Origin of the sequence: Thiemannella venezuelensis, assembly GCF_014203605.1 — a bacterium.
Classification (GTDB): domain Bacteria; phylum Actinomycetota; class Actinomycetes; order Streptosporangiales; family Streptosporangiaceae; genus Planomonospora_A; species Planomonospora_A venezuelensis.
On sequence record NZ_JACHJJ010000035.1, the window covers coordinates 1 to 56679 of the forward strand.

The 56679-nt window shown below is 73.4% G+C and carries 48 protein-coding genes, 2 tRNA genes, 2 pseudogenes and 1 riboswitch (1 of these 53 only partly in view); of the genes and pseudogenes, 26 read left to right on the top strand and 26 right to left on the bottom strand.

Translation table 11 applies throughout. The features are described 5' to 3' along the window. The first annotated feature begins 254 nt into the window (after positions 1-254). The 3 genes from FHS22_RS33855 to FHS22_RS33865 all read left to right on the top strand — a co-directional run bounded on the left by FHS22_RS33855 (position 255) and on the right by FHS22_RS33865 (position 4782). Complete coding sequence (locus FHS22_RS33855; RefSeq protein ID WP_221474461.1) at positions 255-1586, top strand: acyltransferase family protein; 1332 nt, start codon at positions 255-257, stop codon at positions 1584-1586. Positions 1587-1647: 61 nt separating this feature from the next. Further along, positions 1648-4152, top strand: a complete 2505-nt coding sequence (locus FHS22_RS33860) for a DEAD/DEAH box helicase (RefSeq protein WP_184948284.1) — start codon at positions 1648-1650, stop codon at positions 4150-4152. A gap of 114 nt (positions 4153-4266) precedes the next feature. Further along, positions 4267-4782, top strand: coding sequence for a DUF2087 domain-containing protein (locus FHS22_RS33865; protein WP_184948285.1), 516 nt, complete (start codon positions 4267-4269; stop codon positions 4780-4782). A gap of 79 nt (positions 4783-4861) precedes the next feature. Here FHS22_RS33865 and FHS22_RS33870 read toward each other — a convergent pair whose 3' ends face one another. The 3 genes from FHS22_RS33870 to dusB all read right to left on the bottom strand — a co-directional run bounded on the left by FHS22_RS33870 (position 4862) and on the right by dusB (position 9123). Beyond that, positions 4862-5827, bottom strand: a complete 966-nt coding sequence (locus FHS22_RS33870) for a TAXI family TRAP transporter solute-binding subunit (RefSeq protein WP_184948286.1) — start codon at positions 5825-5827, stop codon at positions 4862-4864. Next, positions 5824-7884 carry a TRAP transporter permease gene (locus tag FHS22_RS33875; RefSeq protein ID WP_184948287.1) on the bottom strand — a complete coding sequence of 687 codons (2061 nt, stop codon included), beginning with the start codon at positions 7882-7884 and terminating at the stop codon, positions 5824-5826. The genes FHS22_RS33870 and FHS22_RS33875 overlap by 4 nt, the downstream gene beginning before the upstream one ends. A gap of 117 nt (positions 7885-8001) precedes the next feature. Beyond that, positions 8002-9123, bottom strand: coding sequence for a tRNA dihydrouridine synthase DusB (dusB, locus tag FHS22_RS33880; protein ID WP_184948288.1), 1122 nt, complete (start codon positions 9121-9123; stop codon positions 8002-8004). A 150-nt stretch (positions 9124-9273) separates the two neighbouring features. Here dusB and FHS22_RS33885 point away from each other — a divergent pair. From FHS22_RS33885 to FHS22_RS33895, 3 genes are all read left to right on the top strand, one after another. Next, positions 9274-9345: transfer RNA gene (locus FHS22_RS33885), tRNA-Gly, on the top strand. 13 nt (positions 9346-9358) lie between these two features. Further along, positions 9359-9433 (top strand) — tRNA-Val (locus FHS22_RS33890). Positions 9434-9782: 349 nt separating this feature from the next. Then, positions 9783-10658, top strand: a complete 876-nt coding sequence (locus FHS22_RS33895; protein WP_184948289.1) for a hypothetical protein — start codon at positions 9783-9785, stop codon at positions 10656-10658. Between the two features lie 155 nt (positions 10659-10813). Here FHS22_RS33895 and FHS22_RS33900 read toward each other — a convergent pair whose 3' ends face one another. Together FHS22_RS33900 and FHS22_RS33905 are read right to left on the bottom strand one after the other, a co-directional pair. Further along, positions 10814-11464, bottom strand: coding sequence for a hypothetical protein (locus tag FHS22_RS33900; protein ID WP_184948290.1), 651 nt, complete (start codon positions 11462-11464; stop codon positions 10814-10816). Between the two features lie 69 nt (positions 11465-11533). After that, positions 11534-12079, bottom strand: a complete 546-nt coding sequence (locus tag FHS22_RS33905) for a DUF6886 family protein (protein WP_184948291.1) — start codon at positions 12077-12079, stop codon at positions 11534-11536. 73 nt (positions 12080-12152) lie between these two features. Between FHS22_RS33905 and FHS22_RS33910 the strand changes: the two genes are divergently transcribed. The 3 genes from FHS22_RS33910 to FHS22_RS33920 all read left to right on the top strand — a co-directional run bounded on the left by FHS22_RS33910 (position 12153) and on the right by FHS22_RS33920 (position 14606). Beyond that, positions 12153-13370 carry a cytochrome P450 gene (locus FHS22_RS33910; protein WP_184948292.1) on the top strand — a complete coding sequence of 406 codons (1218 nt, stop codon included), beginning with the start codon at positions 12153-12155 and terminating at the stop codon, positions 13368-13370. Next, the gene (locus FHS22_RS33915) at positions 13367-13942 is read left to right on the top strand and encodes a TetR/AcrR family transcriptional regulator (protein WP_184948293.1); all 576 of its coding nucleotides are present in this window, start codon (positions 13367-13369) and stop codon (positions 13940-13942) included. The genes FHS22_RS33910 and FHS22_RS33915 overlap by 4 nt, the downstream gene beginning before the upstream one ends. Before the next feature lie 64 nt (positions 13943-14006). Beyond that, positions 14007-14606 (top strand): DUF4291 domain-containing protein, encoded by a 600-nt coding sequence (locus tag FHS22_RS33920; RefSeq protein ID WP_184948294.1) that lies wholly within the window; start codon positions 14007-14009, stop codon positions 14604-14606. A 141-nt stretch (positions 14607-14747) separates the two neighbouring features. On the opposite strand, the gene FHS22_RS33925 is transcribed toward FHS22_RS33920, so the two are convergent. Beyond that, the gene (locus tag FHS22_RS33925) at positions 14748-15323 is read right to left on the bottom strand and encodes a TetR/AcrR family transcriptional regulator (RefSeq protein ID WP_338048068.1); all 576 of its coding nucleotides are present in this window, start codon (positions 15321-15323) and stop codon (positions 14748-14750) included. A 46-nt stretch (positions 15324-15369) separates the two neighbouring features. Here FHS22_RS33925 and FHS22_RS33930 point away from each other — a divergent pair, with 46 nt between their 5' ends. Next, positions 15370-16320, top strand: a complete 951-nt coding sequence (locus FHS22_RS33930) for a hypothetical protein (RefSeq protein ID WP_184948296.1) — start codon at positions 15370-15372, stop codon at positions 16318-16320. 114 nt (positions 16321-16434) lie between these two features. Next, the gene (locus FHS22_RS33935; protein WP_184948297.1) at positions 16435-17283 is read left to right on the top strand and encodes a hypothetical protein; all 849 of its coding nucleotides are present in this window, start codon (positions 16435-16437) and stop codon (positions 17281-17283) included. A 25-nt stretch (positions 17284-17308) separates the two neighbouring features. Here the strand turns inward: FHS22_RS33935 and FHS22_RS33940 are convergent, their stop codons facing one another. Next, on the bottom strand, positions 17309-17782 hold the full coding sequence (locus FHS22_RS33940) for an STAS domain-containing protein (RefSeq protein ID WP_184948298.1): 474 nt from the start codon (positions 17780-17782) through the stop codon (positions 17309-17311). Positions 17783-18054: 272 nt separating this feature from the next. On the opposite strand from FHS22_RS33940, the gene FHS22_RS33945 reads away from it, so the two are divergent. The 4 genes from FHS22_RS33945 to FHS22_RS33955 all read left to right on the top strand — a co-directional run bounded on the left by FHS22_RS33945 (position 18055) and on the right by FHS22_RS33955 (position 24663). Then, positions 18055-21981: a Pls/PosA family non-ribosomal peptide synthetase gene (locus FHS22_RS33945; RefSeq protein ID WP_260408563.1), complete on the top strand. Its 3927-nt coding sequence runs from the start codon at positions 18055-18057 to the stop codon at positions 21979-21981. After that, on the top strand, positions 21978-23270 hold the full coding sequence (locus tag FHS22_RS37530) for a M1 family metallopeptidase (RefSeq protein WP_338048069.1): 1293 nt from the start codon (positions 21978-21980) through the stop codon (positions 23268-23270). Before FHS22_RS33945 ends, FHS22_RS37530 begins: the two co-directional genes overlap by 4 nt. A 110-nt stretch (positions 23271-23380) precedes the next feature. Next, the gene (locus FHS22_RS37535) at positions 23381-23845 is read left to right on the top strand and encodes a ribosomal maturation YjgA family protein (protein ID WP_221474463.1); all 465 of its coding nucleotides are present in this window, start codon (positions 23381-23383) and stop codon (positions 23843-23845) included. Positions 23846-23853: 8 nt separating this feature from the next. Next, positions 23854-24663: an Fpg/Nei family DNA glycosylase gene (locus FHS22_RS33955; RefSeq protein ID WP_184948299.1), complete on the top strand. Its 810-nt coding sequence runs from the start codon at positions 23854-23856 to the stop codon at positions 24661-24663. A 40-nt stretch (positions 24664-24703) separates the two neighbouring features. On the opposite strand, the gene FHS22_RS33960 is transcribed toward FHS22_RS33955, so the two are convergent. After that, positions 24704-25570, bottom strand: a complete 867-nt coding sequence (locus FHS22_RS33960) for a dihydrodipicolinate synthase family protein (protein ID WP_184948300.1) — start codon at positions 25568-25570, stop codon at positions 24704-24706. Between the two features lie 71 nt (positions 25571-25641). Here FHS22_RS33960 and FHS22_RS33965 point away from each other — a divergent pair. Beyond that, positions 25642-26586: pseudogene (locus FHS22_RS33965) on the top strand (LysR family transcriptional regulator); the annotation flags it as partial. Positions 26587-26607: 21 nt separating this feature from the next. Here the strand turns inward: FHS22_RS33965 and FHS22_RS33970 are convergent. From FHS22_RS33970 to FHS22_RS33990, 5 genes are all read right to left on the bottom strand, one after another. Beyond that, on the bottom strand, positions 26608-28050 hold the full coding sequence (locus tag FHS22_RS33970; RefSeq protein WP_221474464.1) for an ATP-binding protein: 1443 nt from the start codon (positions 28048-28050) through the stop codon (positions 26608-26610). Positions 28051-28205: 155 nt separating this feature from the next. After that, positions 28206-28916, bottom strand: a complete 711-nt coding sequence (locus FHS22_RS33975; RefSeq protein ID WP_184948302.1) for a response regulator transcription factor — start codon at positions 28914-28916, stop codon at positions 28206-28208. A gap of 85 nt (positions 28917-29001) precedes the next feature. Further along, positions 29002-29805, bottom strand: coding sequence for an ABC transporter permease (locus tag FHS22_RS33980; RefSeq protein ID WP_184948303.1), 804 nt, complete (start codon positions 29803-29805; stop codon positions 29002-29004). Continuing rightward, complete coding sequence (locus FHS22_RS33985; RefSeq protein ID WP_184948304.1) at positions 29802-30719, bottom strand: ABC transporter ATP-binding protein; 918 nt, start codon at positions 30717-30719, stop codon at positions 29802-29804. Before FHS22_RS33985 ends, FHS22_RS33980 begins: the two co-directional genes overlap by 4 nt. A 225-nt stretch (positions 30720-30944) precedes the next feature. After that, the gene (locus tag FHS22_RS33990; RefSeq protein ID WP_338048070.1) at positions 30945-31799 is read right to left on the bottom strand and encodes a tryptophan 2,3-dioxygenase; all 855 of its coding nucleotides are present in this window, start codon (positions 31797-31799) and stop codon (positions 30945-30947) included. Between the two features lie 144 nt (positions 31800-31943). Between FHS22_RS33990 and FHS22_RS33995 the strand changes: the two genes are divergently transcribed. Beyond that, a complete protein-coding gene (locus FHS22_RS33995; RefSeq protein ID WP_221474465.1) occupies positions 31944-32381 on the top strand; it encodes an Lrp/AsnC family transcriptional regulator in 438 nt (145 codons plus the stop codon). A gap of 48 nt (positions 32382-32429) precedes the next feature. Here the strand turns inward: FHS22_RS33995 and FHS22_RS34000 are convergent, their stop codons facing one another. Both FHS22_RS34000 and FHS22_RS34005 read right to left on the bottom strand, forming a co-directional pair. Further along, on the bottom strand, positions 32430-33629 hold the full coding sequence (locus FHS22_RS34000; protein WP_184948305.1) for an alpha/beta hydrolase: 1200 nt from the start codon (positions 33627-33629) through the stop codon (positions 32430-32432). 126 nt (positions 33630-33755) lie between these two features. Then, on the bottom strand, positions 33756-34442 hold the full coding sequence (locus FHS22_RS34005; protein WP_184948306.1) for a GntR family transcriptional regulator: 687 nt from the start codon (positions 34440-34442) through the stop codon (positions 33756-33758). A 92-nt stretch (positions 34443-34534) separates the two neighbouring features. Between FHS22_RS34005 and FHS22_RS34010 the strand changes: the two genes are divergently transcribed. The 3 genes from FHS22_RS34010 to FHS22_RS34020 all read left to right on the top strand — a co-directional run bounded on the left by FHS22_RS34010 (position 34535) and on the right by FHS22_RS34020 (position 37521). Next, a complete protein-coding gene (locus tag FHS22_RS34010) occupies positions 34535-35851 on the top strand; it encodes an MFS transporter (RefSeq protein ID WP_184948307.1) in 1317 nt (438 codons plus the stop codon). A gap of 78 nt (positions 35852-35929) precedes the next feature. Next, positions 35930-36487: a GNAT family N-acetyltransferase gene (locus tag FHS22_RS34015; protein ID WP_184948308.1), complete on the top strand. Its 558-nt coding sequence runs from the start codon at positions 35930-35932 to the stop codon at positions 36485-36487. Positions 36488-36705: 218 nt separating this feature from the next. Then, entirely contained in the window at positions 36706-37521 is an 816-nt protein-coding gene (locus FHS22_RS34020; protein WP_338048071.1) for a sirohydrochlorin chelatase, read from the top strand. A 19-nt stretch (positions 37522-37540) separates the two neighbouring features. Here the strand turns inward: FHS22_RS34020 and glgA are convergent, their stop codons facing one another. Further along, on the bottom strand, positions 37541-38728 hold the full coding sequence (gene glgA / locus FHS22_RS34025) for a glycogen synthase (protein ID WP_184948309.1): 1188 nt from the start codon (positions 38726-38728) through the stop codon (positions 37541-37543). 43 nt (positions 38729-38771) lie between these two features. Here glgA and glgC point away from each other — a divergent pair. After that, positions 38772-40004 (top strand): annotated as a pseudogene (gene glgC, locus FHS22_RS34030) (glucose-1-phosphate adenylyltransferase); the annotation flags it as partial. A gap of 84 nt (positions 40005-40088) precedes the next feature. Here glgC and FHS22_RS34035 read toward each other — a convergent pair. Genes FHS22_RS34035 through FHS22_RS34045 form a run of 3 tightly spaced genes read right to left on the bottom strand, consistent with a single transcriptional unit; the run spans position 40089 to position 43545 of the window. Continuing rightward, positions 40089-41798: an FAD-dependent monooxygenase gene (locus FHS22_RS34035; RefSeq protein WP_184948311.1), complete on the bottom strand. Its 1710-nt coding sequence runs from the start codon at positions 41796-41798 to the stop codon at positions 40089-40091. After that, positions 41795-42652 carry a fumarylacetoacetate hydrolase family protein gene (locus FHS22_RS34040; RefSeq protein ID WP_260408564.1) on the bottom strand — a complete coding sequence of 286 codons (858 nt, stop codon included), beginning with the start codon at positions 42650-42652 and terminating at the stop codon, positions 41795-41797. The genes FHS22_RS34035 and FHS22_RS34040 overlap by 4 nt, the downstream gene beginning before the upstream one ends. Beyond that, positions 42649-43545 (bottom strand): dioxygenase family protein, encoded by an 897-nt coding sequence (locus tag FHS22_RS34045; protein WP_184948312.1) that lies wholly within the window; start codon positions 43543-43545, stop codon positions 42649-42651. The genes FHS22_RS34040 and FHS22_RS34045 overlap by 4 nt, the downstream gene beginning before the upstream one ends. A gap of 330 nt (positions 43546-43875) precedes the next feature. On the opposite strand from FHS22_RS34045, the gene FHS22_RS34050 reads away from it, so the two are divergent. Then, the gene (locus FHS22_RS34050) at positions 43876-44643 is read left to right on the top strand and encodes an IclR family transcriptional regulator (protein ID WP_184948313.1); all 768 of its coding nucleotides are present in this window, start codon (positions 43876-43878) and stop codon (positions 44641-44643) included. A 25-nt stretch (positions 44644-44668) separates the two neighbouring features. On the opposite strand, the gene FHS22_RS34055 is transcribed toward FHS22_RS34050, so the two are convergent. From FHS22_RS34055 to FHS22_RS34065, 3 genes are all read right to left on the bottom strand, one after another. Continuing rightward, positions 44669-46144, bottom strand: coding sequence for a hypothetical protein (locus FHS22_RS34055; protein ID WP_184948314.1), 1476 nt, complete (start codon positions 46142-46144; stop codon positions 44669-44671). 324 nt (positions 46145-46468) lie between these two features. After that, positions 46469-46942 carry a hypothetical protein gene (locus FHS22_RS34060; protein WP_184948315.1) on the bottom strand — a complete coding sequence of 158 codons (474 nt, stop codon included), beginning with the start codon at positions 46940-46942 and terminating at the stop codon, positions 46469-46471. 257 nt (positions 46943-47199) lie between these two features. Continuing rightward, the gene (locus FHS22_RS34065; RefSeq protein WP_184948316.1) at positions 47200-47964 is read right to left on the bottom strand and encodes an enoyl-CoA hydratase/isomerase family protein; all 765 of its coding nucleotides are present in this window, start codon (positions 47962-47964) and stop codon (positions 47200-47202) included. Positions 47965-48076: 112 nt separating this feature from the next. Here FHS22_RS34065 and FHS22_RS34070 point away from each other — a divergent pair, with 112 nt between their 5' ends. The 3 genes from FHS22_RS34070 to FHS22_RS34080 all read left to right on the top strand — a co-directional run bounded on the left by FHS22_RS34070 (position 48077) and on the right by FHS22_RS34080 (position 50598). Next, entirely contained in the window at positions 48077-49837 is a 1761-nt protein-coding gene (locus FHS22_RS34070; protein WP_184948317.1) for a pentapeptide repeat-containing protein, read from the top strand. 114 nt (positions 49838-49951) lie between these two features. Further along, entirely contained in the window at positions 49952-50371 is a 420-nt protein-coding gene (locus tag FHS22_RS34075) for a hypothetical protein (protein ID WP_184948318.1), read from the top strand. 2 nt (positions 50372-50373) lie between these two features. Next, complete coding sequence (locus tag FHS22_RS34080; protein WP_184948319.1) at positions 50374-50598, top strand: helix-turn-helix transcriptional regulator; 225 nt, start codon at positions 50374-50376, stop codon at positions 50596-50598. A 58-nt stretch (positions 50599-50656) separates the two neighbouring features. On the opposite strand, the gene FHS22_RS34085 is transcribed toward FHS22_RS34080, so the two are convergent. Next, a complete protein-coding gene (locus tag FHS22_RS34085) occupies positions 50657-51034 on the bottom strand; it encodes a DUF4406 domain-containing protein (RefSeq protein ID WP_184948320.1) in 378 nt (125 codons plus the stop codon). Between the two features lie 49 nt (positions 51035-51083). Between FHS22_RS34085 and FHS22_RS34090 the strand changes: the two genes are divergently transcribed. Further along, entirely contained in the window at positions 51084-51833 is a 750-nt protein-coding gene (locus FHS22_RS34090) for a DeoR/GlpR family DNA-binding transcription regulator (RefSeq protein ID WP_184948321.1), read from the top strand. A gap of 74 nt (positions 51834-51907) precedes the next feature. Here FHS22_RS34090 and FHS22_RS34095 read toward each other — a convergent pair whose 3' ends face one another. The 3 genes from FHS22_RS34095 to FHS22_RS34105 all read right to left on the bottom strand — a co-directional run bounded on the left by FHS22_RS34095 (position 51908) and on the right by FHS22_RS34105 (position 56310). Further along, positions 51908-52930: a mechanosensitive ion channel family protein gene (locus tag FHS22_RS34095; RefSeq protein WP_184948322.1), complete on the bottom strand. Its 1023-nt coding sequence runs from the start codon at positions 52928-52930 to the stop codon at positions 51908-51910. A 60-nt stretch (positions 52931-52990) separates the two neighbouring features. Next, positions 52991-53986: a ribonucleotide-diphosphate reductase subunit beta gene (locus tag FHS22_RS34100; protein ID WP_184948323.1), complete on the bottom strand. Its 996-nt coding sequence runs from the start codon at positions 53984-53986 to the stop codon at positions 52991-52993. Positions 53987-54057: 71 nt separating this feature from the next. Continuing rightward, entirely contained in the window at positions 54058-56310 is a 2253-nt protein-coding gene (locus tag FHS22_RS34105) for a ribonucleoside-diphosphate reductase subunit alpha (protein ID WP_338048072.1), read from the bottom strand. A gap of 191 nt (positions 56311-56501) precedes the next feature. Then, positions 56502-56679, bottom strand: a riboswitch (cobalamin riboswitch) (it continues 21 nt past the right edge of the window).

Here is a 56679-nt window from a genome sequence, read left to right on the forward strand (position 1 = left end):
ACGGAGAGCGGGAAGCCCAGGAGCAGGTAGCGGGTGTCGATGCCGATGCGGCGCAGGAGGGATCTCATGGAGCCAACGCTACGAGCCCCCGGCGGATCCGATCGACCCTGCGGGCAGGCATCCCGGGGTAGGGCTGGCCCTACCCTCCCCGGTGGGGTGATCTTGACTCGAAGAGGCCCGTAGCCGTCACTGCGCCGCCCGGGGTCGCCGCGACAGTCTCGGATCACTGCCCCCGTGAGGAATCGAGACGACCGATGGCCACCGTCCTGACCCGCCCCGCTCCGGCCGGAGCCCGCGCGCCGCTCGCCCGGCCCTCCGCACCGCCCCCGCCGTCCGGGTCCTGCGCCCCGCCGCTCGCGCCGCCCGGCCGGGACGTGTTCATCGACGTCCTGCGCCTGTTCGGCATCGCACTGGTGGTGCTCCAGCACTGGAGCATGCCGGTGCTCTCCTTCGCCGGCGGTGAGATCACCACCGGCAACGCGCTGGCGTCGGGGAACGCGTGGGTCGTCACGTGGATCAGCCAGGTGATGCCGCTGGTGTTCTTCGCCGGGGGCGCCGCCAACGCGATCAGCCGGCGCGGCGCGGTCCGGCGCGGCACCGCGGGCCCGGTCTGGCTCGCGGCCCGGCTGCGCCGCCTGGCCTGGCCGGTGCTGCCGCTGGCGGCGGTCTGGCTCCCCCTGCCCCACCTGCTGCTCGCGCTCGGCCTGCCCGAGCAGCCGGTGGTCACGGCCGCGCGCCTGGCCGGCCAGCTCCTGTGGTTCCTGGCGATCTACCTCGTGGCGGTGGCGGCGACGCCGCTGATGCTCAGGCTCAACGCGGCGTACGGCCTGCGCGTGCCCGCGGCGCTGGCGGCGGGGGCCGTCGCGGTCGACGTGGTCCGTTTCACCAGCGGCCTGGAGGTCGTGGGGTTCGTGAACATCGGCCTGGTCTGGCTGGCCGTGCACCAGCTCGGCTTCCTCTACGCCGACGGCCGCCTGCGCCGCCCGTGGGCCATGGCCGCGGCGGGGTACGGCCTGGCCGCGCTGCTGGTGGCGTTCGGCCCCTACCCGGGCAGCATGATCGGCATGCCGGGGGCCGCGGTGTCCAACATGGCGCCGCCCACGGTCGCGCTGCTGGCGGTCGGGATCGGGCAGATCGGGCTGGCGGCGGCGCTGCGCGGGCAGATCACCGCCTTCGCCGCGTGGCCCGGGGTGGCGCGGGTGCTCGGCTGGGCCGGGCCGAGGATGATGACGGTCTACCTGTGGCACATGAGCGCGCTGTTCGCGGTCACCGCGATCGTCGTGGTCGGGCTGGGCGTGTCCACCCCGGAGCCGGGGGGCGCGGCCTGGCTCTCGGGCTGGCCGCACTGGCTCGTCGTGCTCGCTGTGGTCATGGGGCCGCTGCTGCGGGTCTTCGCCCGGTTCGAGGAGCCGCCGGCCGCGGCGCCGTACCGGGGCGGGGCGGTCAGGATCGCGGTGGCGGCGGCGCTGGCCGGTGCGGGGCTGCTCACCCTCACGCTGTTCGGCTTCGTCCCCGGCCCGGCGCCCGTGCTCGGCGCGGCCGCGCTCGGCGCGGGCCTGCTGCTGACCCGCTCGGCCCGCCGGTAGGGCACCGCCTCGGGAGGCCGGACCACCCCGGCGGTTCGACAACCGCCGGTTGTTCGGCAGGATGGGAACCGTGAGCCTTGTAGACCGCCTGCCAGAAGAGATCGACGCCGATCCCGACGCCATCTTCGACGCCTTCGTCGAGTGGAACACCGAGCGGGGGCTCACCCTCTATCCGGCGCAGGAGGAGGCCCTCATCGAGGTCGTCTCCGGCAACAACCTGATCCTGGCCACCCCGACGGGATCGGGCAAGAGCCTGGTCGCCGCGGGCGCGCACTTCACCGCGCTCACCCGGGACGTGCGGACCTTCTACACCGCGCCGATCAAGGCGCTGGTCTCGGAGAAGTTCTTCGACCTGTGCGAGGTCTTCGGCACCGAGAACGTCGGCATGATGACCGGCGACGCGAGCGTGAACCCCGGCGCGCCGATCATCTGCTGCACCGCGGAGATCCTCGCCAACGTCGCGCTGCGCGACGGCGCGGCGGCCGACATCGGCCAGGTCGTGATGGACGAGTTCCACTTCTACGCCGAGCCGGACCGGGGCTGGGCCTGGCAGGTGCCGCTGCTGGAGCTGCCGGACGTGCAGTTCGTCCTGATGTCGGCGACCCTCGGCGACGTGAGCATGTTCGAGGAGGACCTGACCCGGCGGACCGGCCGTCCCACCTCGGTGGTCAAGCACGCCGAACGCCCGGTCCCGCTGGTCTACTCCTACCGGATGACGCCGCTGCACGAGACGCTGGAGGAGATGCTCTCCACCAACCAGTACCCGGTCTACGTGGTGCACTTCACCCAGGCCGCCGCCATGGAGCGGGCGCAGTCGCTGATGAGCATCAACATGTGCTCGAAGGCCGAGAAGGAGGCCATCGCCGCGCTGATCGGCAACTTCCGGTTCACCACGAACTTCGGCCGGGCCCTGTCCCGGCTGGTGCGGCACGGCATCGGCGTGCACCACGCCGGGATGCTGCCGAAGTACCGCCGCCTGGTGGAGCGGCTGGCCCAGGCCGGGCTGCTGAAGGTCATCTGCGGGACCGACACCCTCGGCGTCGGCGTCAACGTGCCGATCCGCACGGTGCTGTTCACCGCGCTGAGCAAGTACGACGGCAGCAAGGTCCGGCGGCTGCGCGCCCGGGAGTTCCACCAGATCGCCGGGCGGGCGGGCCGGGCCGGCTTCGACACCATCGGCTACGTCGCCTGCCAGGCGCCCGAGTACGTCATCGAGAACGAGAAGGCCCTGGCCAAGATCGGCGACGACCCGAAGCGGCGGCGCGGCTACGCCCGCAAGAAGCCGCCGGAGGGCTTCGTCGGCTGGAGCGAGGAGACCTTCGCCAAGCTCCAGGAGGCCGAGCCCGAGCCGCTGGCCTCCCGCTTCAAGGTCAGCAACGCCATGCTGCTGGCGGTCATCAACCGGCCGGGCGACTGCTTCGCCGCGATGAAGCACCTGCTGACCGACAACCACGAGGACCGCAAGTGGCAGCGGCGGCACATCAGCCAGGCCATCGCGATCTACCGCTCGCTGCTGGCGGGCGGCGTGGTGGAGCAGCTCGCCGAGCCCGACGAGCAGGGGCGCAGGGCCCGCCTCACCATCGACCTGCAGGAGGACTTCGCGCTCAACCAGGCGCTGTCGACGTTCGCGCTGGCCGCCTTCGAGCTGCTGGACCGGGAGTCTCCGACGTACGCCCTGGACATGGTCTCGATCGTCGAGTCCATCCTGGACGACCCGCGCCAGATCCTGGCCGCCCAGCTGAAGCGGGCGCGGGGTGAGGCGGTCGCGGAGATGAAGGCCGACGGGATCGAGTACGAGGAGCGGATGGAGCTCCTGGCCGAGATCACGCATCCGATGCCCCTGGCCGACCTGCTGCTCGGCGCCTACGAGACCTACCGGCGCGGCCACCCGTGGGTGGCCGACTACACGGTGAGCCCCAAGAGCGTCATCCGCGACATGTACGAGCAGGCGATGACCTTCACCGAGTACGTCGCCCACTACGAGCTGGCCCGCTCCGAGGGCACCGTGCTGCGCTACCTCGCCGACGCCTACCGCACGCTGGCGCGGACCATCCCCGAGCACCTGAAGACCGAGGACCTGGTCGACCTGATCGAGTGGCTGGGCGAGCTGGTCCGCCAGGTCGACTCCAGCCTGATCGACGAGTGGGAGAAGCTGGCCAACCCGTCCCTGCTGCCCGAGGCCGAGCAGGAGATCGAGACCAAGCCCCGCCCGGTCACCGGCAACCCGCGGGCCTTCCGGGTGCTGGTCCGCAACGCCATGTTCCGCCTGGTCGAGCTGGTCGCCCTGGAGAAGGAGGAGGAGCTGGCCGGGCTCGCCCCCGACGTCGACTGGCCGGCCGCGCTGGACGCCTACTACGCCGACCACGACGAGGTCGGCACCGGTCCGGACGCCCGCGGCCCGGCTCTGCTCCGGATCGAGGAGGAGAAGGAGCTGTGGAAGGTCCGCCAGGTCATCGCCGACCCGGCGGGCGACGGCGACTGGGGCATCGACGCCCAGGTCGACCTGGCCGCCTCCGACGAGGAGGGGCGCGCCGTCCTGCACGTCGTCGGGCTCAACCGGCTGTGAGATCCCACAGGCGAGATCCCACCGGCGAGATGCCCTGGTGAGACTCCGTCCGCCGGAGCTCACCGATGGGATTCCCGATGGCGGGAGGACGGGGAAGCCGAAAGGATGCGGTCCATGAGCGATGAGGCGATCAGGCAGGTTCTCGGCCTGCTCTATCAGGACGACACGTTGCGGGTGCTGTCGGCGCTGGCGCTGGAGCGCGGGCCCGAGGAGTCGGGGCTGGACCAGGACGCGATGCTGCTGGCGCTGAACCGGCTGGAGCGCGGCGGGCTGGCCGTACAGGACGGAGAGGGCGGGTGGCGGCTGCGGCGGGAGCGCTTCCGCGAGCTGCTGCACGCCTCCGCCCCGCCGCCCGAACCCGTCTCCGCCGAGGAGAAGGTGCTGCGGGCCTTCCTCGTGGACGGGCGGCTGCGGGCCATCCCCACCAAGCGCGACAAGCAGCTCATCGTGCTGAACTACATCGCCCAGGTCTTCGAGCCGGGCGTGCGCTACCCGGAGAAGGCCGTCAACGTGGCGCTGCGCGCCTTCCACGACGACTACGCGGCGCTCCGCCGATACCTGGTGGACGACGGCATGCTGACCCGCGAGAACAACGTCTACTGGCGCAGCGGCGGCTCCGTCGTCACCTGAGGCCGAGGCGGGGCGGTCGCCGGAGGGCCCGGGAGCCCCGGCCTCCGGCCGCCTCCGGTGCGGCCCCGCCCGTCCGGGCTCAGCCGTAGTACGTCGCGGCGCCGTCGTGGAGCGGGACCGGTTCGGTCATGGGCGCCTTCTCACGGGTGATGCTCTTGGCCGAGGGGTGGACCCGCTCCAGCTCGGCCTTGCGGTCGAAGAGCAGCCTGGCCAGGCTCTCCGCGAGCGCCGGGTCCATCGTCTCGTTCACCACGAGCAGGTTGGGGACCACGATCGTGGGGATGTCGCCCGGGGTGGAGTAGACGTCCTTGCCGATCGTGCCCTGGGCGTAGACCTGGCCGTGCTCGGCCTGCATCGCCGGCAGCGAGGCGTCGAGCGGGACGAAGGCGACCTTCTCCTTCATGCTGGTGAACAGATCGGTGATGCCCGGGGTGGGCAGGCCGCCCGACCAGACCAGGGCGTCCAGGTTCCCGTCCTTCATGCCCTGCACGCTCTCCGGCAGGCCCAGGGACTGGCGGGTGACGTCCTTGTCGGGGTCGAGTCCCGCCGCCTTCAGCAGCCGCAGCGCGATGACCTCGGTGCCGGAGTTCGGCGAGCCGGTGGAGACCCGCTTGCCCTTGAGGTCGGCGACGGACGTGACGTTCGCCTCGGTGGTGGCGACCACCTGGGTGGAGTTGTCGTACAGCCGGGCGATGGCGCGGATCGGCTGCGGCGAGGTGAAGGAGCCTTTGCCCGCGACCGCGTCGGCGGCGGAGTCGGCGAGGGTGAAGGCGATGTCGGAGTCGCCCTTGACGACGCGCTGGATGTTCTCCACCGAGGCTCCGGTCGCCTCGGCCGTCGCCTGGTAGCCGGGGAGGTTCTTGCCGATCTGGTCGGCCAGGCCGCCGCCGAGGACGTAGTAGACGCCGGTGGTGTTGCCGGTGGCGATCGACAGGCGCTTTCCCCCGCCGGTCGTCCGGTCGGCGGCCTGTTCGGCGGACCTGTCGCCGCCGCAGGCGCTGAGGAGCAGCGTTCCGGCGGCCAGCAGGACGGTGAGACGTCTCATCGGTCGGGCCTCTCGTTCTCGCGGGACGGACTTTCGGCAGGGGTGCGCGCGGAGGGCTCCCCCGGGGACGGGTCCTCCCGGGGCGTGTTCTCCGGGGACGTGTTCTCCGGGGGCCCGCGGCGGGAGAGCCTCCGCAGCGCCAGGTGGAGCGCGGTCGCCAGGGCCAGCACGCCGGCCCCGGCCAGCACGGGGACGGGCGACAGGAACAGCAGCAGGACGGCGGCCACCCCGCACAGCGCCCGCACGGGCGCCCCGGCCGGGCCCGCGAGCCAGCCGCCGGTGGCGGCGGCCAGCGCGGCCACGGCGAGCGCCGACACCGCCGCGGCGAGCAGGACCTCCCCCACCGGCCCCTGGGCGAGCAGGCCCGCTCCGCCGGGCGTCAGCACGAAGGCGAACGGCACCAGGAAGGCCGGGAGCGTGTACTTCCAGGTGGCCAGCATGGTCCGGTAGGCGTTGCCGCCGGTGACGGCCGAGGCGGCGAAGGCCGACAGCGCCGTCGGCGGGCTGACCTCCGACAGCACCGCGTAGTAGAAGATGAACATGTACGCCTCGGCGGGGGCGACGCCGAGGTCCTTCAGCGCGGGCGCGATGATGACCGCCGCGATCACGAACGACGCGGTCACCGGTACGGCGAGGCCGAGCAGGAGCACCGCCAGCGCGCACATCAGCGCGGTGACCGCGAGCACCCCGCCCGAGACGCCGACGATCAGCGAACTGGCCTTGAGCCCGAGCCCGGTGAGCGTGACGACGGCGACGATCATCCCGGCGGCGGCGCAGGTGACCGCGACCGGCAGCACGCCCAGCGCCCCCTCGGCCAGGGAGCGGGCCGCCCTGCGGGGAGTGAGCCGGTGCCCGGCGTCGAGGAAGGAGAGCGCGAACGCCAGGATCGTGGCGTACACCACCGCGCGGAACGGCGACTGGCCGAGCGCCATCAGCACCACGATGACGAACAGCGAGCTGAAGTGGTAGCCGAACCGCCGCAGCAGCGGCCACAGGCGCGGCGCGTCGACCTCGACGGCGCGCGTGCCGTACCGGCGGGCGTCGATCTCGATCGCCAGGAAGACGCCCAGGTAGTACAGGAGCGTGGGGATCAGCGCGTAGACCAGCACCGTCAGGTAACCGACCTGCAGGTACTCGGCGATGATGAACGCCGCCGCGCCCAGCGTGGGCGGGGAGAGGATCGCCCCGATGCCCGCCGCGGCGAGCACTCCCCCGCCCTGCTCGCGCGGGTAGCCCGCCCGGCGCAGGATCGGCCAGGCGACGCTGCCGACGCTCACGGTCGTCGCGACGCCGGAGCCGCTGACCGTGCCGAGCAGGAACCCTGCCAGGGTCACCGTACGGCCCGGCGCGGCCCGCGAGCGCCGGAACGCGGCCAGGGAGACGTCCACGAAGAACTTTCCCGCGCCGGAGTGGTCGAGGACGGCCCCGTAGATCGTGAACAGGATGATGTAGGTCGCCGCGACGTCCAGTGGCACGCCGTACACGCCGTCGGTGCCCATGGTGAACGAGACGATGATCCGGTCGATGTCGTAGCCGCGGTGCCCGATCGGCCAGTCGAAGGGCAGGTAGCCGCCGTAGTAGGCGTAGGCGAGGAAGGCCAGGCAGACCGCGGGCAGGATCCAGCCGACGGTCCGCCGGCACGCCTCCAGGACCAGCAGGCAGATGACCGCACCGGCGGCCGTGTCCAGGACGGTGGGGTCGAACGTGCGCCGGATGAAGTCGTCGAAGACCACCACCGGGTAGCCGCAGGCCGCCAGGGAGAGCGCGGCCAGCGCCCAGTCCGCCGCGCCCGGCCGGTCGCCGCCGCGCCGCCGGGGCTTGTAGCAGACGAAGACGAGCGGGAGCACGACCGCGAGGAACACCATCCGGTACGGCAGGACGGACCCCGGCAAGAACGTCTGCCACAGCACGTAGAGGGACAGGCCCAGCGCGAGGACGATGACGGCCCGCGAGAGCACGCCGGGCAGGAGCCGTGCGGGCCGCTCGGCGTCGAGTTCCGCGATGAGCGCCTCAGGCGAGGGCGATGATGGCGGTGGTGCCGCTGTGCTGCCCGTCAAACGCCGCTCCCGGGTGAGCCGCCGTGCCGTTGACGGCAAGCTACCCAGAGAGCTGACGCCGGTCCGTCAGAACGAGATCACATTATGATCACGTTGGGTGCCCTCCGGCCGCCCGCGTCAGCCGCCGGAGGTGTCGAGCTCGGCGTCCGCGCACGGCACGGCGAGGTCGTAGGGGTCGTCCAGCCAGCCGGCGGGCAGGTGCACCCGGTCGCGCGCGTGGGTCTTGCCGCGCGGCGCGTCCACGCCGTCCGGCCAGGGCTGCGCGGGGTCGAGCTCCGCCAGTCCCGCGCGCAGCTCGCCGAGGGTGCCGGAGGTGGCCAGGCGGCGGCGCAGGTCGGCGCCGACGGTGAAGCCCTTGAGGTACCAGCCGACGTGCTTGCGGAAGTCGGCCACGGCGTGCGGCTCGCTGCCGAAGCACTCGGCCAGCAGCGCGGCGTGCCGGTCCATGGTCGCGGCGACCTCGCCCAGCGCCGGCCGTACCCGCTCGGCGCTCCCGTCGCACGCGGCGGCCAGGTCGCGGAAGAGCCACGGGCGGCCCAGGCAGCCCCGGCCCACCACGACCCCGTCGCACCCGGTCGCCTCCATCATCCGCAACGCGTCGTCGGCGCTCCAGATGTCGCCGTTGCCGAGCACCGGGATCTCGGTGACCGCCTCCTTCAGCCGGGCGATCGCCTCCCAGTCGGCCGTCCCGCCGTAGTGCTGGACGGCGGTGCGGCCGTGCAGCGCGACCGCGGCGACGCCCTCCTCCACGGCGATCCGCCCGGCGTCCAGGTAGGTCAGGTGGTCGTCGTCGATGCCCTTGCGCATCTTCATGGTCACCGGGAGCGTCCCGGCGTTGCGCACCGCCTCGCGCAGGATGGCGCGCAGCAGGTTCCGCTTGTACGGCAGCGCGGAGCCACCCCCGCGCCGGGTCACCTTGGGCACCGGGCAGCCGAAGTTGAGGTCGACGTGGTCGGCCAGGTCCTCCTCGGCGACCATCCGCACGGCCCGGCCGACCGTCACCGGATCGACCCCGTAGAGCTGGATGCTCCGGGGCCTCTCCTGGGGCTCGAAGCGGATCATCTTGAGCGTCTTGGCGTTGCGCTCCACCAGCGCCCGCGTCGTGATCATCTCGCAGACGAACAATCCGCCGCCCTGCTCCCGGCAGAGCGTGCGGAACGGCGCGTTGGTGATCCCCGCCATGGGCGCGAGGACGACCGGCGGCCAGACCTCCAGCGAACCCAGCTTCAACGACTCCACCTCGTGTTTCTACCGCACGGGACCCGGTGAGACGAACCGGGTCCCCGTGCGGCGGGGCCGGGCCGGCCGGACGCCCGGTTACGCACCTACCCGGAAAACCCGCTAGAGTTCTCTCGTCGCCGCGGGAACGGAAAAGATCCCGGCAGGCGCGCGGAAGTGGCTCAGTGGTAGAGCATCACCTTGCCAAGGTGAGGGTCGCGGGTTCGAATCCCGTCTTCCGCTCTGGTTCACCCGAGGACGATTAGCTCAGCGGGAGAGCGCTTCCCTGACACGGAAGAGGTCACAGGTTCAATCCCTGTATCGTCCACCATCGAAACCCCCAGGCCTGCCGCCTGGGGGTTTCTCTGTTCCTCAGACACAGGGAGCAGGCCGACCCCGGCCGGGAGCATTCCCCTCCCCCTCGCCTGCGCCCCTCTCCGAGCGACGACCTCGGCATGCTCTCCGTCACCGGTTCCGGCCACCGTGAAGGCGGAGCATCCGCCGAAGAGGGCACGGCGAGCCGCCCCGGGACATCGGGCCCGGCGATCCCGGAACCCGAAACTGGAACACGAGTTCGCTAAAACGCCGCACCGGATGAGTACAGAGAGTACGGTATCCATCACCCTCCGGCGCACTCCGAACAGAAACGAGATCCCGTGTCCCCCGGCCACCAACACGAGATGCCCCTGGAGATGGTCCGCCGCCGCCCCATCTTCGCTCTCGAACTCCTCGCCCTGGGCCTGCGCGCCACCGCCGACGGCTACCACGACGCCCGCCTCGAATCGGTCGAGCTCAACGAACGCCTCCCCGCCGAGTACCTCGCCGACTCCGTCATCTCCCTGCAAGGACCCGACGGCGACCGCCGGTTCCTCATCGTGGAAGTCCAGCGCGCCTGGGATTCCCGCAAGGTCTGGTCCTGGGCCGCCTACGTCGGCGGCCTCATGGGCCGCCACCGCTGCGCCGTCATCCTCATCGTCATCTGCCTCAGCAGAACCATCGCCGCCCGCTACAACCAGCCCATCCAGCCCCCCGACTCCTGCATGCTGCTGTGCCCCATCGTCATCGGCCCCGACCAACTCCCCCTGCCCCGCGACACCGCCGACGTGCTGGCCTCCCCCGAAGTCGCCGTCCTGGCCGCCCTCACCCATCCCGACGACCTCGACACCGTCACCACCGTCGGCACCGCCCTGGCCGATGTCCCCGACGACCGCGGCTCCGTCTACTACGATTATCTGCACGGGCAGCTCCCTGAGCCGGTCCGCGCGCACCTGGAGGAGATCATGACCACCATGACGCCCGAAACCGAGAGCCCCTTCGAACGGCTCCTGCGCAAACGCGAAGCCCTCGCCGAAGCTCGCGCCGAAGCTCGCTTCGAGGCTCGCGCCAAGGCAGAACTGGCGGGGATGGTGCTCGCCGTCCTGGAGGCCCGTGGGCTGAAGCCGGGCCCCGACCAGCGCGAGCGGATCACCGCCTGCACCGACTCCGCCCTGCTGACCACCTGGGCGACCCGCGCGGCCACCGTCACCGACGTGACCGAGGTGTTCCAGGACCACTGAGGACCGCTCCGTGCCGCGGTCGCCCCGAGTTCACCGAGTGGTGGACGGTACCCCGGCGTAGGACCGTGCACGGCCGGTCCCCGCACGCCTGCTCCCGTCCGGGACCGTTCCGGACGGGCGGGTGCGCCGTTGGACCCGCCCGTCCGGCCGGTGGCTCAGTCTGCGACGTAGCCGATCGACCGGACGTCGTAGCCGGTGGCCTTCGACCCGCGGACGTGCATGAACATGGCGCCGCCCTCGTAGGACCAGGCGCACGAGTGGCCCTTGGGCTCCGGCGAGCAGCCCTGGAAGAAGTAGGGCACGCCCTTCGGGTCGAACCTCACCCGGAACAGTCTGTTCACGGCGGCCGGGCGGGCGGCCTCCAGGCCCTGGTTGCGGTCGTTCTTCTTCCACGCCGAGAACAGGTGCTTGGCCGCGGCGGACGGGGTGGTGAAGTGGCGGGATCCGTAGACCTTCGTCACCTTCGACCCGGACACGATCATCAGGACGCCGTCGAGCCCGCCCGGCACGTTCACGCTCGTGTGCACGAACCGGCAGGCGTTCCCGGAGCATCCGGCGAACTCGTCCGGAGCACGGTAGGCGTAGGCGAACATGGAGTTCACCGCGGACGGCGTCGCCACCCGGGCGGCGGCGCGGCGGTCCCCGCGCACCCACGCGCCGAACAGCTTCTCGGCCGGCGTCGCAGGGGCTGCGGAGACCGGGGCCTGGGCCGGGGCGACCGCCTGGGCAGCAGCCGGAACGGACGGGAGCATCAGCGTGGCGCCCGCCGCGACCGCGGCGCCACCGAGAACAAGTCGTCTGGACACATCCGCACGGTAGAACCGGCGGCTTGCACCCGGGTTACCCCGGGCTTGCAGCGCCCGGTCCGCCGGGGCTCAGTGGCCAGGCGGCCGGGGGCGGGCGTTGCGCAGGCGGATGCCGCTCCACTCCAGGGTGCTGGCGGTCACCGCGTCCCAGAACTCCCACAGGTTGTCCAGGAGCCTCAGCTGGATCCCGGCCTCCCGGTGCAACTCCGGCAGGCTGCCGACCGGTTCGGGCGGGCCGAGGGGCTCGACGGGCTCGGTGGCGACCATCGCGTTCGGGACCGGCTCCCCGAACGGGGTGAACTTCTCCGCGGGCAGGCGGTAGCCGTACAGGCGGACGGTCAGGAACGCCTCCAGCCAGCCGTACTCGATGGCGTGGACCCGCCGCCCGCAGCCGGGGCCGACGATCCGCTCCCGGTCGGCCCGGGTCGTGCCCGGCGCGGTCCAGGCCATGGCGCGCGGGCACTGGCGGGGGAACCAGTAGTCGGGGCAGCGGTCGGCGTCCACCGCCCACACGTACGCCTCCGGTTGCTGCGCGGTGGGTGCCACGTGCGGGACGAACCGGGTGATCCGCGGGTCCTCGGAGAAGTGCAGTACCTGACCGGGCTCGGGTCGCATGGTGTCCTGTCTATCACCCGATCACCGATGTCCAGATCTTGACGTATGCCGATATACGTCTCACCATCACGACATGCCGACCGAGATGGCGCAGCCCTTCACCGTGCGGTCCGGGGAGTCGTGGCGCGATCCCTTCCCCATGTACGCCGGCCTGCGCGACCACGATCCGGTGCACCACGTCGCCGAAGGCGACTACTGGGTGTTGTCGCGCTTCGCCGAGGTGTGGGCGGCGGCCCGTGACACCTCGGCCTTCTCCTCCGCCCAGGGCCTGACCTTCACGTACGGCGAGCGGGAGCGGCTCGGCCTGCGGGAGGCGGCGCCGATGGTGATGCTGGACCCGCCCGAGCACACCGAGTTCCGCGGGCTCGTCAGCCGGGGGTTCACCCCGCGCAGGGTCGCCGGGGTGGAGCCGGCCGTGCGCCGGTTCGTGGCCGGGCGCCTGGACCGCGTCGCCCGCGTCCTGGCCCGCGGGCCGGCCGCCGAGACCGACATCGTCTCCGAGCTGTTCAAGCCGCTGCCGAGCTTCGTGGTCGCGCACTACCTCGGGGTGCCCGAGGCGGACCGGGCCCGGTTCGACGGCTGGACCGAGCAGATCGTGGCCGCGGGCTCCCACGGCGACCCGCTGGCCGCCTCCGGAGCCGTGGCCGAGCTGCTGGACTACTTCACCCATCTGGCCCGGCGGCGCCGCGACGAGCCCGGCGACGACACGGTCTCCGCGCTCGTCGCGGTCTACGGCGACGGCGACCCGCTGGGCCTGCTGCGCATCCTCGGCTTCGCCTTCACCATGGTGGCCGGCGGCAACGACACCACCACCGGCCTGCTCGGCGGCGCCTGCGAGCTGCTGGCCGCCCATCCCGGGCAGCGCGCGCTGCTGGCGCGCGAGCCCGGGCTCATCCCGGGCGCGGTCGAGGAGCTGCTCCGGCTGACGTGCCCGGTCCAGGGGCTCGCCAGGACCGCCACCCGCGACGTGCGGATCGCCGGGACCGTGATCCCGGCGGGGCGCAAGGTCATGCTGCTGTACGCCTCCGCCAACCGCGACCCCCGCGAGTTCGGCCCGGACGCCGAGCGGCTCGACGTCACCCGGCGCCCCGGCCGGATCCTGGCCTTCGGCCACGGCGCCCACCACTGCCTCGGCGCCGCCGCCGCGCGCCTGCAGGCCCGGATCGCCCTGGAGGAGCTGCTGATCCGTTTCCCGGACTTCACCGTCGACCCCGGTCGCGGGGTCTTCGCGCCCGGCCACTTCGTCCGCCGCTACCGGTCGCTGCCCTTCTCCGCCGGGCGGCCCGCATGAGCGCGCCATGGCTGCGGGACGAGCGTGCCGGACTGGCGGCCGAGCGCATCCTGGCCGCCGCCGAGCAGGTCTTCCTCCGGCGCGGCGTCGCCGCCACCGAGATGGCGCACATCGCCGAGGCGGCCGGCTGCTCGCGGGCCACGCTGTACCGCTACTTCGACAACCGGCACGCGCTGCGCATGGCCTACGTCCACCGCGAGGCCGGGCGCGTCGCGCGCGACGTGGGCGAGCGGGTCCGCGGTCTCGCCGACCCACGGGAGCGGCTCACGGCCGCGCTGCCCGCCGTCCTGCACGCGGTGCGGGGCAACCCGGTGCTGGCGGCGTGGTTCACCCACGCCGACGGTGCCCTGACCGCCGAGCTGGCCCGCTCCTCCCCGGTGATCGAGGCGATGGGCGCCGCGTTCCTCGGCGACCCGGCCGATCCCGGCACCCGGGCGCGGGGACGCTGGCTGGTCCGCGTCATCGTGTCCCTGCTGACCACGCCCGGCGAGGACGACGCCGACGAACGGGCCATGATCGAGAGTTTCGTGGTCCCCGTGCTGGCCGGGGAGGACGCGCCGCGGCCGCGGTGAGCGCCGGCCGGGCGCGGGGTAATCCCGTTGCCCGGCGGGCACCGGCCTCACCAGACTGAACGGCGTGAGCACGCCCTACCGGCAGATCCGCGCCGTCTACACCGAGGAGACGATCACCGTCTACCAGGCCTACGACCCGGACATCGCCGGCCCCGCCGTCGCGGCGCAGCGGTTCGTCCCGCCCTTCAAGCGGGAGCGGATGACCTGGATCAAGCCGTCGTTCCTGTGGATGATGTACCGCTGCGGCTGGGCCGCCAAGCCCGGCCAGGCCCGCGTCCTGGCCGTCGAGATCGCCCGCGACGGCTTCGAGTGGGCGCTGGCGCACTCGTGTCCCAGCCACCACGGCCGCGACGCCGGTCCGGCCGACCGCGCGGCCTGGGCGGAGCGGCTGCGGCGGAGCCCGGTCCGCGTCCAGTGGGATCCCGAGCGCGACCTGGGGCTGAACCCCCTGCCGTACCGGTCGATCCAGATCGGCCTGTCCCGCGAGGCCGTGCACCGCTACGCCGACGAGTGGACCGTCTCGATCACCGACGTCACTGATCGCGTCCGCGACGTCCACGCCGCCGTCCGGAGCGGCGACCGGGCGGCGGCGCTCCTCCCGGAGGAACGTCCGTACCCGCTCCCGCCGGCCCTCGCCGACGCCGTCGGAGCCCGGGCGGTGTGAGAACGGGCAGCGGCTGTCATACCGGGTCCGGGTCGTCCGGCCGGGGGTTTTCGCGCGTACGGCACCGGGAGGAGCAGGCGCCGCCCCTACGGCACCGGGAGCAGGCCCGTGATGCGACACCGCTGTCCGGCGTCCGTGTGATCACCCATCGGGTCGGCTTCCGGCGCCGGCCGGGCTCGTGACCAGCGGCAGGTAGACCTCGTCGACGATCTCCACGAGGACCTCGTCGGGGACCGTCGGCGTGCCGCGGGTCACGAACTCGTTGCGCAGCAGCGCCATCGCCGTCGTCGCGACCCTGGGCGTGGTCTGGATGCCCGCCCGCCCGAGCACGGTCTGCCACATGCCGGCGCCACCGTCGGTGGCGTGCGCGTGCAGGATGGCCAGCAGTTCGGGGTCCTGTCCGGCGCCGGACAGCAGGCCGCGCAGGACCTCGCCGAGCGGTGACGACCAGTGGCTGTTGGCGGCGCGCAGCAGGGCCAGCACGTCGCCGCGCAGGCTGCCGGTGGCGGGGAGCTCCGGCTGGGCGGCGAGCAGTTCGCGGTAGGCGGCGACGCCGAGCGCGGCGCGGTTGGGCCAGCGGCGGTAGAGGGCGTTCTTGTTGGTGCCCGCCCGCCTGGCCACGCGCTCCATCGTCAGCCCCGCGTATCCGGATTCGAGCAGCTCTTCCCGTGCCGCCTGGAGGATGGCCTGCTCCAGCTCTTGACTCCGACGTCTCACGCCCATGAGGGTACGGTACGTACCGTACCCTTTGGAAGGGAGAGGCATGCGCGGCAAGGGAATCGTGTACGACACCGGCATCGTGATCGGCGGCGACAACACGCGAGACGTGTTCGACCTCGACGCGGTACGGCACGAACTCCACGTGATCAGGCGGGACCTGCACTGCACGGCCGTCAGGATCATCGGCTCGGACCCCGGCAGGCTCGAGGCGGCGGCCCGCGAGGCGGCCGGGGCCGGGCTGGAGGTGTGGTTCTCTCCCTTCACCTGCGACCTGACGCCGGAGGAACTGCTCGGCCTGTTCGCCGACTGCGCCGAGCGGATCAGGGGCACCGACGCGGTGTTCGTGGCGGGCGCGGAGCACAGCCTGCTCAACCGGGGGTTCCTGCCCGGAGAGACGATCGGGGAGCGGATGGAGCTGCTCGCCGTACCGGAAAAGCTGCGTGAGCACCTCGGGCAGGTGCCTGCTCTGGTCAACGCGTTCCTGAAGGACGCCGTGGCGGTGGTCAGGGAGCGGTTCGCCGGCAGGATCACGTATGCGGCGATCCCCTTCGAGATGGTGGACTGGCAGCCGTTCGACTTCGTCGGAGTGGACCTGTACCGGTCGGCGGAGGTCGCCGACCGGTACCGCGAGGGGGTCCGCAGCCTGGTCGCGCAGGGTAAGCCGGTGGCGATCACCGAGGTGGGATGCATGACGTTCCGGGGCGCCGGGGATCTCGGGGCGCGGGGGACGGAGGTGGTGGAGTACGACGGCCACCGGCCGCTGAGGCTCGCCCGGCCCCTGCACCGCGACGAGGGCGAGCAGGCCGCCTACCTGCGGGAGGTGCTGGAGGTGTTCCGGCAGGAGGGAGTGGACAGCGTGTTCGTCAACACCTTCGCCCAGTACAACATGCCCGGCGAGCTGGACACGGCCGGCTACGGCATCGTGCGGATGACCGGCGGGACCTCGTGGGAGCCGAAGGAGGCGTTCCATCTGCTCGCCGAACGCTACGGCTGAGACGCACCCGGCCGGGCCGCGACGCGGCTCTGCTCCCGCCGGTTAATTCGGTTGCCCGGCGGGAGTCCGGTTGGTCACGCTGGTCGGTATGAACGTGCCCTGTATGCAGAGCCCGTGACGGTTCCGAACCGGCCGTTCCGCTGGGACCTGACCGGCCGCGACCGGCTCGGCGGCCTCCTGGACGGCCGTCCCGAGGACGAACTGCCCTACCTTCCCGAACTGATCGAGTGCGCCGCCGAGGTCCTGGCCCGCAGCGCCGGCGGTGACCTGTACTTCGCCGGCCGTTCCGCCGACGGCGTCCACGACCTCCTCTCCGGAGCCCTGGCCCGGACCTCGCACCGGGACCGGCTGCACCTGCTCCCGTTCTCCTGCCGTTTCGAAGAGCCCCTCCAGGCCGCCGAGGTGCGGCGGCTCCGGGTCGACCTCGAAGGGCTGGGCATCACCCCGTACGGCCTGGCCCGCCGCAGGCGCCCGGTCGTCTTCGCCGACCTGGTGTACGGCGGGGCCACCTTCGCCAACCTGTACGGGCTCCTGCGCGACTGGATCGGCGACGAGCGCGAGAACTGGGACGTCATCCGCCTCAAGCTGCGCTTCCTCGGCATCACCTCGCGCAGGAAGAGCAGCCCGAACACCTGGCGCTGGTGGCAGGAGGCCTCCTGGACCGGCGACCTGCCCCGCAGGGCCGTGGCGGGCGTGTCCGTCGAGCCCTGGCTCTGGAGCTACCTCGGCAACGAGCAACACAAGATCACACCGTCGTTCCCGCGCGCTCTCTGGTCCGATGAGGCCGCCGCCGTACCCCGCCGCGACGAGGAGGCCCTCTCCGCGCTCGCCCGGGCCGCCGGCCTCGTGGAGCGGGGCCGGGGCCGGAAGGCGCGTGAGGCGCTCGCCCGCCGGGTCGCGGCCGAACCGGCCTTCGCGGAGCCCTGGCTGCGCTCCCTGGTCCTGGAGCTCCGCCGGGGATGACCCGGGCGCGGCGGCCGTCGGGCGGTCAGGCCTCGTCCAGCTCGAACACCTCGGCGAGCTCCAGCCGCACGCACGAGCTCATGAGCCGCGGGGCGAGCCCGGTGATCCTGAGGCGTCCCGAGACCGTGGCCAGCCGCCAGCGGATCCCGAGCAGCAGCGTCCATCCCGCGCCGTCGCAGGAGCCGAGGGCGCGGGCGTCGAGGACGAGGAAGCGGTGGCCCTGGTCCACCAGATCGCTCAGGACGCGCCCGAGGATGCAGGCCGTCGACATCGTCAGGTCTCCGACGAGCGTGACGACCGTGCGGTCCGTCCCGGGGCCGACCAGGAGTTCCAGGACGGGATCCGCCGGCGGGACGGCGAGGGGCGGTTCGGCGGCAGGCCCGGAGACCCGCTCCGGGAAGACGGCCGGCGCGGGTTCCCGGAGGAGGCCGGCGGCCGGCTCGGGCGCCGGAGGCGGCGCGATGGCGGGCCCGGCATCCGGCAAGGTGACACTTCCCATGAATGACCAGCTTCCTCGGACGGGCGGCGGACGCGTGCCCACCGCGCTGGTGAGGGGCCATCAGGCTGTTTGCCCCGAATCATGCTATATCGCGCTGAGTAGCGACCCAATTACAAAGAGCCTTATATGTAGGGAGATATCTCACTCGGCAGCCAGGAATAGCCGCAACCCCGGTGGCCGTTGACATACGGAGCTAATGAGTGGCATCCCAGGGCGGTCCGGACCGCGCGCGTAGTCTGACGGGGGTCACGGTCACGCGACTGGGAGAGAGATTGGGCGTCAACGGCCTGGATGTTCCGCATGCGCTACGGCAGGCGGTCTTCCCCGGAGGGACGGCCCCCGCCTGCAGGACGCTGATCGACGTCCTCGACCAGACCGTCCGGCGCCACCCGCACGCGGCCGCGCTCGACGACGGGCGGACCCGGCTCGACTACCTCGGCCTGCGCGGCGAGGTGGACCGGCTCGCCGCCGAGCTGCGGGAGGCCGGGATCGGCCGCGGCGACCGGGTGGGGGTGCGGGTCCCGTCGGGCACGACCGGCCTGTACGTCGCGATCCTGGCCGTGCTCACCGTCGGCGCCGCCTACGTCCCGGTGGACGCCGACGACCCCGACGAGCGGGCCGAACTGGTCTTCTCCGAGGCGGGGGTGTCGGCGGCCGTCGTCGAGGGCGAGAAGGTCGTCGTCTTCGACCCCTGGGGCCGCGCCCCGCAAGCCCCCGGGACCGATGACCGGACGGTGCCCGCGGCCCCCCTCTCCGCCGCCCGGCCGGCGGAGGGCGCCGGAGCCGTACGGCCCGGCCCGGACGACGACGCGTGGATCATCTTCACCTCGGGGTCGACCGGCAGGCCCAAGGGGGTCGCGGTCACCCACCGCAGCGCGGCGGCGTTCGTGGACGCCGAGGCCCGGCTCTTCCTGCAGGACGAGCCGATCGGCCCCGGCGACCGGGTGCTGGCCGGGCTCTCGGTGGCCTTCGACGCCTCCTGCGAGGAGATGTGGCTGGCCTGGCGGCACGGCGCCTGCCTGGTCGCCGCGCCCCGGTCACTGGTGCGTACCGGCATGGACCTCGGCCCGTGGATGGCCGAGATGGGCATCACCGTCGTCTCCACGGTCCCGACTCTGGCGGCGCTGTGGCCGGCGGAGAGCCTCGACGACGTCCGGCTGCTGATCTTCGGCGGTGAGGCCTGCCCGCCCGAGCTGGCCGAGCGGCTGGCCGTACCCGGGCGGGAGGTGTGGAACACCTACGGTCCGACCGAGGCCACGGTGGTCGCGTGCGCGGCCCCGCTGACCGGGGAGGGGCCGGTCCGGATCGGGCTGCCGCTGGACGGCTGGGACCTGGCGGTCGTGGACGCCGCCGGAGAGCCGGTCGCCATGGGCGAGACCGGCGAGCTGGTCATCGGCGGGGTCGGGCTGGCCCGCTACCTCGACTCCGGCAAGGACGCCGAGAAGTACGCCCCCCTTCCGTCCCTCGGCTGGGCGCGGGCCTACCGCAGCGGCGACCTGGTCCGGGCCGAGCCCGAGGGACTGGTCTTCGGCGGGCGGGCCGACGAGCAGGTCAAGCTCGGCGGGCGCCGGATCGAGCTGGGCGAGGTGGACGCGGCCCTGCAGGCGCTGCCCGGCGTCGCCGGGGCGGCCTCGGCCGTCCGCACGACCGGCGGCGGGCACCAGCTGCTCGTCGGCTACGTCGTGCCGGGCGAGGGGTTCGACCAGGAGGAGGCCGTGGACCGGCTGCGGGACACCCTTCCCGCCGCGCTGGTTCCGCGGCTCGCCCTGGTGGACGACCTGCCGACCCGCACCTCCGGCAAGATCGACCGCGACGCCCTCCCCTGGCCGCCGCCCGGCGCGGACGGCGCGGACGGACCCGGGACGGACCCGGGCGTCGACCCGTGGGTGGCGGAGCGCTGGCGTGACGTGCTCGGCGTGACCGAGGGCGACTTCTTCGCCGAGGGCGGCACCAGCCTGGCCGCGGCCCGGCTGGTCTCGGCGCTGCGGGCGCGCTACCCGTCGGTCACCACGGGGGACGTCTACGAGCATCCGACGCTCGGCGCGCTCGCCGCGCACCTGTCCGCACTGGACGCCCCGGAGGCCGTGGAGGCCATGGAGTCCGCGGCCACCGGCCGGGTCGTCACGCCGATGCCGCGCCGCGCCGCGCTCGTGCAGTCGCTGCTGACCGTGGTCCTGCTCACCGCGGGCGGGATGCGCTGGCTGGTCGGCCTGGCCGCGTTCAACAACGTCGCCGGCCTGCCGTGGGCGCCGGCCGTGCCGTGGTGGCAGGTGCTGCTGGGCGGCCTGCTCTTCGTCACCCCCGCCGGGCGGATCGCGCTGGCCGCGGGGAGCGCCCGGCTGCTGCTGCGCCGGCTGGAGCCCGGCGCCCACCCCCGGGGCGGCGCCGTCCACCTGCGGCTCTGGTTCGCCGAGCGGCTCGCCGAGCGGCTGGGCGTGGCCGACGTCTCCAGCGCCCCCTGGCTCACCCACTACGCCCGCGCGCTCGGCGCGACCGTCGGCGCCGACGCGGACCTGCACTCCGCGCCGCCGGTCACCGGCATGCTCAAGCTGGGCAGGAACGCGGCGGTCGAGCCCGAGGTCGACCTGAGCGGGTACTGGATCGACGGCGACCGGGTGCACGTCGGCGAGATCAGGATCGGCGCGGGCGCCGTGGTCGGCGCCCGGTCCACGCTCCTGCCCGGCGCGCGCATCGGGAAGAACGCCCAGGTCCTCCCCGGCTCGGCGGTGGCCGGCCCCGTCCCGTCCGGTCAGCGCTGGGCGGGCGTGCCGGCCGTGCGGACGGGCAAGGCGCGCCACTCCTCCGCCGCCCGCCCGCCGCGCTCCCGGCGCTGGGCCGCGGTCTACGGGCTCACCGCGCTGGCGCTCGGCCTCCTCCCGGTCGCCGCCGCCGTCCCCGGGCTGCTCCTGCTGGCCCGCGGCACCCTCGCCGACGCCCTGTACGCCGTGCCGCTCGCCACGGTGGCCTCGATGGCGGCCTTCGCGCTGACCCTCGTGGCCGCGGTGCGGCTGCTGTCGGTGGACCTGCGCGCCGGGCTGCACCCGGTGCACGGCCGCCAGGCCTGGCAGGCGTGGACCACCGGCCGGCTGATGGCGACGGCCCGGGTCTGGCTCTTCCCGCTGTACGCGAGCGCCCTCACCCCGGCCTGGCTGCGCGCCCTGGGCATGAAGGTCGGCCGGGACGTGGAGCTGTCCACCGTGCTGGCGCTGCCCTCGATGACCTCGGTCGGCGACGGAGCGTTCCTCGCCGACGACACGATGGTCGCCCCGTACGAGCTGGACGGCGGGCGCTTGCGGGTGGACCGCGTGCGGATCGGCAAGCGCGCCTTCCTCGGCAACTCGGGGATGACCGCACCCGGCCGGAAGGTACCCAGGGACGGGCTGGTCGCGGTGCTGTCCGCGGCGCCGAAGAAGGCGAAGGCGGGCTCGTCCTACCTGGGCATGCCCCCCGTCGAACTGCGCCGGACCGCCGGTGACGGCGACCGCAGCCGCACCTACGACCCGCCGGCGCGGCTGAAGGCGGCCCGCGCCGCCGTCGAGCTGTGCCGGCTCGTCCCGGCGATGGCCACGGTCGCGCTCGCCGTACTCGTGGTCGCCGCGCTGGAGTGGCTGCTGCGCGGGTACGGCCTCGCGGTCACGGCGGCGCTGACCGGCGTCGTGGCGGCCGGGGCGGGCGTGCTCGCCGCGGCGGTCGCCTCCGCCGCCAAGTGGCTGGTGGTCGGCCGGATCTCCGCGGGCGACCGGCCGCTGTGGAGCTCGTTCGTGTGGCGCAACGAGCTGGCCGACAACTTCGTGGAGGTGCTGGCCGCGCCGTGGTTCGCCCGGCCGTGGCTGGGCACGGCTCCGCTCAACGCCTGGCTGCGCTCGATGGGCGCGCGGATCGGGCGGGGGGTGTGGTGCGAGACCTACTGGCTGCCCGAGATCGACCTGGTCTCCCTGGGCGACGGCGCGACCGTGAACCGGGGGTGCGTCCTGCAGACGCACCTGTTCCACGACCGGGTCATGAGCATCGATACTGTCGTCTTGCGGAACGGTGCGACGCTCGGCCCGCACGGGGTGGTGCTGCCCGCGGCGACGGTCGGGGAGGACACCGTCGTCGGCCCGGCGTCCCTGGTGATGCGCGGCGAGTCCGTGCCGCCGGGGACACGCTGGTTCGGCAACCCGATCGCAGCATGGACGGCCCATACCCCGAGGACGTGAGTCGAGTTCTGAGCACCACCCACCGCCCCTACTTCCCCGCGCACGGCGACGACGGCTACCGGACCGGCCACTACGACCTCTGCCTGGACTACCGGGTCGGCAACAACCGGCTCGACGCCGTCGCCCGCATCTCGGCGGTGGCCGTCCGGCCGCTGGACCGCCTCTCCCTCGACCTCGGCGCCTTCCGGGTCGGCAAGGTGCTGGTCGACGGCAGGACCGCGCGCTTCACCCACCGCGAGGGCAAGCTGCGCGTCTCGCCGGTGCGGCTGCGGCCGGGACCGTTCACCGTCGAGGTCCGCTACGCGGGCAGCCCCCGGCCGGTCTCCAGCCCCTGGGGCGGGCTCGGCTGGGAGCAGCTCGCCGACGGCGTGATCGTGGCCGGCCAGCCGACCGGGGCCCCGTCGTGGTTCCCCTGCAACGACCGGCCGGACGACAAGGCCTCCTACCGGATCGAGGTCACCGCCGCCTCGCCGTACACGGTGGTCGCCACCGGGGAGCCGGTGGAGCGGCGGCGGACGGCGGCGGCCACGACCTGGGTGTACGAGCAGGCCGAGCCGATGGCGCCGTACCTGGCGAGCGTGCAGATCGGCCGCTACCAGCAGACCGGGCTGGGACCGCGGATGCGGGCGTTCCACCCGGCCAAGCTCGCCCGCCGGGTGCGCAACGACTTCGGGCGGCAGGACCGCATGATGGCGGCCTTCACCGAGCGGTTCGGCCCGTACCCGTTCGCCTCCTACACCGTCGTGGTGACCGAGGACGAGCTGGAGATCCCGGTCGAGGCGCAGGGCATGTCGATCTTCGGCGCCAACCACGTGGACGGGGCGCGCGGCCAGGAGCGGCTGGTCGCCCACGAGCTGGCGCACCAGTGGTTCGGCAACAGCCTGACCGTGGCCGACTGGCGGGACATCTGGCTGCACGAGGGCTTCGCCGCCTACGCCGAGTGGATATGGTCGGAGGTGTCCGGCGGCCCGTCCTCCGCCCAGCACGCGGCCCACTGGCACCGCCGCCTGGCCGCCCTGCCCCAGGACTTCGTGCTCGCCGATCCCGGAGCGCGCCGCCTGTTCGACGACCGCGTCTACAAGCGCGGCGCCCTCACCCTGCACGCGCTCCGCACGACCCTCGGCGACCTGGCATTCTTCTCGATGCTGCGGGCCTGGACGGGCGAGAACCGGCACGGCTCGGTCACCACGGAGATGTTCGCCGACCTCGTCCGGGAGTACGCCCCGCGGTCGTCCGAGACGTTCTTCGCCTCCTGGCTGTACGGCCCCCGCCTCCCGCCGCTGCCCTGATCCCTCCCGAGGGGCGCGGCCGGCCGGATGGGCGAGCCGCCGGAGGGCGCGCACGGCTGCTCCGCCGGGGGCGGGGCCGCAGGGCTCCCGACGGTCGTTATCGTGGAGCGGTGCCTCCCGCCCTCCGCACCCGCCTGCCCGCCGCGCTGGCGGCCGTCGTCACCGTCGCCGCCGGACTGACCCTGCGCGCGGTCGCCGGCGGCTGGTTCGCCGAGTACGGCGGCGACGCCCTCTACACCGTGCTCGTCCACACGCTGATCGTGTTCGTCCTGCCCCGCGTCGCCCCGGTGCGGGCCGCGGCCGGGGCACTGGCGTTCAGCTGGGCCGTGGAGCTGGCCCAGCTCACCCCGGTGCCCGCCGCGCTGTCGGAGGCGAGCGTGCTGGCCAGGCTGGTGCTCGGCAGCACGTTCGGCGCCGCCGACCTGGTGGCCTACACCGCCGGGGCCGCCCTCGCCGCGGCCGCGCACACGCTCGCCGGCCGCACGTCCGCCCGCCGCACACCCGCGACCGCTCCCGCGGCGGCCGGGCCGGCCGAACCCGCCGGGCGGGCCGGGAACACCGGGAAGACCGGATAACCTGCACCATGCCCGAAGGACACACCATCCACCGCCTGGCCGCCGAGCACCGGCGGCTGTTCGGCGGCCAGACCCTCCGCGCGGAGAGCCCCCAGGGCAGGTTCGCCGCCGGGGCCCTGCGGATCGACGGGCGGGTGCTCCGGGAGGCCGACGCGCACGGCAAGCACCTTCTGCTCGGCTTCGACGACGACCGGTGGCTCCACGTCCACCTGGGCATCTACGGCAAGTACGCCTTCGCCCCGGTGCCGGCTCCCCCGCCCGTCGGCGAGGTGCGGCTCCGCCTGACCGGCGCGCGCCACTACGCCGACCTGCGCGGTCCCAACACCTGCGAGCTGCTGGAGCCCGCCGGGGTCAAGGCGCTGCACGCCCGGCTCGGCCCCGACCCGCTGCGCCCGGACGCCGACCCGGACCTCGCCTGGCGGCGGATCTCCCGCAGCCGCACGTCCGTCGGCGCCCTGCTGATGGACCAGTCGGTGGTCGCGGGAGTGGGCAACATCTACCGGGCCGAGGTGCTCTTCCGCCAGGGCGTCGCCCCGGCCACGCCCGGCCGGGAGCTGTCCCGCGAGCGGTGGGAGGCGATCTGGGCCGACCTGGTGGTCCTCATGGCCGACGGCGTGCGGGCGGGCAGGATCGACACGGTACGGCCCGAGCACACGCCCGAGGCGATGGGCCGCCCGCCCCGGGTCGACGACCACGGCGGCGAGGTCTACGTCTACCGCCGCTCGGGCATGCCCTGCCTGGTCTGCGACACCGAGGTCCGCACCGAGGCGCTCGTCGGCCGCAACCTCTTCTGGTGCCCCGGCTGCCAGATGGTCTGACCCCGGTCCCGGCGCCCCGGTGGTCACAGCGCCCCGGTGGTCACAGCAGCCGCAGGGCCGCCTCGACCGACTCGCGGCGGGCGGGGAGGAGCGGGAGCCGTACCGCGGCGGTGGGGATCCGGCCCCGGGCGTGCAGCACGCCCTTCAGGACGGTCGGGTTGGGCTCGGTGAACAGGCTCGCCGACATGGCCGACAGGCGGTGGCCGAGGGGGCGGGCGTGGGCGACGTCCCCGTCCCGCCAGGCCTCGGCGAGTTCGACGAAGCGGGCGGTGTCCAGGTGGGCGGAGGCGAGGATGCCGCCGGGGGCGCCCAGGGCGAGCAGCGCGGGGAAGAACGGGTCGTCCCCGGCGAGGATCGCGAAGTCCGCGGGCGGGTCGGCCAGCAGGGCGACGGTGTCGGCGTCGATGCCGCCGACCGCGTGCTTGACCCCGGCGACCATGGGCAGGTCGCCGATCTCGCGCATCACGGCGGCGCCCACGGACTGGCCGGTGCGGTAGGGGATGTTGTAGACGATCAGCGGCACGGGGGTCCGCTCGGCCAGCGCGGTGAAGTGGGCGAGCACCCCGGCCTCGGAGGGGCGGACGAACGACGGCACGGTGACCAGCGCGGCGTCGGCCTCGCCCTTGAGGGCGAGCAGCGCCTCGGCGGAGCCGCGCGTGTCACTCGACCCGGCCCCGACGATCAGCGTCGCCCCGCGCTCGCGGCACACCCGGCCGCAGATCTCGACGACCGCCCGCCGCTCCTCCGCCGCGAGCGTGGCGACCTCGGCGGTGGTGCCGAGCGCGACCAGGCCCGCCGCCCCGTCGTCGAGTACGGCCTGCGCCAACTCCCCGAGCGCGTCGGCGGCGATCTCGCCGCTCTCGGCGAAGGGGGTGATCAGGGGGACGTAGACACCGGAGAGGTTCATGACGTGAGCCTGACAGCCGCCGATCGTGCAGGTCCAGTTCGCGTTTCTTCCTGCAACGTTAAGCTGTACTGATGCTCGATGTGCGAAGGCTCCGCCTGCTCCGCGAACTCTCCCACCGGGGAACGATCGCCGCGGTGGCCGAGGCCCTGATGTTCACCCCGTCGGCGGTCTCCCAGCAGCTCTCCGCCCTGGAGCGGGAGGCCGGGGTGGCGCTGCTGGAGCGGACCGGCCGCCGGGTCGTGCTCACCCCCGCGGGGATCGCGCTGGTCGGGCACGCGGAGGCCGTACTGGAACGGCTGGAGCGGGCGGCGGCCGAGCTGGCCGCCGCCCGGGCGGGCCTGGCCGGGCCCCTCCGGATCGGCGCCTTCCCCACGGCGACCCGCGCCCTCCTGCCTCCGGCGCTGGCCGCCCTGAGCCGGGAGCACCCGTCCCTGGAGCCGATGGTCGACGAGATCGACCCGGCCGAGGTCGCCCCCCGCCTGCGCGCCGGAGACCTGGACGTGGCCCTGGTCCACGAGTACGACTTCGTCCCCGCCGAGCCCGACCTCGCCCTCGACTCCCGCCCCCTCCTCGAGGAACCCATGTACCTGGCCACCCCGCGCGCCCCGGCCGCCTCCCCCGATCCGGTCCTCCCGCCCCGCGGCGGCGCGGCGGTCCCCGCGGCGGGCGGGGGCGGCGGACCCGAGGACGGGGCCGCCGCGGCGCACGCCGCGCTCCTCGCCTGCCGGGACGAGCCCTGGATCGCGTCCACGCCGGGCACGCTCTGCCACGCCATGACCGTCCGGGCCTGCCAGGCCGCCGGGTTCGCCCCTCGTATCCGGCACCACGTCGACGACTTCGGCACGGTCCTGGCGATGGTCGCGATCGGTCAGGGAGTGGCCCTGGTGCCCGGGCTCGGCGTCGGCGGCCCGCCGGAGGGCGTCCGCCTCGCCGAACTGCCCATGCGCCGCCGCACCCTGATCGCCTTCCGCCGCGGCGCCGGCGCCCATCCCGCGATCGCGGCCCTCACCGCCGCCCTGCGTGCGGGCGCAGGACGGTCACGAGACGGCGTCCGGGGCGGCGGGGAGGAGCACCCGGAAGCAGGCGCCCCGGGCGGGGGCCGTACGGAGGTCCACCCGGCCGCCGTGGGCGGTGACGATGGAGTGGACGATGGCCAGGCCCAGGCCGGTCCCGCCTCCCGCGGTACGGCTGCGCGAGCCGTCCGCGCGGTAGAAGCGGTCGAACGCGCGGGCCGCCTGCTCGGCGGTCATCCCCGGGCCGGTGTCCTCGATCACGAGTACGGCCTCGCCCCCGACCGTGCCGACACCGATCCGCACGGGCGTGCCCGGCGGGGTGTGGGCGACGGCGTTGCCGACGAGATTGGCCGTCACCTGCCGTAGCCGGGCCTCGTCCCCGCGGACCGGCGCCTTCCCGGGGGCACCGCCGTCCGGGCCGGTCAGGGTGACCCGGCGGGTGGGGTCCAGCGCGTGCAGATCATGGTGGGCGTCGGCGGCGAGGGTGCGGAGGTCCATCGGGGCGGGTTCCATCGACGGGATGCCGTCGCTCTCGTCCAGGCGGGCCAGCAGGAGCAGATCCTCGACCAGCCGGGTGAGACGTCCCGCCTCTCTCTCGATACGGCTCATCGCCCGGTCGGTGTCGGACAGGCCGCCCATCCTGTACAGCTCGGCGAAGCCCTTGATCCCGAACAGCGGTGTGCGCAGCTCGTGGCTGGCGTCCGCGACGAAGCGCCGCATCCGGGCCTCCGACGCCTCCCGGCCGGCGAAGGCTCTCTCAAGCTGGCCGAGCATGCCGTTGAGCGCGGCCGCCAGGCGGCTCACCTCGGTGCCCGGAGCCGCCAGGCCGGGGACCCGCCGTGACAGGTCGCCTCCGGCGATGGCGGCCGCCGTCTCCTCGATCCCGCGTAGCGGCCGCAGCCCTCTTCCGACCGCGAACCAGCCGGCGGCGGCGAGCAGGGCGAGCAGGACGACCGACGTCACGAGGCAGACCAGGGCCAGCCGGGTGAGCGTGGACCGCACGCCCTCCAGCGACGCGGCCACGACGACGCTGCCGCTCTCCGCGGGGAGCGCCTGTCCCGGGGGCGACTGCTGCGCGGCCCGTGGCACCGCGACCACCCGCCAGCGCGGCGCGTCACCGCTCTGCCCCGGTACGTCGAAGGGTCGTCCGCCGAGCCCGGTGACGGCACCGGCGTCGAGCGGCGGGAGCCGCGGCTGCAGCTCCTGTCCCCGTGCCGCCAGACCGGTCCGATACCGGATGTTCCCTTCCGGGGTGAGGTAGGTGATGTGGACCTGGTCGAGGATGTCCATGCCGGGGAGCATGCGCAGGGCGGCCCGTCCGCTTTCCTGGGAGGCGGGCGGCACCAGCTCGGGGGAGACGCGCGCCAGCAGCGCCGCGAGCGGCCTCAGCTGCCCGTCCACCCGGCTGACCAGGTGGGAGCGGAGTGCGGCGATCGCGACCGTGCCGCTCACCACCAGCCCCGTCACCAGCAGGGCCGTGGTGATCAGCAGAAGGCGGCCCCTGAGCGAAAGACCCCTCGGCGGACGTCCGCGGGGCGAAGGCGCCCCGGGGAGGGGTCCGCCGGTGGGGACCCCCCTGCGCCGTCCCGGCCCGGAGCCCGCCGGGACGCCCGCGTCCCCGGTCATGCCCTCGGCCTGCGCAGCACGTACCCCACCCCGTGCAGAGTGTGGATGAGCTTGGGCTCGACGGTGTCGATCTTCCGCCGCAGGTAGCTCACATAGGTGTCGACGATGCTGGAGTCCCCCGCGAAGTCGTACCGCCAGACGTGTTCGAGGATCTGCGCCTTGGAGACGACCTTTCCCGTGTTCAGGACCAGGTAGTGCAGCAGCCGGAACTCGGTGGGCGAGAGCCGTACCGGCCGCCCGGCCCGGGACACCTGGCGGCCGTCCGGGTCGAGCTCCAGGTCGCCCGCCCGCAGCGTCCGGTCGCCGGGCGCGAGTCCGGTACGGCGGAGCACCGCATGGATCCGGGCGAGCAGCTCCTCCAGGTCGAACGGCTTGGTCACGTAGTCGTCGCCGCCCAGCCGCAACCCGTTGACCTTGTCCGCCGCGGCGTCGCGGGCGGTGAGGAACAGCACGGGGATCCGGCCCGGACGGCCGGAGCCCAGCGGCCGGGGAAGCTCCCTGAGGCGGCGGACGACCTCGAAGCCGTCCAGGTCCGGCAGCATCACGTCCAGCAGGACCAGGTCGGGCGGGTCGTGCCGTGCGGCCTCCAGAGCCTCGGAGCCGGTGGCGGCGGAGCCGACCGTGTAACCGGCGAAGCGCAGGGTGGCCGAGAGCAACTCCCGCACCACGGGCTCGTCGTCGACGACCAGTAGCCGGTGTCCGTCCATTCGTCTCCCCTCGGGACCGGTTCTCTCCGGCCGCGTTCCCTTCGGAACGGGCGCTCCCTTCGAGAATAAAGATCGGCACGCCGTCTCAGACGTCCCGCGAGCGGAAGACGGCGGACGCACCCGTCAGCAGGGCCAGCACGGTGGTGGCGAGCAGAACGAATCCCATGTGGGGCGGGAGGCTGCCGGAGGACGGAGCGGGGGAGAACATGCCCATGCCCGCGCTGCTCGGCCAGTACCTCACGGCCCACTCAGCCAGCCACTCGGGGAAGAGGGGAGCCGAGGCGGGCAGCAGCAACAGGAACGACCCCAGGGCGACCGCCCCCGCCGTCCTGCGCAGCAGGAAGCCCATGGCGACGCCGTACAGGCCGATCAGGGTCAGATACAGCCCGCCACCCATGATCGCCCCCGGTACGCCCGGATTCGTCAGGGAGGCGCTCGGGGCGCCCTGGGCGGCGAGCATCGTCTGGCTGATCAGGAAAGATCCGAGAGTGATGAGCGGGCCGCAGAGAAGCATGATCATGGTGACGACGGCCGCCTTGCCCACCAGGAGGCGTCCGCGCCGGGGCACGACGGTGACGCTGGTCCGCATCGTTCCCGCGGCGTACTCCGAGGTGACGGCCAGCACGCCGACGGCGCTGACGAGCAGCTGCGCGAGCGCGAGAGAGCGGAAGGCGGTCTCCAGCGGATCGAAGGACGCCTGCTCCCCCGGAGAGGAGCCCACGTAGGCCCTGCCGTTCGCGGTGCCGAAGAGGTAGGCGTAACAGAGAGCGATCACGAAGGCGCCGGCCAGTACGTATCCGGTGGCGCGGGTGGTGCGGAACTTGGCCCACTCCGAACGCAGGACGGCGGCGGGGGACGCGGTCGGCACAGCCGCGGTCGGGACGGTCATCGCCCGCTCCCTTCGGCGGCGCCGAACTCCACGCTGTCACGGGTGAGCTCCATGTACGCCTCCTCCAGTGAGATCCGGTGCGGCGTCAGCTCGTGCAGCACCACTCCGTGGGCCATCGCGACCTTCCCGATCACCGCGCTCTCCGTCCCCTCCACCGTCAGCGTGTCCTCCGCGCCCGGCCGTACGGCCGCACCGGCGTCGCGCAGCCGGCAGGCGAGCTCCTCCGCGTCCGGAGTACGCACCAGCACGCTCTCCCGCGAGCTCGACCGGATGAACTCGTCGAACTCGACGTCGGCGAGCAGCCGGCCGCGCCCGACGACGACCAGGTGATCGGCGGTCAGCGCCATCTCGCTCATCAGGTGGCTGGAGACCAGCACCGTGCGGCCCTGGGCGGCGAGCTCCCGCATGAGGGTGCGGATCCACACGATGCCTTCCGGGTCGAGCCCGTTGACCGGCTCGTCGAGCATCAGCACCTCCGGGTCGCCGAGCAGGGCCGCGGCGATGCCGAGCCGCTGGCCCATGCCCAGGGACAACCCGCCCGCGGCCCGGTCGGCGACCCGGGTGAGGCCGACGAGCCCGAGCACCTCCTCGACCCGGCTCCGCGCGAGGCCGTTGCTCTGCGCCAGGCACTTCAGGTGGTTGCGGACGCTCCTGCGGGGGTGCACCGCGCGGGCGTCCAGGAGTACGCCGACCTCGCGCATCGGCGAGGCGAGGTCCGCATAGCGGCGCCCCCGGATCGTGGCCGTGCCGCTCGTCGGCGCGTCGAGACCCAGGATCATCCGCATCGTGGTCGTCTTGCCCGCGCCGTTCGGGCCGAGGAATCCGGTGACCACCCCCGGTCTGACGTCGAAACTCAGGTCCTCCACCGCTGTGACCTCGCCGTAGCGCTTGGTCAGCCTTCGCAACTCGATCATGTGACGAATCCTGCGGCAGGAAGCTGCGCGGTCCCGGAGAAGATCTGTGAGCTTCCTGTGAGCCGTTCGCGTCTCGGCGACGTCACAGCGGTGCGCAAGCGGCACCGGGCACCTGACGGTGCGGATCTCACAGGATTCTCACACCGCGGCGGCAGCACTACGCGAGCGGGGCACCCGCTCCGCCACCTCACGTGATCGTGCTGTGCGGAGCCCCGGGTCCTCGCCTCACATGAGCGTGCGGGCCGTCCAGAGCTCCGGGAAGATCTCGCGCCGCATGCTCCGCTCCAGCCAGCTCAGCCCGCTGGACCCGCCGGAGCCCGGCTTGCCGCCCATCGAGCGGCGCACCGCCATCAGGTGCCGGTAGCGCCAGTCGGAGAACTGCTCGGCCAGTTCGGTGAGGGCCTCGGCCAGCGGCGCGAGCGGCCCGCCGTACACCTCGACCCAGACCGCCTCCACCTGCGGGCTGGGCTGGTAGTCGGCCGCGAAGTCGCGCGCGACCGCCTCTCCGGGGACCGCGTGGCCGGCGCGGGCCAGGAAGGCCAGCACCGAGTCGTACAGGCTCGGCCGGGCCAGTGCCTCCATGAGCTCGGCGTACGCCTCGGGGTTGCGGCGGTGCGGGCGGGTCCGCGCCTCGGACTTGTTGCCGAGCAGGAACTCGACGTGCCGGTAGAGCGCCGACTGGAAGCCCGACGCCTCGCCCAGCGCGTCGCGGAACTGGTTGAACTGCGCCGGGGTGAGCCAGCTCAGCGAGGCCCACGCGGCGTTGAGCGCCTCGAAGTGGTGGACCGTGCGTTTGATCGTCGCGGTCGCGGCGGTGGCGTCGTCGTCGTCCAGCTGCCGCTGGGCGAGCCGCCACTCCGAGCGGAGCAGGCCGAAGTAGAGCTCCATCACCTGGGTGGTGACCAGGAAGGCGAGTTCCTCCGGCGCGTCGGTGACGGTGCGCTGGAGCCGGTGCAGGGTCGCGGTGCCGACGTAGTCGTCGTACGGCGTGGCGGAGTCGAACCCGAGCGTGGGCAGGCCCTCGTTGGCCCTGGCCCGTTCGGCCCGGTCCTGCTCGGTGCGCTGCTGGATGCCGTTCACTGGGGTTTTCCTCCTCGTACGTTTCCTCCTTCCATGGTGGTCCGAATTAGAGAATCAGGAAATAATATAATAAAGGCGATTTTGCGGATGACCTTCGGATCAGAAAGCCGATCGGGCATCCGGGTTACGCGGTGACGGAGTGTGATGATGGACGCGATGGACTGGGCGCTCCTGGCGGAGCTGCAGGCGGACGCGCGGTTGTCCTACAGCGAGCTCTCCCGCCGGGTGCACCTGTCGGCCCCGGCGGTGGCCGAGCGGGTGCGGCGGCTGGAGGAGTCCGGGGTGATCACCGGCTACCACGCGCGGGTGGATCCGGCCCTGGCCGGGCGCGGCGTGGCGGCGCTGATCAGGATGTCGTGCTACGGGCCGCGGTGCGTGCTCCGCGACGAGCAGGCGCTGGCGTGGCCGGAGATCCTGGAGGTCCACCGGGTGACCGGGGAGACCTGCTGCCTGATCCGGGTGGCGGCGGCCTCGATGACCGCGTTCGAGGAACTGATCGACAGGCTGGCGCCGTACGGGCACCCGTCGAGCATGATGGTGCTCTCCAGCCCCGTCCCCTGGAGACCGCTCACCTCCGGGTGAGGCCCGCTCACGGAGACCGCGCGGCCGCCGGGTCCGTACGGCTTCCGGTCACCGGCAGCGGTCGGCGATCATCCTGACGGCATCGCGCCAGATCGGTGAGGCCTGGTCGATGACGTCGAAGTGGTCACCGGGCATTTCCAGATAAATCACCTCATCACCTGCCTCTTGAGCGGCACGCGCGTAGCGGCGGCCCAGGTCGACCAGGTCCAGGTCGTCGTCACCGCCCTGCACGACGAGCTGGGGCACCCCGAGCGGGAGGCGCTCCATCGGGCTGGAGCGCGCGTAGACCTCCGGCGCCTCGCCGGCCGATCCTCCGAGGGCGGCGGCGACCGCGCCCGAGCTGAGGTGCCTGCGGTCGCCCTCGGCCAGGTCGAGCACCCCGGCGAGGGAGACCGCCAGGGTGATCCGGCGGTCGCCCGCGCGGTCGTCGGCCGCCGCGCGCAGGGCGAGCTGCCCGCCCGCCGAGTGGCCGATCACCGCGAGCGGGCCCCGCGCCTCCCGCGCGGCCAGGGCGATGCCTGCGGCGACGTCCTCGGTCGTCGCGGCCCAGCCGTGCAGGTCGGGACGGCGGTACTCGAGGTTCCACGACGCGAAGCCGCGCGAGGCCAGGTCGGCGCAGAGCGCGTCCATCAGGTCCGCGCCCCAGATCGACCGCCAGTAACCGCCGTGCAGCAGCACCGCCGTCGGAACCGCGGCGGCGTCCGTTTCCGAGCGCGTCCACGGACCCGCCGCCCGGAACCGCCACGGGAGCCGTACCTCGGCCCACTGGTCGGGATGGGCTCCGTAGGCGACTCTGCGGGCCGGCCACCACCGCCGGTGCACGGCGTGCCGGATCGCCCAGGCCAGCCCCCAGACCCCCCGGCCGTGCAGATGGGTGGAGCGCACGACCACTCCGCTCTCCGCGGCGAACTCCGGCTGCCCGGGGACGGTGCGGGCCGGCCGGAGGGCTCCGGGCTGCTCGCCCGGGGCGGGGACGGCTCTGGCGAGATCCAGCCAGACGGCGTGGGGGCAGGCGGGGATGAGCGCCCGTACCCCGGGGTCCGGGCCGGGCAGGACGACCAGGACCTCGGAGGAGTCCGCGGCGGCTTCCAGAGCGGCTTCCAGCTCGGACGGACCGGGGGCGGGCGAGACCGTCCCCCGGACGCCGAGCGCGGCGAACTCCCGGTCTGCGACCTCGGCGAGCAGCGGGAGATCGGCGACCAGCCCGGGGCCTGTGATCACGCGGACGTTCACGTCGGGTGAGGTCATCCGCTCATTCTGGCTCACCCGGCCCCGGCGGACGGAACGCGCGCCGCCTGCCGGGGTCGTGCGTGTGCCCGGCGAGGGTCGCCGGAGGCCCCGTGCGGGGCTCTCGCCCCGGGGATCCGGGAAGGGTCAGGATCGCGGCGTGTAGGCCCGGACGAGGAGCTTCTCGGCGTCGTCGAGGTAGGCCTCCAGCGCGCGCCCGGCCTCCTCGGCCCTGCCGGACTCCATCAGCTCCAGCAGCTCCGCGTTCCGGGCCACGAACGGCTCGTGGAACTCCCGCGGGTTCTCCATGACGTGGAACACCAGCCGCAGCTCGGCCAGGAGCTGGCGCATGGTCTCGTCGAGCCGGGGGCTGCCGTTGAGCGCGACCAGGGCCTGGTGGAAGTGGATGTTCGCGGTGCCCACGTCCTGCCAGCGGTCCTCCTGCGCGGCCCGGCGCGCCTCGGCGACGGTCTCCCGGATCGCGGCGAACGCCCCGGGCGCGGCGTCCGGGCTGTGCCGTACGGCGGCGCCCTCGATCACCCGGCGCACCCGGTAGAGGTCGGCCACGTCCTCCGCCGAGAGCACCCGCACGAACACCCCCCGGTTGAGCCGGTGCTCCAGCAGGCGCTCGTGGCCGAGCAGCCGGAAGGCCTCGCGCAGGGTGTTGCGGGAGACACCGAGGGCCGCGCCGATGGCCTCCTCGGACAGGCGCTGGCCGGGCGCGAAGAGCCCTTCGGCGATCCGGTCCCGCAGGATGTCGGCGACCCGTTCCGCGGTGCTGCTGCGCCCGAGGCGGTCGCGGTCGTGCGTGAGTTCGGCGACGGCGTTGTCCACGGCCCAAGAGAATCATCCAACAAGTCCCTTGTCGAATTGTTGAACAATACTTATGTTGAAGTCCAACCCCCATTCACGAAGGAGCGCATGCGATGGCGAGCTCCCAGGCCAGGCGGGTCATCGTGGCCGGCCTGATCGGCACCTCACTGGAGTGGTACGACTTCTTCCTGTACGGCACGGCCGCCGCCCTGGTCTTCAACAAGCTCTTCTTCCCCACCTTCGAACCCCTGACCGGGACGCTGCTGGCGTTCCTCACCTACGCCGTCGGGTTCGTCGCCAGGCCGCTGGGCGGCATCGTGTTCGGCCACTTCGGCGACCGCGTCGGCCGCAAGAACGTGCTGGTGGTGACCCTGCTGCTGATGGGGGCCGCGACGTTCCTCATCGGCCTGGCGCCCGGTTACACCACGATCGGCGTGGCCGCTCCGCTGCTGCTGACCGCCCTGCGCTTCGTGCAGGGCCTGGGCCTGGGCGGCGAGTGGGGCGGGGCCGTCCTCATGTCCATCGAGCACGGCCATCCGGCCCGGCGCGGCTTCAACGCGAGCTGGCCGCAGGTCGGCGTGCCCGCGGGCAACCTGCTGGCGGCGGGCGTGCTCGGCGCGATGTCCGCGCTCCTGCCGGACGAGGCGTTCCTGTCGTGGGGATGGCGGGTGCCGTTCCTGCTCTCGGGCGTGCTGGTGCTCGTCGGCCTGTGGATCCGGCTGCGGATCGTGGAGTCGCCGCTCTTCGCCGAGGTCGAGCAGTCCGGGCGGAAGGCGGAGATGCCGCTGCTGGAGGTGATCCGCACCCATCCCCGGGCGCTGGCCTCGGCGTTCCTCGCGCGCATCGGCGTGGACGTCGCCTTCTACACGTTCGTCACCTACAGCCTCTCCTACGTCAGCGACACGCTCGGCCTGGACCGCGGCGTCGCGCTCAACGCGGTGCTGATCGGCTCGGCCGTGCAGCTCTTCCTCATCCCGCTGTTCGGCGCGCTCTCCGACCGGGTGGGCAGGAGACCGGTCTACCTGGCCGGGGCGGTGGCGGCGGCGGTCTGGGTGTTCGCCTTCTTCCCGCTGCTGGACACGGGCTCCTTCCCGGTGATCGCGCTGGCCTCGATCGTGGCGCTGGCCTGCCACGCCGCGATGTACGGCCCGCAGGCGGCGTTCATCGCCGAGTTGTTCAGCACCCGGCTGCGCTACAGCGGCGCCTCGATGGGCTACCAGGTCGCCGGGATCTTCGGCGGCGCGCTGGCCCCGATCATCGCCCTGCGGCTGTTCGAGGGCTTCGGCACCACCCTGGCCGTCTCCCTGTACGTGGTGGCGACGCTGGCCGTCACCGCCGCCGGGCTGCTCATGGCCCCGGAGACCCGGGACGCCGACCTCGGCGGCGGCCGGGGGACGCCTGCGGGGGCCGTTCCCCGGCCGTCACCCTGACATTGTGCGAAAAAGGGGATTAGTTGCCAGCCGGAACGATCTCTAGCCCTGGGACTGCCGAGGCGTTAGCGTCGGCGCATGCGTCCTGTTGAGATCTCCGGCAAGAGACTCGGGCTGAGGGAAGTGACGACCGCCGACGTGGACGCGCTGCACGCCGTCTACGGAGACCCCGCCGCCACCGAGCACCTGCCGTTCGACCCGCGCACCCGCGAGGAGGTCGAGGAGATAGTCGCCGAGGCGCTCGACGCCGCCGGGGCGGCCCCCAGGCGGCTCTACGTGCTCGCGGTGACCGAGACCGAGAGCGGGGAGGTCATCGGCGTGGCCCGGCTGCACATCGAGGCCGATCACCCGCACAGCGCGGAGATCGGCCTCGGTCTGCGCCCGGACCACTGGGGCCGGGGCATCGGCACCGACCTGATCCGGCTGCTGCTGACGTTCGGCTTCCGGCACCTGCGCCTGCACCGCATCTGGGGCGCCCGCTCCCCCGCCAACACCGCCGCCCAGCTCGCGATGCTGGTCGCCGGGATGGTCGAGGAGGGCAGGATCCGGCACCATGTGCGGGCCCGCGGCGCCTGGCGCGACTCCGTCGTGCACTCGGCCCTGGAGGACGAGTGGGAGGGGCACCGCGACGACTGAGCCCCTCCCCTCCCCCGCGACCGGCGCGGCGGGGCGCGCGGCCGGCGGGCCGATCCCGGGGAGCGCGGTTTCCTCCCGCGCGGAGCCCGCGTGCGGGCATAATCGGGGGGCGGGAGTCGCCGGCGGGAAGCGTGTTCGCCAGTGCGTCAGCAGGTTGTGACGGAATTGCTGCCGTTTTCAATGACAAAGCGTCTGAAATGGGCCTAGAGTTCGCGCGTGTGAGTGAGAGTTCCAGCCTCCCCGTGCGCGGGCGCGCCGCCCGGCCCTCCGGCCGGCACCGCCGGCCCGTGCCCTCCCAGCTCCCGCCCGAGGCGCCCGCGCTGGTGCTGGCCGTACCCGGCGACGCGTCGGGTGCCGCCGCCGAGCTCGCGGCCATGGTCCGCGTGGACAACCCGCAGATCGAGGTCCGCCTGGCGGGCCTCGGCGAGGACGCCAAGGAGCTGACCGCCGAACTGGAGGCCGCCGCGGGCGACAGGCCCGCGGACGGCGTGGCCGCCATCGTGGTGCCCCTGCTGACCGGGCCGCTCGCCGCCGCCGATCGCCTCATCGCCAGGGCGGTCGAGGAGAGCGGGGCGAACGTGACGGTCACCGCCTCGCTCGGGCCGCATCCGCTGCTCGCCGAGGCGCTGCACATCCGTCTCTCCGAGAAGGGCCTCGCCCGCGCCGACCGGATGCGGCTGCTCAACATCTCCAGCCCGGTGGACGCGGTCATCCTGGCCACCGTCGGCGGTGAGAGCGCGGCGGCGGAGGCGCAGCCGACGGCCGTGCTGCTGGCCTCTCGCCTGACCCTCCCCGTGCTGGTCGCCTCCCTGGACGGCGCGCCCGCCGTCGCCGACGCGGCCGAACGGCTGCGCGGGGTCGGCGCCGAGCGGATCGCGCTGTCCCCGTGCCTGATCGGCCACGAGGCCGACCCCGGCCTGGTGAGTGCGGCCGCCGCGGCGATCGGCGCCGAGTGCGCCGACCCGCTCGGGTCGCACGGCCTCATCGCCGACCTGGCGGCCCGGGCCTACGGAAGCGTCCTCGCCGAGGACTGAGCCCGGGCCGGGTCCCGCGTCACGGATGCGCGGACGGCGCGACCGACCGGTAGAGGTCCATCGTCCGCTCGGCGATCCGGGCCCAGGAGAAGTGCTCCACGGCCCGGGCCCGGCCGGCCCGGCCCAGCTCGGCGGCGAGCGCCGGGTCGGCCAGCAGCCGGTTGACCCGCTCGGCGAGGTCGGCGGCGAAGGCGGCGGGGTCGTCCGGGGTGCCGTCCGCGGCGGACTGGGCGATCGGGACCAGCAGGCCCGTCGACCCGTCGGCCACGACCTCGGGGATGCCGCCGGTGGCCGTGGCCACCACGGCGGTCTCGCAGGCCATGGCCTCCAGGTTCACGATGCCCATCGGCTCGTAGACCGACGGGCAGACGAACACGGTGGCGTGGGTGAGGATCTGGATCACCTCGGGGCGCGGCAGCATCTCCGAGATCCAGACGACGCCGTCCCGGTCCAGGCCGCGGACCAGGCCGGTCACCTCGGCGGCGATCTCGGGCGTGTCGGGCGCGCCCGCGCAGAGCACGAGCTGCGCGTCGGGGTGGAAGTCCCGTGCGGCGTGCAGGAGGTGGACCAGTCCCTTCTGCCGGGTGATCCGGCCGACGAACACCACGTACGGCCTGCGCCCGTCGATGCCGTGCTTCTCCAGGACGTCGGTGCCGCGGTCGGGGGCGTACTCGGCGGTGTCGATACCGTTGTGGATCACCGAGACCCGCTCCGGCGGGATCTCCGGGTAGCAGGCGAGCACGTCGCGCCGCATGCCCTCGGAGACGGCGATGACCGCGTCCGCGCCCGCCAGCGCGGTCCGCTCGGCCCACGACGACAGCGCGTACCCTCCGCCGAGCTGCTCGGCCTTCCACGGCCGGAGCGGCTCCAGGCTGTGCGTGGTGACCACGTGCGGCGTGCCGTACAGCAGCTTGGCCACGTGACCGGCGAAGTTGGCGTACCACGTGTGGCTGTGCACCAGGTCGGCGCCCTCGCATCCGGCGGCCATCTCCAGGTCCACGCCGAGCACCTGCAGCGCGGCGTTGGCCGTCTCCAGCCCGCCCGGCACCCGGTAGGCCTCGACGCCGGCCTCGGAGCGCGGCGCCCCGAAGCAGCGGACACGCGCGTCGGCCAGGCGTCTCAGCTCGGCGGCGAGGTACTCGACGTGCACCCCCGCCCCGCCGTAGACCTCCGGAGGATATTCACGGCTCAGCAGATCGACGCGCATGAGCGCAGCTTAGTGTTTCAGCCCTGCCCGGCGGGTTAAGGTCCTTGCCATGAGAGTCCTCGCGATCGTGCTCGCCGGTGGTGAAGGCAAGCGGCTGATGCCGCTCACGGCGGACCGGGCCAAGCCCGCGGTGCCGTTCGGGGGGATCTACCGGCTGATCGACTTCGTGCTGTCGAACCTGGCCAACGGCCACTACCTGAAGATCGTCGTGCTGACGCAGTACAAGAACCACAGCCTCGACCGGCACATCTCGCGCACCTGGCGGCTCTCGGCGATGCTGGGCAACTACGTCACGCCGGTCCCCGCGCAGCAGCGGCTCGGGCCGCGCTGGTTCTCCGGGTCGGCCGACGCGCTGTTCCAGAACCTGAACCTCATCTACGACGAGCTCCCCGAGCACGTCATCGTGTTCGGGGCCGACCACATCTACCGGATGGACCCCCGGCAGATGGTCGAGCAGCACATCGACTCCGGCGCCGAGGTGACCGTGGCGGCGATCCGCCAGCCGCTCTCGCTCGCCGACCAGTTCGGCGTGATCGAGACCGATCCGGCCGGGCGGCGGATCACGGCGTTCCGGGAGAAGCCGAAGGACGCCGTCGGCCTGCCGGACGCGCCGGACCAGGTCTACGCGTCCATGGGGAACTACGTCTTCAGGACCCAGGCGATGATCGACGCGCTCCGCGAGGACGCGCTCGACCCCACCAGCAAGCACGACCTCGGCGGGAACATCATCCCGATGATGGTCAAGGCGGGCAGCGCCGAGGTCTACGACTTCGCCGACAACGTGGTGCCCGGCTCCACCGAGCGCGACCGGGGCTACTGGCGCGACGTCGGGACCCTGGACGCCTACTACGAGGCCCACATGGACCTCATCTCGGCGCACCCGGTCTTCAACCTCTACAACGACCGCTGGCCGATCTACACCGGCCACGACCCGCTCCCCCCGGCGAAGTTCGTGCACAACGACGGCGACCGGGTGGGCCGGGCGATCGACTCGCTGGTCTCCCCCGGCGTGATCGTCTCCGGCGGCCTGGCCGAGCGCTCCGTCCTCTCCCCCGGCGTGGTGCTGCACTCCCACTCCACGGTCGAGGACTCGGTGCTGATGGGCTGCGTGAAGGTGGGGCGGGGCGCGATCGTGCGCCGGGCCATCATCGACAAGAACGTGATCATCCCCGACGGCGCCCGGATCGGCTTCGACCTCGAGGAGGACCGCAACCGCTTCGCGGTGACCCGCGGCGGCGTCGTGGTCATCGGCAAGAACGAGATCATCGACCGCTGAGGCCGCCTCCCGGGCCTCCGCCGCGGACGCGCCGGGCGGTCCGGGACCGCCGCCGCAGGCCGGCCGGGGCGGCCCCGGCGCCGTTCACGACCTGCCCAGGACGACATCCAGGATCCGGCCGCCGTCGGCGTCGCCGGTCCCGCGCCAGGCGACGTGCTGGTCGGGGCGGACCAGGACCAGCGGCGCGCCGTACCGGCCGGACAGCGGCTCCTCCGTCAGGTCGACCACCGTGAACGGCACGCCGCGCGCCCGGGCCTGGCGCTCCAGGGCGGCGGGGTCCGCGCAGGCCGACAGGCGCAGCAGGGTGAGGCCCTCCCCGAGGCGGTCGAACAGGGAGCGTCCGTCACGCAGCCAGGCGTGCGGCAGGCGGGCGCCCGGCCGGGCCGAGCCGCGGTACGCCTGCGGGGTGTGGGGCGGAACGGGCGAGCCGTCGTCGACGACGGCCGGGGAGCCGGCGTAGTGGTATCCCAGGACGAGTCCCTCGCTGTGGAACTCGCCGTCCTTGGCCCGCAGCGCGGCGGCCGTCTCCGCGCGGCGGCGTTCCGCCTCCGGACCGGTGCCGGTGAGCGGGCGGCCGGCGAAGGAGGGCGCGAGCAGTTTCTCCTGGGCCGCGCTGTCGGCGATGGTCTGGGCGGCGACCGGGCGGCGCTCGGCCTCGTAGCTGTCCAGCAGCTCCCGCCCGCCCCAGCCCTGGAGCACGGCGGCGAGCTTCCAGCCGATGTTCACCGCGTCGCCGACGCAGGTGTTGAAGCCGTGCCCGCCCCACGGGGGGTTGAGGTGGGCGGCGTCGCCGACCAGGAAGACGCGGCCGGAGCGGTAGCGGTCCGCCAGCAGCATCCGGGCGACCCACGGGTCGGTGCCGACCACGCGCACGGGCCCGTCGTACCCGGCCGCCGTCGCTGCCCCTGTCGCTGCCCCTGCCCCGATCCCGGCTCCGGCTCCGGTTCCGGTTCCGGTTCCGGCTCCGATGAGGGAGCGCACCAGCGCCTCCGGGTCCGGCGCGCCGGTGCGGACGTCGACGCGCTGGACGATGGCCCACCACCGGTCCTGCAGGTCCAGGCGGCCCATCAGCCCGGACACCTCCGGGCTGACCACCCAGTACTGCACGGCCGGGTCCATGGTGATCCTCCTGTCCAGGCCCGGCGCCCGGAAGACGATGCTGAGGTTCGGGCGTTCGCCGGAGGATCCGGTGTAGGACGCCCCGATCGCCTGGCGGCTGACGCCGCCCGCGCCGTCGCACCCCAGCAGGTACTCCGCCTCGATCACGGAGGTGGAGCCGCCCCTGTCGGCGACCGTGGCGCGGACGGAGCGCGCGTCCTGGTCGATCGCGGTGACGGTGTGGCCGGTCAGGAACGTGACGCACGGCAGCTCGGCCACGGCCTTGCGCAGCACCCGTTCGACGACCGGCTGTGGCACCTGCTGGCCGGACTCGGCCATCCGCTCGTCGCGGTCCGCGTACAGCCCGAAGGCGTTGCGGAAGCGGGTGAGCTCCGTACCGAGCAGGGCGGTGCAGAAGATGACGTCCTGCGACCAGGCGACCGGCAGCGGCGCGGCGGCGCGCAGCCGGTCGGCCAGACCCCAGCGGCGCAGGTGCTCCATGGTGCGGATGCTGGTGGTCTTGGCGCGCGGCCGGTCGTCGTCGAGGGTGAGGCGCGGCTCGACCACGCAGGCGCGGATCCCGCGCCTGCCGAGCTCGACGGCCGCCGCGAGCCCGGCGGGGCCGCCGCCCGCGATCAGCACCTGCGTCGTGGGAGCCGGGGAGGCGGAGGCCGGAGAAGCCGGGGAGCGCGTCATGCGCCGCTCCTGGCGGAGGCGTCGGTCACGGGGGTGCGCAGCAGGCCCAGCCGTTCGATCTCGACCTCGACCACGTCGCCGGGCGCCAGCAGCTTCGGCGGCGTGCGGACGTAGCCGACGCCCTCCGGGGTGCCGGTGGCGATGACGTCGCCGGGGTGGAGCGTCATCGTGGCGCTGATCCGGGACAGCAGCTCCGGGACGGTGAAGATCATGTCGCGGGTGTTCCCGTCCTGCATGATCTCGCCGTTGACCCGGGTGACCAGGCGCAGGCCGTCGGTGAGGCTGCCGGCCTCGTCCGCGGTGACGATGGGGCCGATCGGCCCGCTCAGGTCGGCGTTCTTGCCCAGTGTCCACTGGGTGGTGAGCTTCTGGGCGGTGCGGGCGGTGATGTCGTTGAAGGCGGCGTAGCCGAGAACGCCGGCCTCGGCGGCGCTCTCGTCCACGTCGGTGAGCCTGGCTCCGACGATCGCGGCCACCTCTCCCTCCCAGTCCAGTCCCGGCTCGTTGGTGGGCACCGGCACCGGCGTGCCGGTCACCGAGAGCGAGGCGGTCCACCGGCCGAACACGGTCGGGTGCTCCGGCGGCCGGAAGCCGCCTTCGGCCGCGTGCGCCCGGTAGTTGAGCCCGATGCACAGCACCCGGGCCGACGGCGGGACGGGCGGCGCGAGCTCCACCTCCGCGAGCGGCACCGTCCCCCGGCCGGCCGCGCGAGCCGTGTCCAGCCAGTGCGGCAGATCCGCGTAGAAGTCGGCGACCTCCGCCAGGGGCGTGACGGCCCCGTCCGCCACGACGCCGACGGTGACCTGCCGCCTGCCGCGGTCCCCGCCACCGCTGACCATGCCGATGAGCTTCAACGCGTCTCTCCTTCCGCGACCAGCCGGATGTCGAACCCGGCTTCCAGGAACGGGCCTTCCATCGCGAACCGGGCCCTCTTGCCGGCGTCGGCGCACGGCCGGAAGGGGGCGACGAGCGCGTCCTTCACCGCGAAGGCGGCGTCGGAGTCGAGATAGGGGTCACCGGCGGCGAACAGGTGCGTGGTGAGCGGCCGGTGCCCGTCCGCTTCGACCCGCAGGTGGATGTGGGCGGGCCGCATGGGGTGGCGGCCCAGCGCCCGCAGCAGCTCGCCCACCGGGCCGTCGGTGGGCACCGGGTAGCTGCTCGGCCTGACCGTGCGGAACCAGTAGGAGCCGTCGTCGCCCGTGGTGAGCAGGGCCCGCAGGTTGCCCTCCGGCTGCTCGTCGTCCTGGCTGTCGTACAGGCCGGTGTCGTCGGCCTGCCAGATGTCGAGCACGGCGCCGGGGACGGGCCGTCCGTCGCAGTCGGTGACCCGGCCGTGCACGACGGCGGCCTCGCCCCGCGCGCGTTCGGGCCCCTCGGCGATCCACGCGCCCATCGGGCGGGGCGGCGCGGGAGAGTGGAAGGGGCCCTCGACCGAGCTGGGGGTCATGGTCGGCGGGCCGACGTGGTTGACCTCGTCGACGGCCGAGGTCAGGCCGAGCATGTCGGCGAGCAGGATGAACTCGTTGCGCCTGTCGGTGCAGGCGTGCCCGGTGCGGACCAGGAAGTCCATGGCGCGCAGCCATTCGGCCTCCGTGGGCCTGGTCTCGCGGACGAAGGCGTGCAGGTGCGTGACGATTCCGGCGATCAGCTCGCGGAGCCGTTCGTCCTCACCGCGGAGGGAGTCGAGCACCTGGGCCGTCAGCGCGTCGGGCCGGTCGGGCACGGGTCCGGTGGTGGCCGGTTTCATGGGGCGGTGGCTCCTCGTCAGGGGTTTCGGGGGAAGGCCTCGGTGGCGCCGCCCGGGGCGGCGGAGGCCGGGTGCGCATCGAGTCGATCGTCCACGTGACGGGCATCACGCCCGTCGACCGGCAAAAATAGGGCGCTGGAAACGCCGGCACCAGGCGGGATTCCATTGAACGGCATACGCTCGCCGTTCCGGCGCCGCCCCTTCCGAGCGCGTCGTACGGCCGCCGCAGGGGACGCCGCGGGTCACGCCGTAGGGCACACTGCACAGGTGACGAACGCCGCCGGTGCCTCCCCCGCGCCCCGGGGCCGCCGGCCGGCGCATGGCGAGCCCGTGGTCGACCGGGCTTTCGCCCTGCTCGCCGCCTTCACCGCGGCCCGCCGCTCCATGACCCTGGCCGAGCTGAGCCGGGCCAGCGGCCAGCCGCCGAGCACGGCCCTGCGGCTGGCCCGGCGCCTGGTGCAGTTGGGCGCGCTGGAGCGCGACGCCGACGGCCGGTACGTGATCGGCCTGCGGCTGTGGGAGATGGCCTCGCTCGCCCCCCGGGGGCACGGGCTGCGCGAGGCGGCCCTGCCGTACATGGAGGACCTCCACGAGGCGACCCACCAGCACGTCCTGCTCGCGGTACGGGACGGCGCGGAGGCGCTGCTCGTCGAGCGGCTGTCCGCCCGTGCCGCCGTCAACGTGCTCTACCGCGTCGGCGGGCGGCTGCCCCTGCACTCCACCGGCGTCGGCCTGGTGCTGCTGGCTCACGCGGAGGCGCAGTTCCAGGACCAGGTCCTGGACCGGCCGCTGGTGCACGAGCCCGAAGGCGTCCCCGTCTCCCCCACCGCCCTCCGGCGGGCCCTCGCGGAGGTGCGCAGGACGGGACTGGCGGTCGTCGAGCGGTCGGAACCGGGCCCGCTGGTCGCCGTGGCCGCGCCGGTCCGGGGCGGGGACGACCGTGTCGTGGCGGCTCTGTCTGTCGTCGTACCGGCCGGCGGCGCCGAGGCCCGGACGCTGTCCCCCGCGCTGCTCGCCACGGCCCGGGCGCTGTCCCGGAGCCTGGGCTCCCCGCGTTCCGCCGCGGCCTCCGGCGGCCGGCCGGTCCCTCGCCCGTAGCCGGCGCCCCGCCCGGTGCGGGAGGTCAGTCGCCCCGGGCGGGAGACAAGCGCGCCCGCCAGCCGCCGGGCAGCTCCACGTGGTGCCAGCCGTCGGCGTACCGGGGCGGCGTGGCGCCCCGGTAGACCAGCAGCACCAGTTCCCCGGCCTCGACGGCCCGCCGTACCGGGGCGGGTGGCCGGCGGTGGAAACCGCGGGCGAGTCCCCGCGAGCGGCAGCCCAGCAGGTAGCCGATCTGGACGCCCGACTGCCCGTAGACCATGCACGGTCCCCGCACGCCCATCCGGCGCAGTTCCTCCGTGGCCAGGCGCACCCGCTCCCGGTCCTCGTAGGCGTTGGCGGACATGTGGTACGCGTAGCCGCCCTGGAGGACGAGGTGGGCCAGCAGGCCCGCGGCCGCGAACACCGCCGCGGCACGGCGCGCCGGCGGCCGGCCCCGCCGCGTCAGCGCGATCATGCCCGCGGCGACCGGGAGGGCGAGCAGGGCGTAGACCGGCATGAGGAAGCGCGGGGCGGCGTAACCCACGTAGAACAGGTACGGCGCCGCGGTCGCCGACGCGACCGCCGCCGCCAGCAGCAGCGGCCCCGGGCTGCGCCGCTCCCGCTCCCGCCAGGCCGCGTGCAGGCCGACCGCGGCCATCAGCGGGATCGCCAGCCACCAGACCAGCGCCGGCGGGGAGACGTCCCCGCAGTCGGTGCCCCACCGGCACAGCGACGGGCCGTCCAGCGCGCGGGCGTGCTCGACGAGGGAGAAGGCCAGGCCGGTCAGGTTGGCCTCCTCCGCGCCGTGCATCCGGGCGGCGACGCCGCCGTACCTCAGCTCCGCCTCGATCAGCCACTCCCCCCAGCCGACGGCCGTCCCGGCGGCGAGCGCCGCCAGAGCCCGCAGGCGGCGCGGGCGGGACACGAGCGCCGCGACCGCCAGGGGCGCCGCGATGACCAGGGCGTCCGAGGGACGGATCAGCGACACGGCGGCCATCGTCCCGCCCAGGCCCGCGAGCGCCGCCCGGCTCCGGCGGGGCAGGCACAGCAGGCCGGCGGCGGCGACCGCGCCGAGCGCCACGTACAGGTTGGGCATGGCCTCGTTGCCGTAGAACAGCGACAGCCAGCAGCCCGCGAACAGCAGCGCGGCCAGCGGGGCCGTGTACCCGGGGCGCACACGGGTCCAGATCAGGAAGGCGCCGAACAGCGCGAGCGAGGAGGTCGCGGTGAGGTAGAGGCGCAGGACGGTCACCGAGTCGGTCAGCGCGGTCACCGGCGCGACCAGCAGGGGCATCCCCTGGGCGCGGGGCGCGCTGAACTCGGCGGGCGGAGCGTGCCCGGAGAACTGGCTGGCGTAGATCGCCTCGTCCCAGCCGATCCCCATGCCCGCGGAGACGATCACCAGTTGCGCCGCCGCGTACAGCGCGGCGACCAACCCGAGCAGGGCGGCCGGCCGGACGGGCGGGCGCCGCGGGGCCCGCGACGGGGTGGGCGTCACCCGGGGAAGGGTGCTCGTCATCGGAGCCCACCCGGTCCGTGCCGCCGGACGGCCGTCGGGAAGGTCGTCATGTCCGGTGCCTCTCCTGGTCGCTGTGGGATGACCACCGCGACGGCACCGCGGCGAGGCGGAGCGACGGGGAGAGCGGCGAAAGCTGCGATACCCGGCCGGGCCGGGCCGTACGCGCCGCCCGCGTCAAGGTTCGGGAAACCGGGAGCCTCTCACCTGCGAAAACGCAGAGGCCCGGGCCCCGGCGTTCCGGGGACCGGGCCTCTGCCGCGTCTCGGCCGGTCGGGGGGACACGGCTCACGTGCCGGTCGGCCGTGTCCCCCGCGATCGGCCGTCCTACGAGGCGGCCTTCTCCGGCAACCGTTCCAGGATCGCCTGGAACATCGCCGTGTTGGACTCGGCCAGGGCGTCGAGCCGGGTGCTCATCTCGTCGATCCGGGCGCTCAGCCCGTCGACCCGGGTGCTCAGCCCGTCGATCCTGCCGGACAGGCGGTTGTCGAGCTCGTTGACCCGGCCGGACAGTTCATCGATCCGGCCGGACAGACGCTCGTCGAGCTCGTCGATCCGGACCTCCATCCGGTCCAGCCGGCCGGTGAAGGCGACCATGTGGTCTCTCAGGAAGCCGACCTCGTTCCTGGTCTCCCGAGCCGTCGTCTCCACGCGCACGAGCCGCTTGTGGATCTCCTCGATCCTCTCGTAGGCAGGGCTCACCGCCTCGATGGTGCGGTCGACCCCCCGTCTGGCGCATCGGGCGTTGAGTTCCACGAGACCTTCTTCCAGAGACGAGACCCGCTCTTCAAGGGTGAGCACGAAAACTTCCTCCGAATGTGTCGTTCAGCGTAGCCGGGCCACGCTGGTGAGGAGGGGACTGGGGAGGTCCTCACCGGAAGCATCTTGGAGGAACGGCAGGCTTCATCTGGGAGAACCCGAAACATGGCGTCCGCGCTCCCCCGGCCCGATAGAGGAATTCCCCTCTCCTTGGAGCAGATCTCCAGCCGATGCGAAGAAAACTCACACGATCGCTTCCGGTAAAAGCAGGAAATCCCGATCACTAAAAATAGTGTGAATTATCGGGACCAGGGGAAATCCGGCGGGCGGCGCTCCAGGAAGGCGGCGACGCCCTCGGCGAGTTCGTCGGCCGACTCCGCCTGCCAGCGCCGGAAGCGGGCCTCGTCGGCGCGGCCGTCCACGATCTCCTTGCTGGCCGCCAGGGTGAGCTGGGAGCGCGAGGCCATCGTGCGGGCCAGGCCGTACACCCGCTCCGCGAGCACCTCGGGCGGCAGCACCTCGTCCACCAGGCCGATGCGCAGGGCGTGCGCGGCGTCGATCTGGTCGGCGGAGTAGAGCAGGAGCTTGGCGGCCGACGGGCCGACGTGCCGGACCAGGCGGCGGGTGGAGGGGAGCGGGTAGACGATGCCGAGCTTGGCGGGGGTGATGGCGAAGCGGGCGCCGACGGCGGCCAGGCGCAGGTCGCAGGCGAGCGCGAGCTGGCAGCCCCCGCCCACGCAGAAGCCCTCGATCATCGCGATCACCGGCTTGGGGAAGTCCGCCAGCGCCCGTTCGGCGGTGACGGTCGCCCCGGTGCCGTCGCCGTCCTCGGCGAGGCCGGCGATCTCCGAGATGTCCGCACCGGCGCAGAAGGTCCCGCCCGCGCCGGTGAGCACGAGCACCCGCACGTCCGGATCGGCCGCCAGCGGCGCCAGGATGCCGGGCAGCGCCCGCCACATGCCCGCGCTCATCGCGTTGCGCTTGTCCGGGCGGTCGATCCGCAGCGTGGCGACGTGCTCGGCACGGTCGCCGGTGGACAGCGCGAAACCCTCGGAGATCTGCACGGGATAGATTCTCCCGGCCCACGTCTGCGATCATGATCCGGGCCCCGCGGTCTCCGCGAGCGGAGACCGGGCAGGTCCCCCGCGGTCCTTCGGTGAGAGGTCAGGAGATCCCGTGCCCCCATCCCCCGCCGCGCGCAGGACGCGGCCGATCCGCCCGCTCGGGCGGCTGAGCCCGGCCGAGCGGCGCCTGTGGGACGCCTACCCGTCGGGCGTGTGGGTGGATCTGCGGACCGGCGACACCGCGGCCGACGACCCGGCGTGCGGGGCGGCGTGGGGTCCCGAGCGCACGGTCCGGGCGGAGGTCCTGGTGGCGCTGCTGCTCGGGGCACGGGAGGCGGAGCCGGGCAAGACTCCCGGCCTGCGGCTGGCCGGGGCCCACGTCACCGGGGACCTGGACCTGTCCGACGCCGCCGTCGGGGCCAAGCTCCATCTGCTCAACTGCCACCTGTCGGGGGTGGTCGACCTCAGCGACGCGAGCACCCGGGGGCTGCGCTTCCGCGGCTGCGCCCTGGGCCGGGTCCGGGCGGCCCGCAGCACCGTCGACGGGCTGCTGGAGTTCGACGGCTCCACCCTGCGCGGCCTCCGGCTGGACAACGCCCACATCACCGGCCAGCTCCGGCTCTCCAGGGCGCAGGTGAGCCCGCCCCGGGAGGGGGACAGGACGGGGACGCCCATGGAGGACATCAGGAAGCCGTACAGCGAGGCCGAGCGCCGGGAGCGCGGCCTGGACGACGGGCACCGGTGGGCGATCTGGGCCGGCGGGCTGGTCGTGGACGGCGGCGCGTTCCTGCGGGGCCTGCAGACCGTCGGCGGGCTGCGCATGGTGGGGGCGAAGTTCCACGGGGGCCTGTACCTGCAGGAGGCGTCGATCACGGCGACAGTACCCACCGCCGGGTCCACCACCGACCCCGCAACCGGGCCCACCACCGACCCCGCAACCGGGTCCACCACCGACCCCGCAACCGGGCCCACCGCCGGACCCGCGGCCGGGCCCACCGCCGGACCCGCGGCCGAACCCGCGGAGGCCCCGGCCACGCCCGCCGCCGGGCCGTACGCCGTCTACGCCGACTTCCTGGAGGCCTCGGCGGCCGAGTTCAGCGCCGGTTTCACCGCGGTGGGCACCGTACGGCTGCGCGGGGCGCGGGTCAACGGCGTGCTCTCCTTCGACCAGGCGGTGCTGAAGGCGTCCGGCCGGGCGCTGCACCTGAGCCACATGCAGGTCGAGGAGCTGATCCTCAGGCCGTCGGCGGTGGAGGGCGAGACGAGCCTCAGCTACTCGCGGGTCGGCGTGCTGATGGACCGGTTCACGTCGTATCCGGAGCACGTGCACCTCAACGGCCTGACCTACGAGGCGCTGCGCGGCTCGTGGAGCGTCGCCGAGCGCCTGTCCTGGGTCTCCCGGGACCCCGGCGGCTACCGGCCGCAGCCGTACGAGCAACTGGCGGCCTGGTACCGGCGGATCGGCCACGAACCGGACGCCCGCCGGGTGCTGCTGGCCAAGCAGCGCGAGCACCGGGGCACGCTCAGGTCCACCGGCCGGTTCTGGGGCCGGATGCTGGACGTCGCCGTCGGGTACGGCTACCGCCCCTGGCTGGCCGGGCTCTGGGCGGTGGTGCTGCTGGCCGCCGGGACCGCGGTCTTCTCCGCCGTACCGCCGGTGAAGATCGACCCTGACGAGGTCCGGGACTTCAGCGCCTTCGTCTACACGCTGGACCTGCTGGTCCCGGTGAGCGTCTTCGAGCAGCGCGGAGCCTGGGAGCCGGCCGGGTGGACCCGGTGGCTGGCCTGGACGCTGGTGGCCTCCGGCTGGATCCTGGCCACCGCCCTGATCGCCGGTGCCGCCCGGGTGCTCCGCCCGTCGAACACCGCCTGAGCCCCCTGGCCCTCCCCGCCCGGGTTCACGATGGGCGCGATGTCAAGAATAATTGACCTCATGTCGACTATGCCTTACATTGGCCATGTCGGGTCCCCTATCCGTGGAGCGAACGTGTCGTACGAAGAGAAGGGCGTGTGGGTCTATCTCGTGGTGAGCCTCGGCACCTACGGGGTCTACCTCGCGGTCATCCTCGGGCGGGCGGACGGCGTCCCCCTCGCCGAGGTGGCCTACGTGCCGCCGATGCTGTGGAGCATCGGCATCGCCATGGCCGCGGCGATCGTCGGCCGCATCACGGTCGAGATCGTGAAACCCAGCGAGAGCCACCGGAGCGACCCGCGGGACAAGGACATCAACCGGTTCGGCGAGTACGTCGGCGGCGGAGCCTTCGCCATCGCCATGCTGGCGCCGTTCGGCCTGGCCGTGGCCGAGGCCGACCACTTCTGGATCGCCAACGCGATGTACGCGGCGTTCGTCCTGTCGGCGCTCGTCGGCTCCTGCGTGAAGCTCGTCGCCTACCGCCGGGGCCTGTAGGCATGGGAAAGCCCACCAAGGTCACCAACTCGATCCGCGCCCTGCGGTTCGCGCACGGAGAGATGACGCAGGCGGAGCTCGCCGAGCGGATCGGCGTGACCCGGCAGACCGTCATCGCCATCGAGCACGGGCGCTACTCGCCCTCCCTGGAGATGGCCTTCCAGATCGCGCGGGTGTTCGGCGCCCCGCTCGACGACGTCTTCCAGTACCCCGGCACCGAGGAGTAGCGCCCCGCACCGCACGGCGCGCGGCGGCCCTCCGGGAGCCCGGCCATGAGGGCCGGGCTCAGGAAACGGCCTCCTGAGCGGGCAGGTAGCCGGGGATGTCCTCGATGCGGCGGTAGACGGGCAGACCGCGTTCCCGGGCGATCCGCACGTCCTGGTCGGCGCCGGCGGACTCGCCGGGCAGCCGCAGCACCGCGTCGCAGTGCCGCAGCAGGCGCTCCGCGGCGGGGTACATGATCTGCCCGGCGACCGGGTCGGCCGGTCCGGTGCCGCCCGCGCCGCGCAGCACGGGCAGTGCGACCCACTCGCCGATCATGGGCACGTGACCGCTGCGGAAGATCGGCCACGCCGCCTCCTCCAGCCGGGCCAGGTTGCGCGCCATCAGTTCCGGGTCGTCATCGGTGCCCGAGCGATAGGGGCCTGCGATCAGAATGAGCATGGCACCGACCCTATCGTGCAACAATCGGAAAAAACAAGGAGAAACGTGCATGCTTGCCGCCCAACGCCGTGACCTGCTCCTCGAACGCCTGCGCACGGACGGCCGGATCATCGCCAAGGACCTCGCCGCCGAGCTCGGCATGTCCGAGGACAGCATCCGCCGTGACCTGCGCGACCTCGCCGCGGCGGGGTTGTGCCAGCGCGTGTACGGCGGCGCGCTGCCCGCGTCGCCCGCGGTGGCCGACTACGCCGCGCGCCAGGACGTCCAGGTGCCCGGCAAGCAACGGGTGGCGGCCGCCGCGGCCGCGCTGGTCGAGCCGGGCGGCACGGTGATCCTCGACGGCGGCACGACCGCACTGGCCGTTGTGCGGGCGCTCCCCGCCGACCTGCGGGCCACCGTCGTGACGCACAGCCCGACCGTGGCCGTCGCGCTGGCCGACCACCGGGACGTGGAGGTCTACCTGATCGGCGGGCGGCTGTTCAAGCACTCGATGGTCGCCTGCGGCGCCGCCGCGATGGAGGCCGTGCGGGGGATCAACGCCGACCTCTTCCTTCTCGGCGTGACCGGCGTCCACCCGGAGGCGGGGCTGACCACCGGCGACGCCGACGAGGCCGCGATGAAGCGCGCCCTGGCGCGCCAGGCCGCCGACACCTACGTGCTGGCGAGCTCGGAGAAGATCGGCGCGGCGTCCCGGTTCGCCGTGCTGCCCCTGGCCGAGATCGCCGGAGTGATCACCGATGCGGGCGCGGACAGTCCCGCGGTGCGGGCGCTGGACGTGCCGGTCATCCATGCCCCGTGACATCCGCCCCGGGATGTCCCCCGCCCGCGGGTCGTACGGCGCCGCAGCACGGCCCGCGGCCCCGGGCGCGGGCCCTAGGCGGGGGTCTCGACCCGGAGCCGGGGCAGGGATTCGGGGTACTTCTCCCGGATGAACGTCACCAGGTGCTCGCGCATGTCGCACCGGAGGTCGAAGGCGCTGGCGGAGTCGGCGGCGCTCATCAGCGCGCGCACCTCCAGCAGGCCGTTGGGCAGGGTGTCGGTGACCTGCAGGACCCAGTCCTTCTGGTCCCAGAGCGGGTGCTCGCGCAGCGCGCGGTAGAGCTCGGTGCGCAGTTCCTCCACCGGGACCGACCAGTCCACCCGGAGCAGCACCGTGCCGATCACCCGGCTGCCGTGCCGGGTCCAGTTCTCGAAGGCGTTGGAGGTGAAGTAGGAGACCGGCAGGACCAGCCGCCGCTCGTCCCACAGGCGCAGGACCACGTAGGTGAGGGTCAGCTCCTCTATCCGGCCCCACTCGTCCTGGACCACGACCACGTCGTCCAGCCGGATCGCGTCGCTGAAGGCGAGCTGGAGCCCGGCCAGCAGGTTGCCGAGAGTGGACTGGGCGGCGATGCCGGCCACCACGCCCGCGATCCCGGCGGAGGCGAGCAGCCCGGCGCCCAGCGCCCTCACCTGGGGGAAGCTGAAGAGCATCGCGCCCAGCGCCACCACGACGACCACCGCCGTGGCGACCCGGCGGACCAGCGCGATCTGGGTGCGGATGCGGCGGGCCCGCCGGTTGCGCTCGCCCTCGACGGCGATCAGCCGTTCCAGGACGACGTCGGTGACCGCGTAGGCGGCCTGGATCACCAGCCAGGTGACGGCGGCGATCATGGCCAGGCCGACGGCCCGCTGGATCGCGGAGTCGGCCGCCGCGTCGGCCATCCCGGGTTCGTAGAACGTGTACACGGTCGCCGCGACCGCCGTGGCGAACCCCGGCCAGGTGCAGCGCCGTACCAGCGGACCGGCGAGGACCCACCGCTCGCCGATCAGCCGGGAGCGCAGCACCCTGCGCACCGCCTCCACGGCCGCGACGGCGGCCAGCACGGACACGAGCATGATCATCCAGTCGGACACCGGCAGCGCCCCTCCCGTCGGCTTTACCGACAGGTGGGTGCCCCTATGGGTGGCACATATTCAGAAGGACTCGTCGAAAGTGACATTCCCCTCAACAGCCACCTGGTAGGCCGAAACTCGGCGCTCGAAGAAGTTCGCCAGTTCCTGCACGTCCTGGAGCTCCATGAAGGCGAAGGGGTTGGCGGTGCCGTACCGGGCAGGCAGGCCGAGACGGGCCAGGCGCTGGTCGGCCACGTACTCCAGGTACCGCCGCATCTGCTCGACACTCATCCCGGGCCGGCCCTCGCCGCACAGGTCGGCGGCGAAGGCCAGCTCGGCCGCGACCGCCTCCTCGACCATCCGGGTCACCTGCGCGCCGAGCTTGTCGTCGAACAGCTCGGGTTCCTCGGCTCGCACGGTGTCCACCACGCTGAAGGCGAACTCCATGTGCATGGACTCGTCACGGAACACCCAGTTCGTCCCGGTGGCCAGGCCGCCGAGCAGGCCGCGGGAGCGGAACCAGTAGACGTAGGCGAACGCGCCGTAGAAGAACAGGCCCTCGATGCAGGCGGCGAAGCAGATCAGGTTGAGCAGGAAGGCCCGCCGGTCGTCCTGCGACTCCAGTCTCCGCAGCCCGCCGAGCGAGTCGATCCAGCGGAAGCAGAACTCGGCCTTGTCCCGGATGGACGGGATGTGCTCGACCGCGGCGAAGGCCTTGGCGCGCTCGTCGTGGTCGGGAAGGTAGGTGTCGAGCAGGGTCAGGTAGAACTGCACGTGCACGGCCTCCTCGAACAGCTGCCTGCTGAGGTAGAGCCGCGCCTCGGGCGCGTTGACGTGCTGGTAGAGGTTGAGGACCAGGTTGTTGGCCACGATCGAGTCGCCGGTCGCGAAGAACGCCACCAGGCGGTTGATCAGGTGGCGCTCCTGCGGGGTCATCTTCGCCAGGTCGGCGAGGTCGGAGTGGAGGTCCACCTCCTCCACCGTCCAGGTGTTGCGGATGGCGGCCCGGTACCGCTCGTAGAAGTCCGGGTAGCGCATGGGGCGCAGGGTCAGGTCCATGCCGGGGTCGAGCAACATCGGGGAAGGCCTCTCGGGAAGTTCTCTTGCGGGCAGGCGGGCGGCTGCGGCAGCCGCCCGCCCGGGGGCGTCTACTGGCAGGCGTCGCAGTACTCGGGGTTCTCCAGGGAGCACGCGACGGCGTCGGGGTCGGCGGCGGACGCGGCGGCCGGCTGGGCCACGGTGGTCTGGGCGATCCGGGTGGCGGGCCGCGAGCGCAGGTAGTAGGTGGTCTTCAGGCCGGACTTCCAGGCGTAGGCGTACATCGAGGAGAGCTTGCCGATGGTCGGCGTGGCCATGAAGAGGTTCAGCGACTGCGACTGGTCGATGTACGGCGTGCGCGCGGCGGCCAGGTCGATCAGCGCCTTCTGCGGCAGCTCCCACGCGGTCCGGTAGAGGGCCTTCAGGTCCGCCGGGACCTCCGGGATGTCCTGGACCGAGCCGTCCGCCCGCTTGATCGCGTCGCGGACCTGCGGGGTCCACAGGCCGCGCGCCTGCAGGTCGCGGACGAGGTAGCGGTTGACCTGGAGGAACTCCCCCGAGAGGGTCTCGCGCTTGAAGACGTTGGAGACCTGCGGCTCGATGCACTCGTAGCAGCCGGCGATGGAGGCGATCGTGGCGGTCGGCGCGATCGCGATCATCAGCGAGTTGCGCAGCCCGGTCTCGGCGATCTTCGCGCGGAGCGCGTCCCACTCGGCCGAGCGGGCGGCGCCGTAGTGGTCGGGGTGGAGCACGCCCCCGGCGGCCCGCGTGTCGCCGTAGGAGGGGTGCCTGCCCCGCTCGGCGGCCAGGTCGGCGGAGGTGCCGTAGGCGGCCAGGGCGATCTCCTCGGCGATGCGGGTGGACAGCTCCAGCGCCCCGGGCGAGTCGAACGGCAGGCGCAGCGCGAAGAACACGTCGGCCAGGCCCATCACGCCCAGCCCGATCGGCCGCCAGCGCCGGTTGGCGGCCTCGGCCTCGGGGGTCGGGTAGAAGCCCAGGTCGATGGTGCGGTCCAGGAAGCGCACGGCGGTCCGCACGGTACGGCGCAGCCGCGCCCAGTCCAGCCCGTCGCCCTCCGGGGACGGGGCCAGGTGGGCGGCGAGGTTGACCGAGCCGAGGTTGCAGACGGCGGTCTCGGCGTCGCTGGTGACCTCCAGGATCTCGGTGCAGAGGTTGGACAGGTGGATGACGTTCTCCGGGCGGGCGGTCTGGTTGGAGGTGCGGTTGGCCGCGTCCTTGAAGGTCATCCAGCCGTTGCCGGTCTGCGCGAGCGTGCGCATCATCCGGCCGTAGAGGGTGCGGGCCGGGATCCGCCGGACGGCCATGCCCTCGGCCTCGGCGGCCCGGTAGGCCTCGTCGAAGGCGGCGCCGTACAGGTCGGTGAGGTGCGGGACCTGCTTGGGGTCGAACAGCGACCACTCCGCGTCGGCCTCGACCCGGCGCATGAACTCGTCGGGGACCCAGTTGGCCAGGTTGAGGTTGTGGGTGCGGCGGGCGTCCTCGCCGGTGTTGTCGCGCAGCTCCAGGAACTCCTCGACGTCGGCGTGCCAGGTCTCCAGGTAGACGCAGGCCGCGCCCTTGCGGCGGCCGCCCTGGTTGACCGCCGCGACGCTGGAGTCCAGGGTGCGCAGCCAGGGGACGATGCCGTTGGAGTGGCCGTTGGTGCCCCGGATCAGCGAGCCCCGGGAGCGCACCCGGGTCCAGGAGACGCCGATGCCTCCGGCGTACTTCGACAACCGCGCGACCTGCCCGTACCGCTCGTAGATCGCCTCCAGCTCGTCGCGCGGCGAGTCGAGCAGGAAGCACGACGACAGCTGCGGGCGGCGGGCGCCGGAGTTGAACAGGGTGGGCGAGCTGGGCAGGTAGGACAGGCTCGCCATGAGGCCGTACAGCTCGGCGGCCTCGGCGACGGTCTCCGACAGGCCGCAGGCCACCCGGAGGAAGAAGTGCTGCGGGCGCTCCAGGACCTTGCGGGTCTCGGGGTGGCGCAGCAGGTAGCGGTCGTAGACGGTGCGCAGGCCGAAGTACTCGAACGCGGTCTCCGCCGTGATCAGGGCGTCCAGCTCGGCGGCGTGCGCGGCGACGAAGGCGGCGGTCCGCTCGGCGACCAGCCCGGCGGCGTGGGTGGCGGCGACGGACTCGGAGAAGGTCCGCACACCGTGCTCGGCGGCCTCGTCGGCGATCAGCCCGGCCAGCAGCCGGGCCGCGGTGCGGGAGTTCTCCGGGTCGGTGATCACCCGGGCGGCGGCCTCCTCGATGGCCAGCCGGCGCTCGGCCGGGCTCTGCCCGGAGCCTCCGGCGTTCGTCCCGGCGCCCGTCCCGGCATCCGTCCCGGCATTCGTCTCGGCCACGGTCTGTGTCACGTGCCACCCCTCGCGTTCCCCGTGCGGTACGGCTCTCGCGGGTGGGCACACGGCTGACGCGGCCCGCGGGCATGCGCCGGGACCGCCCCGTCCGCGGGCCCTCCCTCGAGGCCCTGGACTCCTTCGGCGTGGTCGCGCACGGCGGGCCCGCACGGGACCGGGGGTTCACCGCCCGCCCGCGCGCTCTCGCCGCACTCCACGCGTCACCGGCAGGTCTTCGGACTCACGGGCGCCGTGCCTGTTCCTACTGGCCGTCGCTTCCCAGGTCTCCCCAGTGCTCATCCATGACGGCGGTCGTTCCCGTTCACCGCTGCGGGGCAGTCCCGGAGTCGCACCGGGTTCCCTCTTTCCCCGCCCCTCTCGGGGCGA

What these genes read in the sequence shown, in the direction of transcription:
- FHS22_RS33980 (WP_184948303.1), bottom strand. Translation starts at nt 29,805, where the DNA reads ATGACCGTCCCGACCGCGGCTGTGCCGACCGCGTCCCCCGCCGCCGTC.
- FHS22_RS34090 (WP_184948321.1), top strand. Translation starts at nt 51,084, where the DNA reads ATGCTTGCCGCCCAACGCCGTGACCTGCTCCTCGAACGCCTGCGCACG.
- glgA (WP_184948309.1), bottom strand. Translation starts at nt 38,728, where the DNA reads ATGCGCGTCGATCTGCTGAGCCGTGAATATCCTCCGGAGGTCTACGGC.
- FHS22_RS33975 (WP_184948302.1), bottom strand. Translation starts at nt 28,916, where the DNA reads ATGGACGGACACCGGCTACTGGTCGTCGACGACGAGCCCGTGGTGCGG.
- FHS22_RS34055 (WP_184948314.1), bottom strand. Translation starts at nt 46,144, where the DNA reads ATGACGAGCACCCTTCCCCGGGTGACGCCCACCCCGTCGCGGGCCCCG.
- FHS22_RS34000 (WP_184948305.1), bottom strand. Translation starts at nt 33,629, where the DNA reads ATGACCTCACCCGACGTGAACGTCCGCGTGATCACAGGCCCCGGGCTG.
- FHS22_RS33940 (WP_184948298.1), bottom strand. Translation starts at nt 17,782, where the DNA reads ATGGGAAGTGTCACCTTGCCGGATGCCGGGCCCGCCATCGCGCCGCCT.
- FHS22_RS33930 (WP_184948296.1), top strand. Translation starts at nt 15,370, where the DNA reads ATGCGCGGCAAGGGAATCGTGTACGACACCGGCATCGTGATCGGCGGC.
- FHS22_RS33870 (WP_184948286.1), bottom strand. Translation starts at nt 5,827, where the DNA reads ATGAGACGTCTCACCGTCCTGCTGGCCGCCGGAACGCTGCTCCTCAGC.
- FHS22_RS33855 (WP_221474461.1), top strand. Translation starts at nt 255, where the DNA reads ATGGCCACCGTCCTGACCCGCCCCGCTCCGGCCGGAGCCCGCGCGCCG.
- FHS22_RS33905 (WP_184948291.1), bottom strand. Translation starts at nt 12,079, where the DNA reads ATGCGACCCGAGCCCGGTCAGGTACTGCACTTCTCCGAGGACCCGCGG.
- FHS22_RS34100 (WP_184948323.1), bottom strand. Translation starts at nt 53,986, where the DNA reads ATGTTGCTCGACCCCGGCATGGACCTGACCCTGCGCCCCATGCGCTAC.
- FHS22_RS34085 (WP_184948320.1), bottom strand. Translation starts at nt 51,034, where the DNA reads ATGCTCATTCTGATCGCAGGCCCCTATCGCTCGGGCACCGATGACGAC.
- FHS22_RS34010 (WP_184948307.1), top strand. Translation starts at nt 34,535, where the DNA reads ATGGCGAGCTCCCAGGCCAGGCGGGTCATCGTGGCCGGCCTGATCGGC.
- FHS22_RS33995 (WP_221474465.1), top strand. Translation starts at nt 31,944, where the DNA reads ATGATGGACGCGATGGACTGGGCGCTCCTGGCGGAGCTGCAGGCGGAC.
- FHS22_RS34045 (WP_184948312.1), bottom strand. Translation starts at nt 43,545, where the DNA reads ATGAAACCGGCCACCACCGGACCCGTGCCCGACCGGCCCGACGCGCTG.
- FHS22_RS33860 (WP_184948284.1), top strand. Translation starts at nt 1,648, where the DNA reads ATGGGAACCGTGAGCCTTGTAGACCGCCTGCCAGAAGAGATCGACGCC.
- FHS22_RS33895 (WP_184948289.1), top strand. Translation starts at nt 9,783, where the DNA reads ATGCCCCTGGAGATGGTCCGCCGCCGCCCCATCTTCGCTCTCGAACTC.
- FHS22_RS33985 (WP_184948304.1), bottom strand. Translation starts at nt 30,719, where the DNA reads ATGATCGAGTTGCGAAGGCTGACCAAGCGCTACGGCGAGGTCACAGCG.
- FHS22_RS33960 (WP_184948300.1), bottom strand. Translation starts at nt 25,570, where the DNA reads ATGAACCTCTCCGGTGTCTACGTCCCCCTGATCACCCCCTTCGCCGAG.
- FHS22_RS34080 (WP_184948319.1), top strand. Translation starts at nt 50,374, where the DNA reads ATGGGAAAGCCCACCAAGGTCACCAACTCGATCCGCGCCCTGCGGTTC.
- FHS22_RS33915 (WP_184948293.1), top strand. Translation starts at nt 13,367, where the DNA reads ATGAGCGCGCCATGGCTGCGGGACGAGCGTGCCGGACTGGCGGCCGAG.
- FHS22_RS34015 (WP_184948308.1), top strand. Translation starts at nt 35,930, where the DNA reads ATGCGTCCTGTTGAGATCTCCGGCAAGAGACTCGGGCTGAGGGAAGTG.
- FHS22_RS34035 (WP_184948311.1), bottom strand. Translation starts at nt 41,798, where the DNA reads ATGACGCGCTCCCCGGCTTCTCCGGCCTCCGCCTCCCCGGCTCCCACG.
- FHS22_RS33910 (WP_184948292.1), top strand. Translation starts at nt 12,153, where the DNA reads ATGCCGACCGAGATGGCGCAGCCCTTCACCGTGCGGTCCGGGGAGTCG.
- FHS22_RS33955 (WP_184948299.1), top strand. Translation starts at nt 23,854, where the DNA reads ATGCCCGAAGGACACACCATCCACCGCCTGGCCGCCGAGCACCGGCGG.
- FHS22_RS33865 (WP_184948285.1), top strand. Translation starts at nt 4,267, where the DNA reads ATGAGCGATGAGGCGATCAGGCAGGTTCTCGGCCTGCTCTATCAGGAC.